This window comes from Isoptericola sp. AK164 (assembly GCF_029643425.1).
Taxonomy (GTDB): domain Bacteria; phylum Actinomycetota; class Actinomycetes; order Actinomycetales; family Cellulomonadaceae; genus Isoptericola; species Isoptericola haloaureus.
In genome coordinates this window covers 56,487-112,685 of the sequence record NZ_CP119106.1, presented here as the reverse complement: position 1 = coordinate 112,685, position 56,199 = coordinate 56,487, and the positions used below count along the sequence as shown (strand labels likewise).

The window sequence follows — 56,199 nt, the reverse complement described above, 5'->3', positions numbered from 1 at the left end:
CGAGTGCGGTGGCGACGTCCCCGAACTGCAGGTCGAGGTCGACGAGCACCGTCGAGCCGGGCTGCGCGGCGGCCAGCCCGACGGCGAGGTTGGTCGCGACCGTCGTCTTGCCCACCCCACCCTTGGGGGACAGGACGGAGATGACCCGGCTGGGGCCGGAGGCGTCGACCACCGGGTCCCAGCCGGCCGCACCGAGCGCCATCTCGCCGGAGTGGCCGGCGCCACGCCGGACGCGCGTGGCGTCCCCGACGCGGGCCAGCACCTCGCGCATCTGCTCGACGGTCACGTCCGGGGGGACGACGTCGCGCACGCCCGCCCGCAGGGCCTCGATGACAAGGGTGTCGTCCGGCTGGGCGACCAGCACGAGCCCGATGCCGGGGAAGAGCCGGTCGAAGCTGCCGGCGAGGGCGACCGCCTGCGGTCGGGCCTGGGTGGCGTCGAGCACCACGATGTCTGGCAGCTCGGTGCGACGGACCTGGCCGAGGAACACGGCGGGGTCGGTGGGCAGCGGACTGGCGTGCACCCCGATGCAGGCGCCGTCGGCCGCCGCGTGCACGCGGTCCAGGAGTGCCCTGGAGTCCGTGGCGAGCAGGACGTTGTTCACTCGAAGATCACCTCCGGGTCGACCACCCGCGTCTGCCCCTCCTTCGCCTCCTCAGGTTCGAGGGAGAGCCAGATATTCTCGTACTCGGCCGCGTAGACGAACTTCTCGGCGTCCGGCGGTGACAGCGCGATGGTGACCATGATGGCCTCTTCCGGAGCGGTCTCGGTCTCCTCGCCGTCCTCGGTCGTCTGCTGCTGGATCCCACCCCGGACTTCGGTGACGAGCACCTTGTGGAAGACCAGGTGCGTCGCTTGGTTCTCGGGGTCGTCCAGGGAGACAAAGACGCCGACCCTGTCTCCGGGCTCGAGAGTCCCGCCGATGACCCGCTCTGTAGGGAGTTGTCGGCTCAGCGTGTGGAAGCCCTCTGGCACCTCGACTGTGGCGTCCAGATCCTCCGGGGCAACAAACCGCCCGGTTACGAGCTGCTCACCGGGGAGCAGGTCGGCGGTAGCGACGAGCCCGTCGAGCTCGGCCAGGTCACTCACCGCCCCCGGGACGACGGCACCAGCCGGCACCTCGGTGGACTCGACGGTCTCGTCGAGGACCAGCGCGCTAGCCTCGGTGCCCTCGGGCACCGTCTCGATCGCCGTCAGCACCGCGATGGGTTCGAGATCCGCCATAGCCCGGCTGTCGGCGCTGGCGGCATAGGTGTAGGTGAGCACGCCCCCGGCGAGCGCCAGGAGTGCGGCCACGACGGCCGCGATGATGCGACGGTTCACAGGGTCTTCCTAGTCTTCAGTCAGGGTGAGCTCGACGACGGCGGCGCCGAGCTGGGGTCCGTCGGTGCCGAGGTCGAAGTCGCCACTCACGTCTACGAACCGGTCGAAGGTGCCGTGGATGCATCGCAACGAGCTGCCACTGCCCTTCTCCAGACCGTTGCAGAGGTTGCCCGAACCATCGGTCTTGTACTGGCCGGTGAGCTTGTACTCGAGCAGCGTGAAGGCCGCGAACCCGAAGATGCGGTACTCGCCGTGGCTACCTCCCGCCTCGCTGGCCGCGTCGAAGATCGGGACCAAGATCGTCTCCCCGATCAGCGCCTCGAAGTCCGAGGGGTCGCACGTGTTCGGGGGTGACTCACCGGGGTCGGACGGCACCCAGTCCCCGACGTCGCCGACCGGTCCGGTGCAGTCCGCCGTCGCCTCGAGCCAGCCGAATCCACCCGGCATGTGCGCTCCGGCCGGACCCGTGCAGCCGGAATCTTTAGGGGCCTTCGGGTCGCTGAAGGTGAACGTCACCGGGTCGGCGTCCTCGGGGAAGTCGATCCCGACGACCTCACCGTCCTCGACGATGGGCGTCGCGCCCGTCTGATGCAGAACCTCGCAGTACGACATGATGTATGGCAGCATCCCGGACCCCGTGGTCGGGTACCCCCATTGCGCGGTCGCGGACGCGGCGATGTCGCCCTCGTCCTGGCCGATCACCGGCGCAAAGAAGTGGTTCCGCGAGGAGTCGGTCCGCACCGTCACCACGCCGGCGGCCTCGTCGAGGGTCACGATGGTCGCGGTGGCCTCGCCGCCGAAGGGCGTGTTCGCGTCGGCCATCTCCTCGGCCGTCGCGTCGGTGCCGGTGCACTCGTTACGCGCGCAGTCCTGGGCGACGGCCAGGGCGGCGGCGTCGGCACCGGTCTGCAGGATCTGCTTGTCGGCGTGCATCGCGGCGATGTCGATCGCCAGGGCCGCGACGGCGAACAGTGGGATGGCGAGCAGACCCACCAGGACGGCCGAGGCCCCGCGGTCGGCGGTGGCGCGGAGTCGACGGAGGCGGTCGGTCAGCCGTTGCATCGCATGGTCCCCGATCCGGTGAGGTCGACGGCGAGGAAGCCGCCGAGAAGCGACACGTCGTTGACAGTAATGTCCACGGTGGCGTTTTCCGGGGCGCCGGCGGCGTCACACCCCGCGGCGGGCGTGACGCTGATCTGGCCGGCAGTCAAGGCCACCGAGGGGGCCGCAGAGGAAATCGCCGTCATACGAGCCTCGGATGCGGGGTCGGCACCGTCAGAAAGAGCCAACACCCGTACGCCATCCCGGGCAGCGTTTCCGAGCACTGTCTGCACGTGATAGACGTACCCGAAACTCACGATTCCCATCACCAGGGTGATCAGCACCGGCGCCACCAGCGCGAACTCGACGGCGGCGGCACCGCGCTCTGATCTAGGTGGCTCTTGGTGGGTCGACATGGGCCTTCCGGGAGAGTTCTGGAGATGAATGGGCGGTGGTGGCATCCAGCGCTGCCAAGTGCCACCACCGCCCCTCAGACGGCGAAGATCACGGAACGTCGGGGATCTCGTTGGCGACATCGGTGAAGAGTGTGCTCAGCTCGGTGCCAAGCAGCGTCACCGCCACGATGATCGCCACGGCGATCAGACCGACCAGCAGGCCGTACTCCACGGCCGAGGCGCCGCGGTCGCTGCGGCGGGCCGCCACGGTCATGAAACGGTCAGAGATGAGGTTCAGGAGGTGCATGATTCGTCCAATTCTGGTTCGATGCTGCGGACCACGGGTCACCCAGGTGTTGGTGAAGACGCTAAGTAGATGCGCTCACATGGATCAACCGATGAGCGGGTGAACAATCTCTGATTCCCGCGTTTTCACCCGCTCCCGTTCCGTCTCTCTGGTCGGATAGAGCAGACAAAATCGGACAGAACGTCGTTAATAGATCGATCAAATGATTGCCCGAGGCTTTGAACATCTCGTGACTCTTCCGCTCTCCGCCACCGCGGTCGCCACGGCGCTGTGCTGCGCCCTCGTCGCCGCCCTCCTCACGCCCTGGGCGCGCCGGTTCGTCGTCAGCGAGTCCCGGCTGCTCCGTGGGTGGGTCACCGGCCCGCTCGCCGGCCTGGGAGGCGTCGGCGCCGCGCTCGTCGCGACGTCCTGGGCGGAGCTGGTCGCCGTCGCCGTCGTGGCCGTCGCGGCCGGCCTGCTGATCCCGATCGACCTGGCGACCTATCGCCTGCCCGACGTCGTCGTCGGGTCGGCCGCTCTCGGGCTCCTGGCCGGGCTCGTCGTCGCCGCGGCGCTCGGCGACGACTGGTCCCGGCTGCTCACGGCGGTGCTCGCCGGTGTCGCCCTGTTCGCCGTCTACCTCGTGCTCGCGATGATCTCGCCCAGCAGCCTCGGGTTCGGCGACGTCAAGCTCGCCGGCGTGCTGGGTCTCCTGCTCGGATGGTGGGGGTGGCAGGCCGTCGCGTACGGCACGCTGGCGGCGTTCGTCGTGTTCGCCCTCGGCGCGCTGGTGCTCCTGGCCGCACGGCGCACCTCGCTGCGCGACGACCTGCCCTTCGGGCCCGCCATGATCCTCGGCGCGGCCCTCGGCCTCGCCGCGGTGGCCGCCTGAGGCGACGCACCGCGGCGGGCGGCGACGTCAGCGGATCTCGGTCGGCGGCACCGCGTCCATGTCGGTGAAGTCCTGGTTCTCCCCCGCCATCGCCCACACGAACGAGTAGTTGGCCGTCCCCACCCCGGAGTGCACCGACCACGACGGCGAGATGATCGCCTGGCGGTCGGCCACGGTGAGGTGCCGCGTCTCGGTCGGCTCGCCGCACAGGTGCAGCACCCGGGCGTCGGCCGGCAGGTCGAAGTACAGGTAGCACTCGGTGCGCCGGTCGTGGGTGTGCGCCGGCATGGTGTTCCACATCGAGCCCTCGTGCAGCCGCGTGACGCCCATGACGACCTGGCAGGACTGCACGCCCTTGGCGTGCACGACCTGCTCCAGCGAACGCCGGTTCGAGGTCACCTGGTCGCCGAGCTCGAGCGTGTTGCCCTCGCCGGGCAGCGTCAGCACGGTCGGGTACGAGGTGTGGGCCGGGGCGGAGAACAGGTAGAACGCCGCGCCCTCCCCCGCGAACGTCACGTCCTGGGTGCCGCTGCCGATGTACAGCAGGGAGCGGGTCGGCATCTCGTAGGTCTCGCCGTCGGCCACGACGGTGCCCGTGGACCCGACGTTGACGATCCCCACCTCGCGGCGCTGCAGGAAGTACTCGGCGCGCAGCTCGTCCGGGTTCGGCAGCGCGACCGGCTCGGCGCCGGGCAGGGCACCGCCCAGGACGATGCGGTCGTGGTGGGTGTAGACGGTCCGGACCTCGCCGGGCACGAAGAGGTCCTCGACGAGGAACTTGTCGCGCAGCTCCTGCGTCGTCAGGCCGGGGATCTGCTCCGGGTTGGTGGCGTAACGCTGTTCCATGATGCTCCTTCGGTCGGTGCTCAGCGCACGAGCCAGCCGCCGTCGACGGGGACGACGGCGCCGTGCACGTAGGCGGAGGCGGGCGAGGCGAGGTACACGAAGATCCCGGCGAGGTCCTCCGGGGTGCCCCACCGTCCGGCAGGGATGCGCGCCGAGATGGACTGCTCCCGCTCGGCGTCCGCCCGGATGGGGGCGGTGTTGTCGGTGGCCATGTAGCCGGGGGCGACGGCGTTGACGTTGACGCCGCGCCCGGCCCACTCGTTGGCGAGCGCCTTGGTCAGGCCGACGACGGCGTGCTTGGAGGCCGCGTAGCCGGGAACGAGGATGCCGCCCTGGAAGGACAGCATCGAGGCGACGTTGACGATGCTCCCCGACCCGCGCTCGAGCATGCCCCGCCCGACGGCGCGGGACAGGTGGAACACGGCGTCGAGGTTGACGGCCAGCACCGTGTCCCAGTCCTCGGCCGTGTGCTCGGCGGCCGGCGCCCGACGGATGGTGCCGGCGTTGTTGACGAGCACGTCGACCGGGCCGAGCACGTCCTCGACCTCCGCGACGGCGGCGTCGAGCTCCTCCGCCGTCGCCGTGGCGAGGTCCCGCTGCACGCTGTGCACGCGGCGGCCCAGGGCCTTGATGCGGGAGATCGTCTCGGTGGGCTCGCTGCGGTCCAGGAGCGCGACGTCGGCCCCGGCCTCGGCGAGCGCCACGGCGGCGCCCTGGCCGAGGCCGCGGCTCGTGCCCGTCACGAGCGCGACCTTCCCGTCGAGCCGGAACTGGTCGAGGATCATGCGGTCCCTCCGTCGGTGTCGGTGGCGGTCGTGCCTGCGGTCAGCGTGAGGCGGGTGGGCACGGCCGCGGCGGCCGGCCACCAGGGCGAGACCCAGCCGGGCAGCGTGAGGCGGGTCAGCGCCTCCAGGTAGTAGTAGTCGCCCCACAGGCAGCCCTCGTCCACACCCTTGTTCTTCGGGGCGTCGTAGACCGAGTGCAGCAGCAGCGCGTCGGCGTCCTCGGGCGCGGCCGGGGTGTACCCGGCGATCAGGTCGGCGACCATCCGCCGCGCGGCGGCGGCGTACCGGGCCGCGCGGTCGGCGTCGGTCGACACCGAGGCGAGCTCCAGCAGGCCGCAGGCCGCGATCGCCCCGGAGGACGAGTCGCGCGGCGCGTCCGCTCCGTCGGAGTACACCAGGTCCCAGAACGGCACGCCGTCGGCGGGCAGGTGCGCGAGGAAGTACTCGGCGCAGCGCTCCGAGGCCCGCAGCGACTCCGGGTCGCCCGAGGTGCGGTGGTGCAGGGCGAAGCCGAAGATGCCCCACGCCTGCCCGCGCGCCCAGCAGGAGTCGTCGCCGGCACCCTGCTCGGTGCCGCCGCGCAGCGGCTCCCCCGTCTCCGGGTCCCAGTAGAAGGTGTGGAAGGTCGAGTCGTCGTCGCGCAGCAGGTGGGTGCGCACCTGCACCACGTGCCGGGCCACGACGTCGGCGTACCGCGGGTCGCCGGTGACCTGGGTCGCCCAGGTCAGCAGCGGCATGTTCATGAGGCTGTCGACGATGGTCCGGCCGCGCTGGGCCGGGTCGGACAGGTCGCCCCACGCCTGGATGATCCCCGCCGAGGGCAGGAACCGCGTCATGAGGTGGTCCGCCGCCGCGAGCGCCGCGTCCCGGGCGGCCTCGTCGCCCGCCAGCCGCCACGCGTCGACGCAGGACAGCGTGTACAGGAACCCGAGGTCGTGGGTGTCGAGGTCCTCCCCGGCGTGCACGCGGCGGGCGAAGTCGGCGGCGTGCGCCAGGGCGGCGGCCCGCAGGTCGGCGTCACCGGTGAGCTCGACGGCACGCCACTGCATGCCGGGCCAGAAGCTGGTGGTCCAGTCGCGGTTGGCGCCCTCGGCGAACCGGTCGGTGGCCGGGCGCAGCGGGTAGCGGTCGTCGCGGGTCGTGGAGTCGGGGTACAGCGCGCCGAACGCTGCCGCGTTGCGGCGCACGGTGGCCACGGCGGCGTCGACGGCGGCCGCGAGCGCCCCGGGGCGGTCGGCAGGTCGCGGGTCGGCGCCCGGCGCGGAGTCGCGCACGTCGGTGGAGGACATCGGTGGGTCTCGCTTTCCGGCGCCGGGGCACCGTGGGGAGGTTCAGGAGGGGACGGCGGTGCCGTGCGCGGCCGGGGTGGCGCCGTCGGGCACGACGGACCGCAGCGCGACGCGGCAACCGCCCCAGACGACGAACAGCAGGGGTGCGGTGGCGAACCCGAGCCCGATGGCGGGGCTGGTCACCACCACGCCGGCGAGCAGGCCGAGCACCGCCAGCGCGGTGACGCTGAGGTACCAGCGGCGCACCGCGAGGTAGAGGCTGGTGCGCAGCAGGTCGCGCAGCCGCACCCCGGGCAGCACCGGGATCGCGGCGAGCGCGACCAGGGCGGTGAGCACGGCCAGCACCAGCAGGGTGCCGAACACCGGGATCGCGGCGGCGCCGATCCGTGCGCCCCAGACGGCGACGACGTCCACGGCCAGGACGACGACGGCGGCGCTCGCCAGCGCGCCGATCGCCAGCGCCCGGCGCGCGTGCCGGCGGTAGGCCCGCCAGAAGGTCCGCACCGCGGCGGTCGAGCCGTCGGTGGAGAACGCCGTGAAGACCGCGAAGGCCGCGACCAGGGCCGGGGCCAGCAGCGGGGCGAGCAGCGCGAACGCCGGCCACGACACGGTCGGGTCGGTGGTCAGCAGCACCACGAGCAGCGGCAGCGTGGCCACCACGAGCAGGACGTTGGTGGCCAGCCCGATGTACACGGTGCCGAACACCGTCTCGTACATCTCCTGGCTGACGAGCCGACGGCGGCCCTGGTGTCGGGTGCTCGTGCTCATCCCTTGACCCCCGTGGTGGCGATCCCGCGGACGAAGAACTTCTGCCCGAGCAGGAAGATCACGGCGATCGGCAGCACCGAGATCACCGAGCCGGCCATGATGAGCGCGTGCTCGGCGTTGTACTGCCCGACGAACGTCTGCAGACCGAGCTGCAGCGTCCACAGCTCCGGGCTGCGCAGGTAGATCAGCGGCCCGAGGTAGTCGTTCCAGGTGTTGACGAAGGTCAGCAGCGTCAGGCTGGCGATCGCCGGCGTGGACAGCGGCAGGATGATGCGCCGCCAGATGCCGTACTCGCTCATGCCGTCGATCCGGGCCGCCTCGGACAGCGACTCCGGGATCGACTCGTAGTACTGCTTCATGAGGAACACGCCGAACGCGCTGAAGGTCTGCAGCGCCAGGATCGACCACAGGGTGTTCGACAGCCCGATGTTCGAGAGCATGACGAACTGCGGGATCATGTACGCCTGCCACGGCACCGCGATGGTCGCCACGTACAGCAGGAACAGCGCGTCGCGGCCGGGGAACCGCATCTTGGAGAACCCGTAGGCGGCGAAGCTGCCGGTCAGCACCTGCAGGAACGTCACGCTCACGGACAGGATCAGCGTGTTCTTGATCCAGGTGACCATGTCGGACTTCGCCCAGATGTCGATGTAGTTCTGCCACACCACGGGATCCGGGATCCACTGCAGCGGCACGGTGAAGACCTGGTTGTTCTCCTTCAGCGAGGAGATGACCATCCACACGAACGGCAGCAGGATGCCGGCGGCGGCCACGAGCAGCGCGGCGTAGCCGACGGCGCGGGACGCCTGGCGCTTCCACCGGGCGCGCACCTGGGCGGGCCGCAGCGGCGAGGTCGACGCGTCGACGGAGGTCGTCGGGGAGACGGTGGTCATCAGGCGTCCTTCCTGCGGTTCCAGAAGAACTGGAAGATCGTCACGGCGATGCAGATGAAGAACAGGGTCACGGCCACCGCGGAGGCGTACCCGAACTGGTTCTCCTCGAAGCCCTTGGAGTAGATGAACTGGCTCAGCACCAGCGTCGACTGGCCGGGTCCGCCGTCGGTCATGACGAGGATGAGGTCGAAGACCTTGAGGCTGTTGATCGTCAGGATCACGGTGACGAAGAACATCGTGGGGCGCAGGCACGGCAGCGTGACGTTCCAGAAACGGCCCCAGGCGCCGGCGCCGTCGACGCGGGCGGCCTCGTAGAGCTCGCCCGGCACGGTCTGCAGACCGGCGAGCAGCAGCAGCATGTAGTAGCCCATCTCGCGCCACACGCCGACGATGATCACGGCGGGCATCGAGGAGTCCGCCGACGTCGTCCACCCGGGCGGGTCGTCCACACCGAGGAACGTCAGGAACTGGTTGATCGGGCCGTACTCCGGGCTGAACAGCATGTTCCACACCACGGCGATGGCGACGATCGAGGTGATGTACGGGAAGAACGCCACCGTGCGGAAGAACGCCACGCCGCGCAGCTTGCGGTTGAGCAGCAGCGCCAGGCCCAGCGACGCCACCAGCGTGGCGGGGATGTGGACGGCGGAGTAGTAGATCGTGTTGAACAGCGCGGTGTGATAGCTGGTGTCGCCGATCATCCGCGTGTAGTTGTCCAGGCCGATGAACTCGGCGCCGCCGAACACGTTCCACTCCGTCAGCGACAGGTAGAACAGCGTGACGACGGGGATGAGGGTCAGCAGACCGAAGCCGAGGAAGTTCGGCAGGATGAAGCTCCACCCGATGAGGGTGTTGCGCAACTTGAGCCGACTGCCCGGCCGGCGCCGACGGGGGCCGGGCGGGGCCGCGGGGCTCGGGCCGGACGCCCCGCTGCTGCGGTCGTCGACGGCGATCGTCGCCATGGTGACTCCTGTGTCTGGGCGGTGTGGTGGCCCGGGGGCACCGCGGTCGTCGCGGTGCCCCCGGGAGCCTGTGGGTCAGCCTGTGCTCCATCGGCCGACCCTGCGGTTCCGCTTCCGGCGAGTGCCTCGTGCCTCGGCCCTCACCGTGCGCTGCACCTCCGGGTCAGCCTGTGCTCCATCGGCCGACCCTGCGGTTCCGCTTCCGGCGAGTGCCTCGTGCCTCGGCCCTCACCGTGCGCTGCACCTCCGGGTCAGCCGACCTCGGAGGCGGCGCGGTCCTCGGCGCCGGCGATCGCGTCGGCCACGGACGACGACTCGGACATGATCTCCGAGTGGGTGTCGCCCAGGATGTTCTGCAGGGCGGCGGTGTCCGGGTCGACCGGGTTCTCCGGGCGGGTGTCGTGCGTGGCGAACGCGAACTGCGACAGCTCGTCGCCCGGGACCCCGTCGAGGCCGAAGTAGGTGTCCACGACGCCGTCGCTCAGCAGGGCCGGGGTGATGCCGATCGCGGCGAGCGCGTCCGCGCCGCCCTCACCGGCGGCGAAGGCCAGGAACTCCTTCGCGGCGTCGACCTTGGCCTCGTCGATGGCCGGGTTGATGCCCAGACCGGTCGGGTCGCCGAACGTCACCGGGGTGGCGTCCATGCCGGTGGTCGAGGAGTCGACCTGCGGGATCGGGGCCATGCCCCAGTTGAACTCGTCGGCGTCGCCGGACTCCTGCTGCGCCAGCAGCGTGGCCACGTACCAGGAGCCCATCGGCATCATGGCGGCCTGCTGGGTGCCGAACTGCGCCTGGTAGGTGAGCTGGTTCGTGGTCACGGTGCCGAAGTCGACCTGGGCATCGCTGTCCTGCAGCTCGACGGCACGGTCGTAGAACGGCTCGAGGTAGCCGAAGTCGCCGCTGGTGAGCTCGGCGCCCTCGCTCTGGGCCAGGGCGAAGCCCTGCACCACGGACTGCCAGGAGTGCTGGTAGGCGCCGAGCGCGTCGCTGTCCCCGAGCCCCTCGGTGACGTCCTGCGCCGCGGTGACGTAGTCGTCCCAGGTCCACGAGCCGTCCGGGGCGTCCACGCCGGCCTCGTCGAACAGGTCCTGGTTGTAGTAGAGGAACCAGGAGTCCTGGCGGTAGGGCACCGCCCAGCTCGCGCCGTCGACCTCGTAGAAGTCGGCGCCGCCGGTAGCCGGGTCGAGCTCGGCGGTGACGTCGGAGACGTCGAGGAGCTGCGCGCCGTCGTAGTACGTCCAGAAGTTCTTGAGGTTCTTCAGCACGTACATGTCGGGGGCGCTGCCGGCCGCCAGGTCGGCGGTCATCTGGGTGTCGTACTCCGAGGCGTCATACTCCTGGAGCTCGACGGTCACGTTCGGGTTCTCCTCGTGGAACGCGTCCGCGAGGGTCTGGAACTCCGGCGTGGTCGACAGGCTCCACCCGGCCAGGGACAACGTGACGGCCTCGTCCTCGGCGGGCGCCGCGGTGTCGTCACCGCCGCCGCCACCGGCCTCGTCGGCGGTGCCGCCGCTGCACGCGGTCAGGGCCAGGACGACCGCGGCGGCCGCACCGGCCGCGGTGGGGATCGTGCGCTTCATCTGTGCTCTCTCCTTCGAGTGGACGGTCCCTCGTCAGACCGTCGTGACAGGTTTCGGATCGGTTCGGTGCTCAGACCAGCCGGGTCGTCGTGGTGACGCCGTCGGGCCATCGGACGACGGCGTCGGTGCCGTCGAGCGTGAGGGCGGCGGGGTCGTCCGCCGGGGGGTCGGGTCGGTCGGGGACGTCGCCGCGCAGGGTCACCAGCGCCGCGAGCCACCGTCCGGTCTCGACCGCGGTGTCCAGCGCCGGCACGCGCGCGGGGTCGCCCAGCGGGCTGGCGTCGGCACGTTCGGTGACGACCGGCTGCCAGTCGCCGAGGAGCGGGTCGACGCGGGATTCGAGCCCGTCGCCGGCGACCGTGGGCCAGCCGGAGACCCGCAGCGCGACCGGGGAGGCGCCGTCGGGCACCTCCTCGACGCGCACGCAGCGCACCTCCCAGGGGCCGCGGACCAGCGAGGCGGTCGTGATCGTGCCGGCCGGCGCCGTCGTGCCGTGGCGTCCGGAGCCGTGGTCGCGCTGCCCGGGGGCGACGTCGAGCCAGTGCGCGGCGGCGCGGGAGGCGGCGACCGCGACCGGGGTACCGCCGTCGGCGGCGAGGTCCGGTGCGCGGAGGGTCTCGAACCCGGCGCGGTGGCTGGCCCGTCCCGCGGCGTCCAGCAGGGTCACGGACTGTTCGGCCGGGGAGGCCCAGCTCGCCTCGTCGAGCCACGGGCTGGTGGCCGTCGAGTAGCCGAGCCGCGCGTACAACGGCGAGTCGCCGACGTCGGCGCCGGGCAGGGCGTGGTCGGTGCCGTGGTTGACGACCCGCACGATCCCGTCGGCGCGGGTGCCCGAGACGATCCAGCCGGGGGCGGCGACGGTGCGCAGCACGTCGCCGGACTCGACGGGCAGCGGCTCGGCGGGGGCCGTCCAGGCGGGGTGGTCGGCGGGCAGCGCGAGGCCGAGCATCCCCTTGCTCGCCCAGTACGGCGAGCCGGGACCGGAGTAGGCCTGGGCGATCCGGGGCCAGGCGTGGTGCCAGCCCAGCGTGAGCAGCCCGTCGTCGTCGGGGGCGCCGTGGTCGGCGAAGTGGCCGACGACGGCGGAGGCGGCACGGCGCAGCCGGCCCGGCGCGTGCGAGGGGACCTCGGCGATCGCACCGACCCAGAACGGCGCGGCGGCGGCGAAGCGGTAGGCGAGCGACCGGCCCTGGACCAGCGGGGAGCCGTCCCCGCCGACCAGCGCCAGGGCGTCGGTGAGGAACCGGTCGAGCCGGGCGACGTCGTCCGCGCGTCGCGCGGCGGCCAGATCGGCGGCACCGGCCATCCGCGCCCAGAGCGTCGGGTACAGGTGCAGGGCCCAGCCGTTGTAGTGGTCGAAGGACCGCTCCGCGCCGTCGGCGAGCCAGCCGTCGCGACGGGCGAAGGTGTCGTGGGTGGCGAGGTCCTCGCGCATCTCGGCCACGGAGTGCGGCCCGCCGACGCCGCGCAGGAACGTCTGCACCACGAGGCGGAACCAGACCCAGTTGATGCGGGGATAGGTGTCGTCGCCGACGGCCTCGGCGAGGTAGTCGACGACCTGCTCCTGCACCCGGGCGTCGAGCCGGTCCCAGATCCAGGGGCGCGTCATGTCGAGCACCAGCGCGATGGAGGCGGCCTCGACCTTGGCCTGGGCGTGCTCGGACAAGCGCTGCCAGCGCTCCGGGTGGTGCGGGTCGGTGCCGGCGTCCAGGCCCGTGGCGAACCGGTCGGCGTAGCCGTGGGGGTCCGCGCCTCGCTCCCCCGCGAGGCGGAAGCCGCCGAGCAGGAAGGTGCGGGCGAAGCCCTCGAGGCCGTCGATCGCCCGGCCGTAGCCGCCCTCGGCACCGGGCAGGGTGACCAGCGAGCCACCGGGAGAGGTGAACGGGACGACGGCCGCGAGCATCCGGTCCGCGTGGGCGGCCCACCGGTCCCGGTCCCAGGCGTCCGCGGCGGCGGACCCTGCGGCGAGCGTCGTCGACTCGAGCATCTCGTCCTTCTTCGTCGATGGACTGGTCGCCGAAGCGATCAGATGTGGTCATCCCTGACCGAACACGTTCGAAGTAAATCGGGCACGTTCTCGCCATGTCAACCGTGTTGCTGTACCGTGATGATCGTTTCCGATCGTTTGGCTGCTGAACTGATCTCAACGAGGAGAGATGGCTACCGCAGAACGCTTCACCGGGCCCCTGGCCGCCGCCGTCGGCGCCGAGGAGGCCCACCACACCGCGCTCCGGGAGCTGCTGCGCCCACCCGGGACCGCGCTCCCGCTCGCCCCGGCCACCGACCGCGGCGTGTGGGAACCCGGCACAGGTGCCCTGCACCGCGCGTCCGCCGCGGCCGTCGTCGACCGCGCCCGCTCCGACCTCGGCACCCCCTGGCCGCAGCCGCTGGCCAGCACCGCCGTCCGGGTGCACCGCGACGGCGACCGCGACACCCACGAACAGCTCGTCTTCACCCGTCAGCGCCGGCTGTCGCGGGCCGTGGTCGCCGCCGCCGTGACCGGCGACGACGCCTGGACCGACGAGGTCGCCGACGGGCTGTGGATGCTGTGCGAGCAGAGCTCGTGGTGCTGGCCCGCCCACGACGACACCCGGGCCGTCCACGGCGCCGTGCTGCCCACCGTCACCGACCCGTTCCTCGACCTCGGGGCCGGTGAGGTCGTCGGCCAGCTCGCCTGGACCGACCACCTGCTCGGCGCGGCCCTCGACGCCCGCTACCCCGGCCTGCGCACCCGCCTGCGCCACGAGGCCCGCACCCGCGTGATCGAGCCGTTCCTGCGCCGTCGCGACTGGCACTGGCTCGGCCTGGACGGGCACGTGCACAACTGGAACCCGTGGATCCACGGCAACGTGCTCCTCGCCGCCCTGCGCCTCCTCGACGACCCCGACGACGCCGCCGACCGCGCCGTCGTCGTCGACCTGTGCCTGCAGGGCATCGACCGGTACGTCGCCTCCCTACCCGCCGACGGCGCCATCGACGAGGGCTACGGCTACTGGTGGAACGGCGCGTGCCGCACGCTGGAGGCGCTCGACGTGCTCCGGCACGCCACCGGCGGCGCGCTCGACGCCCTCGACCCCGCCGTCGTGCCGCCCGCCCTGCGCGAGACCGTCGCGTTCCCGCACCGCATGCAGCTCGGCGGGTCCTGGTACCTGTCCGTCGCGGACTCCCAGGCGCGGCCCACCGACGTCCACCCCTGGCACGCGCTGCACCGCGCCGCCCGCGCCGTCGGGGACGCCGACGCCGCCGCCTACGCCGCGGCCCAGGTGGGTCCCCGCGACCCTGTGGCCGACCCCGGGGCCGGACTCGGGCGGCTGCTGCGCGGCCTGACCGACACCGCCTGGCACGACGCCGTCGCCGCCGGGGCGGACCCGCCCCTGCCCCGCCGCACGTGGTGGGGGTCCACCCAGGTGCTGCTCGTCCGCGAGCGCCCCGGCACCCCCGACGGGCTGGCGCTCGCCGCCAAGGGCGGCCACAACGGCGAGGCGCACAACCACAACGACGTCGGCTCCGTCGTCGTCGCGTCCGACGGCGTCCCGGTCGTGGTGGACGCCGGCCGCCCCACGTACACCGCGCAGACGTTCGGGCCCGACCGCTACGACATCTGGACGATGCAGTCCTCCTGGCACGGCGTGCCCGAGGTGGCGGGTACCGCCCAGGGTGTCGGCCCCGCGTTCGCGGCCTGCGACGTCGCGGTCCTGACCGACGACGGCGTCGAGGGGCTCTCCCTCGACCTCGCCGGCGCCTATCCCGTGGCGGGGCTCGCGTCCTGGCGGCGCAGCACCCGCCTGGAGCGGTCCGACGGCGCCGCGCGGGTCGTGGTGGCCGACGCCTGGGACCTCGCCCCGGACGCGGGCCACGGACCGACGACCGTGCGGTTCCTGCTCGCCGGGGACGTCACGCTCACCCCGGGACGCGCCGTCGTCCGACCGCTCGAGGACGCGACGCCCGTGGAGCTGACCTGGCCCGCCGAGGTGCCCGCCGCGCTCGTGGACCGGCCGCTGGACGACCCCCTGCTCCGCGACGTCTGGGGCGACCGGCTCACCCGGCTCGACCTCGACGTCACCGACCGACACGACCTGCGCACGGTCGTGGCCCTGACGCCCCGGGAGGGCTCGTGACCCAGGACACCGCACGGGCCCCGCTGCCCGCCGAGCGCGACGCCCACCTGCTCGGGGTGCTCGAGCGCGACGGCGTCGTGCGCGTCGCCGACCTCACCGCCGAGCTCGGGGTCACCGCCGTCACGGTGCGCCGCGACATCGCGCGCCTGGAGCGCGAGGGCCGGCTGGCCCGGGTGCACGGCGGCGCCGTCGCCGTCCGGACGGAGCGGACGGCGGACCGCCGCGAGGACACCCCCGCCGAGACCCCGGACGCCGACCCGCGGACCACCGGTTCCATCGGCGTGCTGGTGCCGTCCCTGGACTACTACTGGCCCGAGGTCGTGCGCGGCATGGAGGCCGAGGCCCGGCGGCACGGACTGCGGATCGTGCTGCGCGGGTCCTCCTACGACACGACGGACGAACGCCCGGCGCTGCGACGTCTGGTCGAGTCCGAGGAGGTCCGGGGCCTCGTCTGCGCGCCGCGGATGGACGGCCGCACCGCCCCCGACGTCGTCGAGTGGCTGGCCGCCTCCGGGGTGCCGCACGTGCTCGTCGAGCGCGAGGCCGCGCGCGGCCCGCACCGGGCGGCGCTCGAGTCCGTCGTCTCCGACCACGCGCTCGGGGCGCTCATGGCCGTGCACCACCTGGCCGACCTCGGGCACCGGCGCGTCGGGCTGGTGCTGTCCCGCGAGTCGCCGACGTCGCGCAAGATCGCCGCCGGGTGGCGGGCCGCCTGCCACGAGCTGGGGCTGACGAGCGCGGAGCACTTCGAGCGGCTCGCCCCGGACCGCAAGCGCCCCGAGTTCGCCGGCGTGGTGGACGACGTCGTCAGCACGGCGCTCGGCTCCGGCACCACGGGACTGCTGGTGCACTCGGACCCCGAGGCCTCCGCCATCGCGCAGCGCGCCATGGACCGCGGGCTGTCCGTCCCCGGCGACCTGTCGGTCGTCGCCTACGACGACGAGGTGGCGAGCCTGTTCAGCCCCGCCATGACCGCGGTGCACCCCCCGCGGGACGCCGTCGGGCACGCCGCCGTGGACCTGCTGGTCAAGCGGCTCGCCGACCCGTCCCGGCCCGTGCACCGCGAGGCGATCAGCCCGCGGCTCATGGTGCGGGAGTCCACCGGCCCGGTGCCGCGGTAGCCGCTCGTCCACGACACCCCCGCAGGAGAAAGCGAGCAATGCGGCGATATCGTGCGACAAAAAGAAATCCGCACCATGTCTCACGGTGTGAGAATTCCACAGCACAGATCGCCGTCGACGACCGATTTCTCCGCCTCGACCCTGGCCGATCAGCACGGTTTCTCGCGGCATCCGCCCTGTTCCAAGTGCCCTGATACCGCAGGGATGGGCATTCCGCCACCGGTAGAGCGGCGTCGGAGTAAAGCGCTAATCCGAAACGTCGTAGCAACAATTCGTGCGAGCAATCGAAACGTTACGACCTTAGTTTCTCCGGCGGGCGGCACTCTCGACACCACCAGCCGCTCGGTCGGCGGGGCCGCTCCGTGAGCCGACCGGGCAGGAGAACCCATGAACCAGCAGTCCCGTCGGCGGCACCGCGTCCGCCGGAAGGCCTCGGGCGTCGCGGTCACGACAGCGACGCTCGCCGCGTTCTGTCTCGCCCCCGCCTCCGCCTACAACCCCGTCCCCGTCGTCACCGGGGACGCCTGGAACGTCCACGACGCCGCCAGCCCCGGCGTCGACACCGGCAGCGTGATGGACACCGAGAGCCGGGCCCTGATGGGCTACGGCGGCCTGCGGATCCAGGTCGAGGGGGGCACCTCGCCGCTCGGCGGGATCCTCCTGCGCGGCTTCGAGCTCACCTACGACGAGCAGGACACCTTCTCCACCACGCAGGGCGTCGACGTCGACGGCGTCGTCGTGCAGCGCGAGCTGCGCGTCGACCAGGCCGCGAGCTACGGCCGGTTCCTCGACTCCTTCACCAACACCACCGACGTCCCGGTGACCGTCGAGACCGCCTTCGGCGGCCAGCTCGGGTACGACACCGGTACCAACCAGAGCGCCATCGCCGGCACCTCCGACGGCGACACCACCATCTCCGACGCGGACGGGTGGGCCAGCTGGTACACCCCCAGCGACGGTCCGGGGTCGGCGAGTCGGAACGGCCCCTCGGCCACCGCGTTCGGCAGCCCCGGCTTCGAACCCGCCCTGGAGCGCATGGGCAACTTCCTCCGCGACCCGTTCACCAACGACCTGCCGACCGAGGGCGACGAGGCGAACCACCCGGCCTTCGTGAACAGCCTGACGATCGACCCGGGCGAGACCGTCTCGCTGGCGCACTTCGTGGTCACGGGCCTCTCCGAGACGTCCGCCGTCGTGGACGGCGCCGCGGTGCCCGAGCCCGGCTCCCAGGTCGACCTGGTGGAGGCGAAGGCCGCCGCGCTGAGCACGGACCCCGACCTCGCAGGACTCACCCCCGCCGAGGTCTGCTCCCTGGCGAACTTCGACCTCGTGGCGCTCGGCGTCACCGACTGCTCGACGCCCTCGGGCGAGGTCCAGGGCGGGATCGACCAGGTCGCCGCCCCGGTGACCCTGACGACCAGCACCTCGTACGACGTCGTGGGCAAGACGATCACGGACCTGATCAGCGACATGGAGTCCGGCGAGACCACGGCCGCGGAGATCACCCAGGCCTACCTCGACCGCATCGCGGCCTACGACCGCGGCCCCTTCGGGCTGCACTCGGTCATCGCCGTCGCGCCGACCGCCATCGAGCAGGCGGAGGAGGCCGACGCCGCCCGGGCGGACGGCTCGGAGCTGCCGCTGCTCGGCGTGCCGATCCTGGTCAAGGACATCATCGACACCAAGGACATGCCCACCACGGGCGGTTCCCTGGTCTTCGACGGCTACCAGCCGACCGAGGACGCCTGGCAGGTGAAGAAGCTGCGCGAGGCCGGCGCCATCATCCTCGGCAAGGCGAACCTCGCGGAGTTCGCGAACGACGGTCACTACAGCCCGAGCGCCTACGGCCAGGTGTGGAACGCCTACGACCCGTCGCGCAGCCCGATCGGGTCCAGCGGCGGCACCTCCGTCGCGGTCGCCTCGAGCTTCGCGGCCGCCGGCTTCGGCACCCAGACCGGTGACTCGCTGTGGGGCCCCGCCGGCGCGGCGAGCCTGTTCTCGCTGCGGGGCACCGACGGCATGCAGAGCAGCGCGGGCACCATGCCGCTGACGATCATCCAGGACTACGTCGGCTTCATCAGCCAGTCCACCGAGGACCTCGCGCTCCTGCTGGAGGCCACCGCGGTGGACAACCCGGACGACGTGCTCGACGACGTCGCCAACGGCCACCGCCCGGACGACTGGACCGAGTACTTCTCGCCCGACGTGCTCGACGGCAAGGTCATCGGCGTCCCCGAGGGCGCGTTCGACGACCCGTTCGGCACGACCGTGGTCAGCGACGCGCTGCGCGCCCAGTTCTCCGTGTTCGAGGACCTCGGCGCGACCGTGATCGAGATCCCGGAGGGTCCGGACGCCGGCCCGCGGGAGTTCGGCGGGGACACCAACTACGAGGGCTGGGCGCAGTGGATCGAGGCGCACCCGGACAACCCCTACACCTCGCCCGAGGAGATCACCCGCAGCCCGCTGCGGATCCCGACCCGCATCAACACCTCGGAGTACACCGGGGCGGGCCGCATGACCGACGAGGACCAGCGGGCGTTCGAGCAGTGGCGCGCCGACTGGCGGGCCGACCTCGGTGACTGGATGGACGACCACGGGGTCGACGCCGTGCTCTACGCGGCCGAGCTCAGCGACATCCACCTGAACGACTCGATCATCCCGAGCTTCGGGCGGATCAACCCGGAGTCGTCGTACGCCGGGGTGCCCACGGCGATCTTCCCGGCCGGCGTCAACGCCCACGGCAACCCGATCGGGTTCCAGCTCCAGGGCAAGGAGTTCCAGGACGCCGAGCTGCTGGGCATGGCGTACGCCTTCGACCAGGCCACGGACGGTCGGGTGCTGCCGGAGATCACGCCGGCGCTCGCGCACGACGCCGACGCTCCGGCCCAGGTCGTCGAGCCCCTGCCCGCTCTGCCGCAGGCGGTGGCCGAGCGTCCGGCCTTCGTGCTGGACACCACGGCGACGGTCGCCACCAAGGCGAAGGGCCGGGCACCGGCCAAGGTCACCTTCGCCGTGGACTGCACGGGTGCCGGTGCCTGCTCCGGCCGGCTGGAGGCCGCGTACGACGGCGAGACGTTCGGTGCGCGCAGCCTGCGGGTGACGGACTCCGGCACGTCGGTGTCCTTCTCCCTGCCGGACGCCGCCGCTGCTGCCTGGACCGCCGGCGAGACGGTGACGTTCGACGTCACGCTGTCCGGCAAGAAGGCGACCGTCGCGCCGACGGACGCCGTGGAGGTGGTCGCCGCTCCGTGACCGGTGGCACCACCGCGCCGCGAACGACCCCGCTCGTCGCCGTCCTGCCCGGACGCGCGTCGAGCGGGGTCGCTCGGTGTCCGGCACCCGGCGGACGATCGCTAAGTTAACATGAGTTCACCTGTGCGCTATCGTGGGCCGCATGGCCCTCGACGACGAAGTGGGACTCTCCAAGGCGGACCGGCGCCACGCGCTCGACGCGATCGAGACGACGGCGCTGCGCGAGTCGGCCAACTGGTTCCAGCTCCTGGCCGGCACGTCGAACGTCGTCATGCAGCTCGCGGCACGACCCGTGGGCCACGGCGTGAAGGACAGCACGGTCGACGAGGGCAACTTGTTCCTCAACCCCGCGCGCCGACGCCGCACGACGATCGGCTACATCGCGGTGGCGATGTTCGGCGACGCGGAGGAACGCGCGGCCTACCGCCGCGCCACGAACCGTTCGCACGCCCAGGTGCGCTCGCCCGAGGGTGCCGAGGTGACCTACGACGCGTTCGACCCGGCGCTGCAGCTCTGGGTCGCCGCGTGCCTGTACAAGGGCGCGGAGCACGCCTACCAGCGGGTGCACGGCCCCCTGACCGGTGACTTCGCGGAGCGGTTCTACCGCCAGGGCATGGTGTTCGGGACCACCCTGCAGCTCCCGGCCGAGGCGTGGCCCGCGACCCGCGAGGACTTCGACGCGTACTGGACCGCCTCGCTCGACGAGCTCGAGATGGACGACGCGACGCGGCAGTACCTGATGCGCGTCGTCCACCTGGAGTACCTCGACCGCGAGATCCCGCCGTGGCTGATGCGGTGGCGCGTACGCCTGGTCACCGGCTACCTGGAGCCGCGCTTCCGCGAGCTGATGCACCTCGAGTGGTCCCCCGACGACGAGGTGAGGTTCGCGCGGTTCAACCGGCGCATGACGCGCTTCATGCGCCTCGCCCCGCGCCGGCTGCGTGAACGGCCGTTCACCCGGAGCCTGCGTGACGTGCGGCGGAGGCTCGCCACCGGCACGTCGCTGTTCTGACCCGGTTCCGGCTCGGTCCGACCCACATCGTCCGGGACGCGTCGAGCGTCTCTGTTCCTCAGGAATCACCGCTGGATTCCTGAGGAACAGAGACGCTCGACGGGGTCAGGGCAGGCGGCCCTCCGGGATCACTCCTCGGGTGCCCAGTGGTCCGGCGACTCGGCCGGCACCTGCCCGCGGGTACGGTGCAGGGCGACCCAGCGTTCGCCGTCGGCCACCACCACGTCACCGGCGACGAACACCCGCGACTCCGTCCAGACCGCCGTGCCGTCGGCGGTCTCGACGATCTCCTGCCACGGGCCGTTCGCGTGCTCGCCCGGACGCTTCGCCTCGGACTCCCGCAGGGCCTCCCACAGCGATCCGTCCAGACCCACCAGGTCACCCGCCTCGTAGCGGGTGCCGGCGTCCCAGCACGGCAGCCCGGAGTCGCCCTTCGTCCACGTCCACGAGTCCGGGTTCTTCGTCGGCGAGGGCTTGTCCGTCAGGACGTAGCCGGGCAACGGCGTCGCCACGACCTTCACCCCACCGTCGCCCTTGCGGGTCTCGACGTACTCGACGCCCTCGACGACGGGCAAGGGAGCACCCGTGACGTTGGCCGGACCGCACTCGTCGGTCCAGGTCGGACGCTCCGGCGTCACCTCCACCGGCGGCGTGACGACCGCCGCCCAGGACAGCATCGGCGACTGGTTGTTCGTCGCCCGCAGCCGGATCGTCACCGGCCCGTCCTCGGCCAGCTCGACGTCGTGGCTCAGCAGCTCGGTCGGGTTGCCCGTGTCGAGGGTGAACGACCCGACCTCGTGGCTCTCGCCGTCGTAGTCGAGGAACACGTCGGCGCTGCGGGACCAGGCCGCCCACCAGGTGTGCGACTCGGCCACGATCGTGTGCGACCCGGCCGGGAGGGTGATGGTGTACGACACCTCGGCCCCGACCTGGTTGCTGGTGTACATCCCCGTGGTGGACGTCTTGGAGTAGTCGCCCGCGACGATGCCCTTGTAGTTGATCGCGCGGTTGCCGCCGGCGTTCTGCCCCCAGTGGCCCCAGTCGGCCCCGTCGGTGCGGACCTGGTCGGGCGACTCGTTGAGCAGCCCCCCGACGAGACCGTCGATCGCGAGGTACGACGGCGAGTCGTACCCGAGGGTCCCGTCCGCGGTGCCGTTGACGTCGGCGAACGCCACGGTCCCGGTCGGGACGACCTCGACCCGTGCCTGCGTGGTCGCGACCCCGTAGGAGCCGGGCACCAGGACGGTGGCCCACTCGTCGTCGAAGGAGACGGAGTCCAGGTCCCAGGTGATCGGGACCTCCCGCGTGGTGCCGTCGGCGAGCTCGGCCTCGAGCGTCTCCGGCAGACCCGACGGGGTCTCGCCGACGTAGGTCGCGGTCGAGACCGGCTCGATCCCGACGATCCGCGCCGCGACCGGCGCGGAGGCGGCCCGGAGCCGGTCGACGAGCTGGTCGGCGCCGTGGCCCGTGAGCCGGTAGGCCCCCGGGTCCGCGACGGCCGCCCGGGCGTCGGCCACGTTGCGCTGCAGCACGGCCCAGTCGGTGTCCGTGAAGTCGTCGGTGCGCTCCACGGCCTCGGCCGCAGCCACCGCCTCGGCGAGCGCCGCGGCGTCCGTCGCCCCCGACGCCGGGGAGGAGATCACGCCGACGGCGTCGACCAGGAGGGTCCCCGAGGTGACCGTCAGGGTGACGGTGTGCTCGCCCCACGGCAGTCCCCGCAGCTCGAACGCCTGCTGGAAGTGCCCGGCGTCCCGCGTCGCGGCGTTGACCGCCACGGGCTCCCCGTCGACGGTGACGTCGAGGCGGGCGGAGCCGTCGTTCGGCCCCAGCACGTCCAGGCCGGAGCCGGTGAAGGTGTACGTCAGCGACGCGCCCTCGCCCTGGCTGGTCGAGGTGGACCGCATGTACTCGTACATGGAGCCGCCGTTCGCGTGCCGCCACTCGCCGCCGTAGACGAGCTCCGTGGCGGGCGGGTCGGCCAGGTCGTTCGTCTCGAGGCCGTCGAGGTACTCGCCGTAGTGCGGCACCTCGTCGTCGACGCGCTCGACGGTCAGGTCGTCGAACTGCGTCCAGTGGAACCCGCTGGCCAGGTCGACCCAGCCGGACAGCACCGGGGACGGGTCGGTCCAGGAGAACACCTCGTCGCCGTCGATCCAGCCGGTGATCTCGTCGCCCGCGGCCCGGACCGACAGCTCGTGCCACGCCGCGGCGTCGAACCCGTCGAGGCTGCCCGACTCCAGCACCGTGCCGTACCGCACGAGCTGCCAGGTGCCGTCGGACACGAGCTTGAGCGCGTACGGCGTCCCGTTCAGGTTGTTCGAGCTGCCGCCCCCGCTGGAACGGGCGCCGAGCACCGCGTAGTTGTCGCTCGCGGCGGCCCGCTCGAAGCGGACGTCGACGGTGGCCCGGTAGTTCGTCCACCGGCGGTCGCCGACGGCGGTGATCGGGTCGCCGCCGTTCCACGCGCCGCCGACGCCGGTGCCCTCCCGGTCGACCTGCTGGCGCAGCACCCGCTCGCCGTCGTCGGCCAGGAACGCCTCGAAGGAACCGTTGCGGTCCCAGGTGTACAGCGGGATCGCGCCGGTGTCGCCGCCGCGGGAGGCGGTGAAGTCCTCGGTCTCGTCGGTCAGCGTGCCTTCGACCCCGACGACCGGCACGGTCTTGCCGGTGTAGTCGAAGTCGTCGGACCAGAGCACGCCCTCCTCGGGACGCGCGTCGAGCACGGTGCGCTCGCCCTCGACCGGCAGCGGCGTGGTCCAGCCCGCGTCACCGGTGACGTCGAGCGACGTCACCGTGGCGATGGAGAACGGCGCGACGGTGAGGGTGTACGCGCCGTCGAGGTCGGCCGTCAGGTCGGCGACGTGCTGCTTGTAGCGGGAGTCGAACGCCTCGCCGTCCTCGGCGGCCCGGGTCTCCCAGACGGCGAGCGTCGGGTCGGCGCCGAGGTCGAGGTTCTCCGGCGTGATCCGGTAGGCGCGCGGGAACTCCGAGTCGTTGACCAGCACGGTGGAGAAGTCCGACGCGTCCGGGGCGGCCAGGGTCAGATAGTTCGGACCGCCGTTGCGGCCGTTCACCGGGTTGGTGCCCGACGCGGTCGTGGTGCTCGCCTCGGGCACGGCGCGCCAGACGCCCGCGGTGTTGTCGGCGTTCTCCCACCCGGTGACCGCGAAGCTCGAGAAGTGCTGCAGCACGGCCAGGCCGGCGTCGTAGTGCATCCACCCCGACCACGGGTCGCGGGCGCTGACGAGCTCCTTGAAGGAGTACTGCCCGCCCTCGTAGAACGAGCCGATGGCCGGCTGGTACACGAAGTGCGTGCGCCGCGAGTTCACAAACCCCTTGACGATCGTGTTCGCCATCTCCAGCGAGCTGCCGGTGCCGCCGATGCCGGTGCCCTCGGAGGTCGGGTCGGCGACGTTGTTGTTCTGGCGGAAGGAGGAGTTGCTGAAGGTCGCCTGCGCCTCGGAGTTCCAGATCTCGGTGTCGAACTCCTCCGCGAGCCGCGTGAAGTGCCCGCCGCCGTCGTCGTTGGTGTTGTAGTGGAAGCCCGCGACGTCGACGGCCTCGCGCAGCGCGGCGTCGGCGACCATCTCGTCGCCGAAGGTGCCGGTGCCGACCTCGTCGGAGATGACGACCTGGATCTGGTGGAACAGCTCCGCCTCGCCGTCCCGGAAGCCGGCGAGCCCGGCGTCGTCGCTGACGTAGCCCGTGCTGTCGGTGCGCACGCGCTCGGCGTACTCCTTCGTCCAGCCCAGGTCGGCGGCGTGCTCGTTCACCCCCGGGTTCACGTAGTCGACCATGTACCCGTACTCGCGGTACGCGGCCAGGATCGTGTTCTTGTACCAGTCGTAGATCTTGTCGTTCGTGTCCGCCCAGGGCACGGCGTTCCAGCGCAGGATCGACACCTGGACGTCCGGGTTCACGGCGATCGCGTCGGCGGCCAGCTGGAAGCCGGGGTGCCGCCGCACGTTGGCGGGCTCGTCGGGGGTCCGCATCGTGGCGACGTCGGAGCCGGTGGAGTTGTTGCGGTCGTCGCCCATCTCGATCTTCACGTGGCGCATGACCGGGTGGTCGCCACCGAAGAGGATCCGCAGCATCTCGGCGTACTTCTCGGGGTGCTCCGACTTGTAGTCGAGCAGGACGGCGCTGGTGGAGTTGGCGCTGAGGACGCCGAAGCCCTTGAAGGTCAGGCCGTGGACGTTGTCGGCGGCGACGTCGGCGCCGTCGACGGTGATGTCGGTGGTCACGGCGGGCACGGCGTGCGCGGCCTCGTCGATCGTCTCCTCGGCGTCCCCGGCGGCGACGGCGAACCAGCTCAGCGAGGGTGCCTCGCCGGCGGTCCGGGTGTACGCGAGCCGGACGTCGGTGGCACCGGCGGGGATCTCGAACGCGTCGGTCTCGAGCAGCCGGCTCTCGGTGCCGGCCGGGGTGCTCAGCGTGGCCTCGTCGAGGGTGGTGCTCTGCTCGGCCCCGTCGACCGTGTACGTGATCACGGGCGTGATGCCGCGCAGGCGGTCCTGACCACCCGTGTAGAACTCGAAGAAGCCGCTGGACAGCGTGTACGTCCCCGGGTCGAGGTCCAGGCGGAAGGTGATCGCGTCGCCGTTGGTGCGCGCGCCGAGCTCGTACTTGTCGTAGGCGGCGAGCGTGTCGACGTCGTACGGGTCGGGGTCACCGCCGGTGACGGAGATCTTGTAGTTGTCCTGGGCGTCCGAGGTCCAGCCCCAGGTCGTCTCGCCGTCGACGAACTCCTGGTCGGGCACGTCGTTCACGAGCGTGCCGTCGTCCAGGGTGGTCACGGCGCTGAACGCGCGCGACGGCGTCGGCCCGGTCGAGTAGGGACGGTCCTGGGAGTCGCCGTTCCGGCCCGCGTCGACGAAGTAGACCAGCGGGTTCTCGGCCGGTGCCAGCACCTCGACCTGCGCGGTCACGGTGCCGCCGTCGACGGTGCCGGTCACCGGCACGGTCGTGTACGGCACGGCGAACGTGTCGGCGTCGATCTCCCAGGTCACCGGGTGGTCCGTGGTGCCGTCGCTCAGCGTCGCGGGCAGCGAGGTGCCGGCGACCGTGCCGGCGCCGAGGTGGGCGGCGGCATCGACGGTCTCGGGCAGCTCGGCGGCCGCGCTCGGCAGAGCCGTCGCGGTGAGCGTGGCGGCCAGCAGGCTGCTCGTGAGCAGACCCGACACGGCGGCGCGTGACGCGCGTGGTCGTCTCATGGGTCGTTCCTTCCCCGTTGAAGTCCCGGCACCGCGAGCCACGTCGTCGAGGGCCGCGGTGCCGCTCGTGCGCCACTCCTGGTATGATCGTTATTGATCGTTTGAGGTCGTCGGTGCGCACTCCACGAGTGAGATTAGGGGCGCTCCCGGCAACTGTCCACGGATCACACGGGGGTGATCAGAACCGATCACGGCGCGGGCTCGTCTCCCTCGCTGCCCGGTCGTGGCACCCTGACCTCCAGCACCGTGCGCGCCGGCCGGCGCCGTCGATCGAGGAGGACGTGTGAGCTCCGGGCCCGAACACCGCTCCACGCTCCCGGCGGAGCGCCGCGCACACCTGCTCGCGGCGCTGGAACGCGACGGCGTCGTCCGCGTCGCCGACCTGACCGCCGAGCTCGACGTCACCGCGGTGACGATCCGCCGGGACATCGGCCAGCTCGAGAGCGAGGGGCTGCTGCGGCGCGTGCACGGCGGCGCGGTGGCGGTGGGCACCCCGGGGGCACCGGCGGGCCGGGCGCCCGGACCGCCGGCAGCCCCGGGCACCGGGCCCGCGCCGTCGGCGACGCCGTCGGACACCCCCGGCGCGGTCGGCCCGGCCTCGAGCACGGGGACGATCGGTGTCCTCGTGCCCTCGCTCGACTACTACTGGCCCGGGGTCGTGCGCGGCATGGAGGTCGAGGCCCGCCGCCACGGCCTGCGGATCGTCCTGCGCGGGTCCTCCTACGACACGACGGACGAACGCCCCACGCTGGAGCGGCTGGCCCGGTCGGTGGCGGCCGACGCCCTGATCGTGGCCCCGCGGACCGACGCCGGCCACGGCGCCGAGGCCGCGCGGTGGCTGGTCGACAGCGGGCTGCCGCACGTCCTCGTCGAGCGCGAGGCCGCCCTGGCCCCGCACCGGGAGGCCCTGGAGTCGGTCGTCTCCGACCACGCCCTCGGCGCCCTGATGGCGGTGCACCACCTGGCCGACCTCGGCCACCGCCGCGTCGGCCTCGTGCTGTCGCGCCAGTCCCCCACGTCCCGGAAGGTGGCCGCGGGGTGGCGTGCGGCCTGCGCCGAGCTCGGGCTGACCACCGACGAGCACTTCGAACGCCTCGCCCCCGACCGCCGCACCCCGGAGTTCGCGGGCGTCGTCGACGAGGTCGTCGAGACCGTCGTGGCCTCCGGCACGACGGCGCTGCTGGTGCACTCGGACCCGGAGGCCTCGGCCGTGGTGCAGCGCGCCGTGGACCACGGTCTCTCCGTCCCGGGCGACCTGTCCGTCGCCTCCTACGACGACGAGGTGGCCGAGCTGTTCAGCCCGGCCCTGACGGCGGTCCGGCCGCCGCGGGCCTGGGTGGGCCGCGCCGCCGTCGACCTGGTGGCACGCCGCCTGGCCGACCCCGCCCGGCCCGTGCACCGCGTGGCCATCAGCCCGCAGCTCATCGTGCGGGAGTCGACGGGTCCGGCGCCGTCGTGAGGCGTCCGCGCAACGCGTCCAGCCGGTCCATCACCGCGGCGGCGTCCACGTCCAACGGCTCGCTCGCCAGGTAGGCGGCCCGCAGCACCTCCACCTGGTCGCGCAGCGCCGCGCGCACACCCGGTCGCCGGGCCGCGCCCTCGAGCCGGTCGAGCAGCCGGAGCAGCGCGTCGAGCGCGACGGGCGCTCCCAGCCCGTAGGTGCGCAGGGCGGTGACGACCGACCGGACGAGCTCCTCCGCCGTCGGCCACGGCACGACCAGGCGCACCGTGCCCTCAGCGTCGGCACGGCCGCGCGGCGCCGGGGAGCGGGAGACGACGCGGACGAGCGCGGTCCCGAGCGCGTCCAGCGCGGAGGCGGCCGTGTAGGGGTCGTTGGTCCCCGGCGACAGGGCGCGCACCGCCATCTCGGTGAGGTCCTGCACCGCGAAGGCGACGTCCTGGTGCGGGGTGCGAGCCGGCCCGAGGACGACGGCGGAGCGGACGGCCTCGGTGAGGTCGTCGACGTCGCCGCGCACCCGCGCGAGGGGCTCCCCCTCGACCAGGTGGTCACCGGGGCCGACGACGAGCTCGATCAGGCCGTCGCAGGCGCGCGCCCGCCGCACGAGGGCCGCGAGGTCGACGTGCTCGACGTACCCGGTGCTCCGCGCGCGCACCTGCGGCTCCCCCGCCGACTCGGCGACAGCGTGCACCGGGTGGTCCGCCGGCACCTGGTGGTCGGCCGGCTCGGCCGGGAACACCGTGTCCACCGCCGTCTCCAGCTCCTGCCGCACCCGCTGCTCCAGCGTCGTGACCTGCACCGACTGGGCGATGTGGTGGATGAAGAACACCAGCACGGCGACGTTGACCACCGCCAGCACGATCGCCGCGTGGATCGCCAGCGTCGGCACCGGCTCCCCGGACTCGTCCGGGTGGATGTCGCCCAGCACCACCAGCGCGTAGAGGAAGGTGCCCGTGAAGGCCGCCAGGACCGCCTGGTTGGCGCGGTCGGCCATGAAGTTGCGCACCAGCCGCGGCCCGTACACCGACGACGTCGTCGCCATCACGGAGATCGTGATCGAGAACGACGTCGCGGCGACGGTCAGGACCGACCCCGAGATCGCCGTGAGCACCGCCCTGCTCCCGGCCGCGCTGAGGGTGTCGAGCATCGGCACGTCGGTGACCCCGGCCTCGGCCAGGACGCGGTCCACGGCGACGAGGCTCTTGGCGGCGACCAGGGCGACGACGCCCAGGACGGTCGGCAGGAACCAGAACGACTCCCGGGCGCGGGTGAACCAGGCGGCGATCATGGGCACACGGTACGGCGGGCACGACGACGGGGCACGGCGTCGTGACCCGCCGTGCCCCGTCATCGTGGACGAACCCTCGGGCTCAGTCCACGCCGGCGTCCGCTGACCGGGGCCGGGCCGAGGGCGTACCGTCGAGAGTGTCGACGACGGACCCCACCCGAGGAGGCGCACCCGTGCAGATCACCATCGAGCAGGGCGACATCACCACCGTCGAGGTCGACGCGATCGTCAACGCCGCCAACTCCTCGCTGCTGGGCGGCGGCGGGGTGGACGGCGCGATCCACGCGGCGGCCGGGCCGCGGCTGCTGGAGGCCTGCCGCGCGCTGCGCCGCTCCACGCTCCCCGACGGCCTCGGGGTGGGCGACGCCGTCGTGACTCCCGGCTTCGACCTGCCGGCCGACTGGGTCGTGCACACCGTCGGGCCCAACCGTCACCAGGGCGAGACCGACCCGGAGCTGCTCGCCTCGTGCTTCCGCACGTCGCTCGGGCTGGCCGCCGACGCCAAGTCCCGCACCCTCGCGTTCCCGGCCGTCAGCGCCGGCGTCTACGGCTGGGACGCCGACGAGGTCGCGCGGATCGCTGTCGACACCGTCCGCGCCTGGGACGACGAGAACCCGGCGGCGCTGGACGAGGTGCGGTTCGTGCTGTTCAGCCAGGACGTCCGCGAGGCGTTCGCCCGCACCGCGGAAGGCTGAGCCCTCGCTGGAGCGGGCGAGGCGTGCCGACTCTGGCGCATCGTCCCCGCCCAGTCCTCCATAAAACTGCAGGTCAGCGGCACGCCGACGCCCCATCCCGCACATCCGCCCCGGATGCGGCACAGTGGCCGCAGAAGGTTGCGCCGGGCTGCGGACGGCGCGAAGGAGGACGGGGGACGCGTGCACGAGACGGTGATCACCGGACTGGGGGCCGTGACCCCCGTCGGCCTGAGCACCAAGGAGACGTGGCACGCGCTGACGGCCGGGTCCTCCGGCGTCGACCGGTTGACGCAGGACTGGGCGCAGGACATCCCGGTGCGCATCGCCGCGGAGGTCGACGACGCCTTCGCGGATCCCCTCGGTACCGCCCTGCGGCGCCGGACGGACCGCAGCGAGCAGCTCGCCGTCGTCGCGGCCCGCCAGGCGTGGGAGCACGCCGGCTTTCCCGAGGTCGAGCCCGAACGGCTCGGGGTGGCCGTCGGCACGGCCAACGGCGGCTTCGGGACCACCGTCTCCCAGCAGGACCTGTTCCGCACCGGCGGGCACCGCCGGGTCAGCCCGCACGCGATCACGATGGTGATGCCGAACGGCCCTGCCGCCTGGACCTCGATCGACCTCGGCGCCCGGGCCGGTGCGCGGGCGCCCGTGAGCGCCTGCGCGGCCGGGGTCGAGGCGATCCTCACCGCCCGGTCGATGATCCGGTCCGGGGACGCCGACGTCGTCGTCTGCGGCGGGGTCGAGTCCAGCATCGTCGACCTGTGCCTGTCCGGCTTCGCCCGGGCACGGGCGATGTCGACCCGCAACGAGGCCCCGCAGCAGGCGTCCCGCCCGTTCGACCAGGGCCGGGACGGGTTCGTCATGGGCGAGGGGTGCGTCGTGCTCGTGCTGGAGTCCGAGCGGCACGCGCGGGCCCGCGGGGCACCGGTGCTCGGAGCCGTCACCGGCGGCGCCCTGACCTCCGACGCCCACGACATCGTCGGCGGCGAGCCGGGGAACCAGGCCCGCACGATCGGGATGGCGCTGCGGTCGGCGGATCTGGACCCGGGCGACGTCGGCCTCGTGCACGCCCACGCCACCTCCACGCCGTCGGGCGACCTCAACGAGGCGCGCGCCCTGGGCCGCGTGTTCGGCACCCCGCCACCGGTGGTGGCCACGAAGGCCTCGACCGGTCACCTCTTGGGCGCCTCGGGTGCGCTCGGGGCGCTGGTCGCCCTGCTCGCGATGCGTGACGGCGCCGTGCCCCCGACCCTCAACCTCGAGGAGCCCGACCCGCAGATCGACCTGGACGTGGTGACCGCGCTGCGGCCGACGACGGCGCGGCACGCCCTGGTCGACGCCTTCGGGTTCGGCGGGCACAGCGCCTCGCTCGTGGTGTCGGCGCCGTAGGGCAGGCTGGGGCCATGACGCAGCCCGACCGTCCCGCGCCCCGGTGCTTCGGCGACGACGACCCGCTCTACGCCGCGTACCACGACACCGAGTGGGGCCACCCGGTGCACGGGGAGGCGGCCCTGCTCGAGCGCATCGCGCTGGAGGGCTTCCAGTCGGGGCTGTCGTGGCTGACGATCCTGCGCAAGCGCGAGGCGTTCCGCGAGGTGTTCCGCGGGTTCGAGCCGCCGGCCGTGGCCGCGATGACGCCCGACGACGTCGAGCGGCTGATGGACGACGCCCGGATCGTGCGCAACCGCGCCAAGATCGAGGCGACCGTGGCCAACGGGCGCGCCGTCGTCGCACTGCACTCCGCGGGACGGACGCTCGACGAGCTGTTCTGGTCCTTCGCCCCGCCGCCGCGCGACCGGCGGCCGGCGTCCCCCTCCGAGGTCCCGGCCACCACCCCGGAGTCGACGGCGCTGGCCAGGGCGCTGAAGTCCGAGGGGTTCCGGTTCTTCGGGCCGACGACGGCGTACGCTGCGATGCAGGCGTGCGGCCTGGTCGACGACCACCTGGCCACGTGCCCCGTCGTCACCGGTCAGGACGTCGCGTCCGGCCGTTAGGGCTCGACGTCCGCCGGTGACACCTCGTGCCCCGGGCGCCCGGGGGTCCGGCGGTCCTGCTTCATCCGCGCCTCGGCCAGGTGCCGGACGCCTCCGACGAGCTCCTCGCGGGCACGCCGCTCGTGGTCGCGGAACACCTGCCAGTACCCGTCGTCGTAGTCCTCGACGATCTGGAAGGTCCACCGGCCCGGCAGCACGTTGCGGCCGACGAGGTCGTCCGCGATCCGCTGCGCGACGTCGTCGTGCCCGGCCTCACGGAGCTGGTCGACGGCGGCGCCGAGCGCCAGGTCCGCCTCGCCCGTGAGCTGGTGGAACGTGTACAGGTGGCCACGGGCGCGCTCGACCGTCTCCAACGCCTCGCTCAGCGCGCCGAGCGCCTCGACCGTGGCGTCGGAGACGCCGGGAGGAGTCGTGTGCTCGCCGTCGGGCAGGTCGGTGTCACCCATCGCTGCATGCTAGGCACGGCGGCGGATGCTCACCCGTCGGAGCGTCGGCCGTCGTCCAGCGCCCGCCGCGTCGCCGCCCAGGCGCCGGTCGACCACAGGGCGAGCGCCACGAGCACCGGCTGGAAGAACAGCCGGCCGAACCGCTTGGCGTCGGTGTCGAGCCCGAACCCGTCCTTGTGCTCGAGCCACTGGGCGACGTTGCCGGGGAAGATCACGACGAAGAACGCCGCGGCGACGAGGCCAACGGCCACCTTCCACCGCGACAGCGCCACGAGCGAGCCGCCGACGACGATCTCCACCACGCCCGAGGCGAGCACGGTGACGTCCTCGTCGACGGGGAACCAGCCCGGCACCTGGGCCTGGAACTCCTCACGGGCGACGGTCAGGTGCGAGACGCCGGCGCCGGCCAGGGTCAGCCCGAGCCAGACCCGGGCGATCGTCCGCGGCAGGGAGGTGGTCGTCGGTTTCGTGAGCTCGGCGAGATCCATGCGCCGATCGTTCCACCGGCACGGCGACGGCGCAGCGCAACGCGCGCTGTCGCTCCCGACCTGGTCGAATGTCGCCATGGACGGATCCGAGGGGCACGAACGGCACCACGACCTGCGCGCGGCGCCGACGGCGCACCCGTCCCAGCGGCCGCACCTGGCCGCCGTCGTCGAGGACGCCTTCTACGACGTCGTGGGACGGATGCTGCGCCGGCTCGGCTGGCGCCCGCGCCTGCTCGTGTACACGGGGTACGGCACGCCGGAGAAGGTGCGGGTGATGGCGCGCGTGCTGCTCGCTCCCGCCGGCGCGGCGCGGCGGGACGACCGTCGTCCGCTGCGACGCGGGTTCCGGCACTTCCTCACGGTCCCGGCACCCGACAGCCCGGTCCGGGTCCGCGTCGGCACGCACGAGGTCGACGCCGTCACCGACCGGTCGGGGTACATCGACCTCGAGCTCACGCTGCCGGAGGGGGACACGCTGCCGGCCGGGCGTCAGGAGGCGGTGCTGACGAGCCTGGAGTCGCCGGAGGCGCCCTCGCTCCCGGCGCCGCTGCTCGTGCTCGACGGCGCGACACGCTTCGGCGTCGTCAGCGACATCGACGACACCACCCTGGTGACCGGTGTCCCCCGCCCGCTGCTGGCCACCTGGAACACGTTCGTGCGCCGGGCCGGGTCCCGCCGGGCGGTGCCGGGGATGGCGGCCCTGTACCGCACGCTGGAGGAGGCGCACCCGGACGCCGGGTTCTTCTACGTCTCCAACGGGGCGTGGAACACGGCCGCGGCCCTGCGGGCCTTCCTGGCCCGCAGCGGCTACCCGGCCGGCCCGCTGCTGCTGACCGACTGGGGGCCGACCCTGACGGGATGGTTCCGCAGCGGCCCGCAGCACAAGCGGGCGAGCATCGACCTGCTCATGTCCTGGTTCCCGCACGTGCGGTGGCTGCTGGTGGGCGACGACGGGCAGCACGACCCGGAGATCTACGCCGACGCCGTGCAGCGCTGGCCGGACCGGGTGTGCGCGGTCGCGATCCGGCAGGTCGCGCACCCGGGCGGGAGCGACGCCGGGAGCGACGCCGCGCACGAGGGCGCGGGCCACGGACAACCAGGGACGGGGCCGACGACGGCGGACCCGGCCGGCGGCGGGGAGCCCGGTACGCCGGTGGTCCGGGGCCGCGACGGTGCCGTGCTGGCCGAGCGGCTGGGGCGCCTGCCCGGGGTGCTGGACGGGTAGCCGACCCGGCAGGGCCCCGGCGGGGCCCCTGGAGGTCAGGCGTCGAGCTCCTGGCCGCTCATCGCGTGGATCGACGCCATGACCTCGTCGGTCAGCTCGCGGCGCGCCTGCGCCGGTCGCATGCCGGCGGGGAGCTGGCGCTGCGGCATGATCGGCGAGCCGAAGTCGACCTGGATCCCGCGGTAGGGGCGGGGCAGCCGCTTGCCGACCGGCTGGACCTTGTCGGTCCCCTTCAGCGCCACGGGCACGATCGGCGCGGGGCCGGCGAGCGCCAGCCACGCCACCCCGGTGTGCCCCTTCTGCAGCCGCCCGTCGCGGGACCGCGTGCCCTCGGGGTAGATGCCGAAGGCGTCCCCGCGCTGCAGCACCTGGAGCGCGTCCTGCAGGGACCGCTGCCCGGCCCGGGGATCCTCCCGGTCGACGGGGATGTGCCCCATGGTGGTGAAGAACCACCGCGAGAGCCGGCCCTTGAGCCCGTGGCCGGTCCAGTACTCGGCCTTGGCGATGAAGGTGACGTGCCGCGGGGTCACCAGCGGGATGATGATCGAGTCGAGGAACGACAGGTGGTTGCTCGCGAGGATGACCGGCCCGCGCCGCGGCAGGTTGTGCAGTCCGTTGACCTGGGGCCGCAGGAACACGTACACCAGGAGCGACAGGATGAGCTTCAGGACGCGGTAGGTCACCGGACCATTGTGCCCGAGGGACTCCCCGCGCCCCTCGGCGCCGACCTCGCGGCGCGGCGTCAGGGCAGGCTGACGAGGTAGTCCTCGGTCTCGTCGTCCCAGGCCAGCCGCACCGCGCCCGCGGCCTCGGCACCCTTGCAGAACTGCAGGAACCCGCGGTAGCCGAGCGCCTTCTCCGAGAAGTCGGGGCGCTGCTTGCGCAGCAGGTTCTTCAGGCCGGACAGCGGCGTGCTGCCCCCGGTCTCGCCGACGACGACGCGCAGCAGGTCGAAGGCGTGCGCGCTGTCCGGCTGGGCCGGCAGCTCGACGACGGGGTCGCCGGTCGACGGACCGTCGGAGAGGACGACGAAGTCGCGGTCGGCGAGGTACCGCAGGAACTCGGTGAACGTCCGGAACCCGTAGTCGGACTCGCTGAACGTCGGCTCCTTGCGCACCAGGGTGCGCTTGAGCTGGGAGGCCGTCACCGACCCGGACGAGGAGGCCTGCAGCCCGGCGAGCGTCTGGGCGACCTTGACCTCCATGGTCGCCGGCTCGACGGCGGGGGCGTCGTCCTCGTCGACCTCGGGTGCCGGAGCGGGCTCGGGCTCGACGGCGGGTTCGGGCGCCGGCTCCGGGGTCGGCTCGGTCTTCTTCCGGCGGCTCTTCGCGGCCGACGACGGGGCCTCGGCGGTCTCGGTGGCCCCGGACGACGCCGTGCCGCGGCGTCCCCCGCCGCCACGCGTCGTCGAGCCCCCGGAGCGCTTGCCCGGGGACTTCTTGCGGGAGGTCTGCTCGGTCTCGTCGGGGACGTCGACGCCCTCGAGCCGGTCGTAGAAGAGGAACTCGTCGCAGGCCCCCGGCAGCAGGCGGGAGGTGGACTTCTCGACCCCGACGCCGATGACGTTCTTGTCGAGCTCGCGCAGCTTGGTGACCAGCGGCGAGAAGTCGGAGTCGCCGGTGCACATGACGAACGTGGTGATGTAGTCGCGCTCGAACGCCATCTCGATGGCGTCGACGACCATCTTGATGTCGGCGGCGTTCTTGCGCGAGGCGCCCATGCGCTGCGGCATCTCGATGAGCTCGACCTGGTGGCGGGTCAGCATCCGCCGGTCCTCGTCGAAGTACGACCAGTCGGCGTACGCCCGGCGGGTGACCACCCGGCCACGCACCGCGAGGGCGTCCGCGATCGGACCGAAGTCGAACTGCATCCCACCCAGGTGCTCCCGGGCGCCGAGCGCCAGGTTCTCGTAGTCGAGGAAGACGGCCAGGCGCTCTTCACGTTCCATGGCCCCCACCCTACGGCCCAGGGCCCGGCGGGCCCGGCCGGCGCAGCGGCGCCGCCCCTGACCGCTCGTCCGTCGGGGACTCGTCACGTCGTCGTGAGACGCTCGACGGACCTGCCGTCCGCAGCCCCCAGGAGGAACCCGTGCGCGCGATCGTGTTCACCGAGCTCGGCGGACCCGAGGTCCTGCACCCCGCCGAGGTCCCGGCGCCGGAACCGGCCGCCGGCCAGGTCCGTGTGCGCGTCGAGGCAGCCGCCGTCAACGGCTGGGACCTCAAGACCCGCGCCGCCCGGATCCCCGGCGTCCCCCTGCCGGAGTTCCCCGCCGTGCCGGGGCTGGAGGTCGCGGGCGTCGTGGACGCCGTCGGCGACGACGTGACGGACGTGCGGCCCGGTGACCGCGTCGTCGGGTTCGCCGACACCGGCGGGTACGCCGAGCTGGCCCTGACCTCCATCTTCGCCCCGGTCCCGGACGGCCTCGACCCGGTCCGGGCCGTCACCGTGCCGGTCTCGGCGGAGACGGCGCGTCGCACGCTGCGTGTGCTCGGGGTGGCCGACGGCGAGACCCTGCTCGTGCACGGCGCGTCCGGATCGGTGGGCGAGCTCGCCGTGCAGCTCGCCCGACGCCGGGGTGCGACGGTGATCGGCACCGCGTCGCCGGCGAAGCAGGATCGCGTCACGACGCTCGGCGCGACGGCGACCACCTACGGGCCGGGCCTCGTCGAGCGGGTGCGGGACCTGGCGCCGTCGGGCGTCGACGCGGTGCTGGACACCTCCGGCGCGGGCGTCCTGCCCGACTCGATCACGCTGCGCGGCGGGACGGACCGCATCGTCACCATCGCGGACCCGGCGGCGTCCGACCTCGGGATCACCTTCAGCTCCGGCGCCCGGCGCGACCGCGACGCCCTGGCGGAGGACGTCGCCGCCCTCGCGCGCGGCGACCTCACCACGACGCTCGGCGAGGTCCTGCGGCTCGACGAGGCGGCACGCGCCCACGCGCTGGTCGAGAGCGGCCGGGGCGACGGCAAGGTCGTGCTCGTCCCCTGAGCCGCCTCCCCACGTTCAGCCACCACACCGCATTCGTCTCACCATGCGACATCGCTTGTCCGCGGGATGAACTGCCCCGTAGGGTCGGACGACAAGCCATCCAGAGCGGCCGAGAGTCCTGGCTCGACGACGCCGCAGCAACCCGTTCTCCGACGGAAGCCTCCCGAGGACGAAGGTGCTCAACACCAGGCCCGATGGAGTGACGCATGGTCGCCGAGGCACCGACGTACCCGTACCGCCCGACGGTGAGCTTCGAGCTCATGCCGCCGCGGCGGCCCGACGCCGCACCCAGGTTCTGGGAGACGGCACGCCGGCTCGTGGCCGCGCGCCCCGACTTCGTCTCGGTGACCTACGGCGCCGGCGGCGGCGACCGCGACACCGCCCGCGACGTCGTCTCCCGCCTGCTGGCCGGCACTCCGGTGCTGCCGATCGCCCACCTGACCTGCGTGGGCGCCTCGCGGGAGAACGTCTCGGAGGTCGTCGACGAGTTCCTCGAGGCCGGCGTGCGGTCGTTCCTCGCGCTGCGCGGCGACCCGCCGCAGGACCAGCCCGACTGGCGCCCCCCGGCCGGCGGCGTGCACTCGGCCGTGGAGCTCGTGCACCTGCTGCGCGAGGTCGAGGCCCGCCGCTGCGCCGCGGACCCGGCCGCCGCCGTGCGCGGCGCCGCCCGCCCGTTGACGATCGCGGTGGCCACCTTCCCCGACGGCAACGTCCAGGCCGGGACGACCCGCACCCAGGAGGTGCACCGCCTGCTGGAGAAGCAGCAGGCCGGCGCCTCCTTCGCCATCACCCAGTTCTTCTACGAGGCCGACTCGTACACCGACTTCGTCGCCGAGGCCCGCGCGGCCGGCGTGACGATCCCGATCCTCGCCGGGCTGCTGCCCACGACCGAGCCACGTCGGCTCCGTCGTGTCGAGGAGCTCACCGGCGTCCAGGCGCCCCAGCACCTGCTGGACGCCCTGGACGCCCGGCCGGACCCGGAGGCGCAGTACGCCTACGGGACCGCGTACGGCACCGAGCTCGCCCAGCGCGTGCTCGACGCCGGCGCCCCCGGCCTGCACGTGTACACGTTCAACAAGTACCGCCCCGCTCTGGACCTGCTCGAGGGTGTTCACCTCGGCGGCCGGACGACGACGCCCGACGACGCAGCGCCCGACGTCCGAGACCTGGCCGGCCGGCCGTGGGTACCGAGCATCCCGACCCCCGCACCGGCCGTCCCCTGACCCGACGTGCCGCTCCCCCGCGCCGCCGACCGCGTCGCCGGGGTGCGCCGTCGTCCCCAGAGGCCGCCCGCGTGCCCGCGAAAGGACTGCTCATGACCTCTCCGACCCCCACCGACACCACACCGTTCACCCGCGGCACGATCCTCGGCTACCCGCGGATCGGCCGTCGCCGCGAGCTCAAGCGCGCCGTCGAGGCCTACTGGGCCGGCCGCACCGACGTCGTCGACCTCGAGGTCGCCGCCGGCGCCCTGCGCCGCGAGACCGTGCAGCGGCTCGTCGCGCTCGGCCTCGACCCCGACGACGGGTCCGTCCCCGGGACCTTCTCCTACTACGACCAGGTGCTCGACGTCGTCGCGCTGCTCGGCGCCGTCCCGGCCCGGTTCCGGGACCTGATCGACGACGAGGACGACTCCCTCGACCTGGACGGCTACTTCACCGTCGCCCGCGGCCGCGGCGAGGACGCCCCGCTGGAGATGACCAAGTGGTTCGACACGAACTACCACTACCTCGTCCCCGAGATCAGCGAGGCGACGCCGATCTCGTTCGCCGACCACCGCATCGTGCGCGAGTACGCCGAGGCCAAGGAGGCCGGCGTCACCACGCGCCCGACGCTCGTCGGCCCGGTGACGTTCCTCGCCCTGTCGAAGGCGGCCGACGACGCCGGTGACGGGTTCCACCCGCTCGACCGGCTCGACGACGTCGTGGCCGCGTACGCCGAGCTGCTGCGCGCACTGGCCGCCGTGGGCGTGCCGTGGGTCCAGCTCGACGAGCCCGTGCTCGTGGCGGACACCGTGGACGCCGATCCGGCGCGGGTCGACGCCGCGATCACGTCGGCCTACCGCGCCCTGGCGACCGACCTCGCGCCCGCGTCGGCGGACGACGCCCTCGACGTCACCCCGGAGCGGCCGCGCATCCTCGTGGCCGCGCCCTTCGGCGGGCTGGCCACCGCGGGCGCCGACGGCGCACCGGCGCGGGACGGGCTCGCCCTGCTGGCCGCGACCGACGTCGACGCGATCGCGATCGACCTGGTCAAGGGCGCGGTGCCCACCGGGTCCGGCCCCGACGGGACCGTGCCGGGCCTGGCCGGCAAGACGCTCGTGGCCGGCGTCGTCGACGGGCACAACGTGTGGCGCACCGACCTCGCCGCGCGCCTCGGCACCCTCGACGCCCTGCGCGGGCTCGGCGCCGGATCGCTCGCCGTCGGCACCTCGACGTCCCTGCTGCACGTCCCGCACGACGTCGACGACGAGACCTGGGACGGCCCCGCGGCCGAGCGCGCGGGCCGCACCCCGGCGCTGCGGCGGTGGCTGGCCTTCGCCGACCAGAAGGTCGCCGAGGTCACCGTGCTCGCCCGGGCGATCGCCGACGGACCGGAGTCCGTGCGCACCGAGCTCGACGAGGCGAGCGCCGCGCTGGCCGACCGCGCCGCCGCAGCCGGCGTCGTCGTCCCCGCCGTGCGCGAGCGCCTGGCCGCCCTCGCCCCGGCCGACTTCGAGCGGGGTGCGCACACCGAGCGCGTCGCCGCCCAGCGCGACCGCCTCGACCTGCCGCTGCTGCCGACGACGACGATCGGGTCGTTCCCGCAGACCCCCGAGATCCGCCGGACCCGGTCCGCGTGGGCGAAGGGCGAGCTGGCCGACGACGCCTACCGCACCGCGATGCGCGAGGAGATCGCCCGCGTCGTCGCGCTGCAGGAGGACGTCGGCCTCGACGTGCTCGTGCACGGCGAGCCGGAGCGCAACGACATGGTCCAGTACTTCGCCGAGCTGCTCGACGGGTTCGCGACGACGGACCTCGGCTGGGTGCAGTCCTACGGGTCGCGGTGCGTGCGCCCGCCGATCCTGTGGGGTGACGTGACCCGCCCGGCGCCGATGACGGTCGAGTGGACCCGGTACGCCGCGTCCCTGACGTCGAAGCCGGTCAAGGGCATGCTCACGGGGCCGGTGACGATCCTGGCCTGGTCGTTCGTGCGCGACGACCAGCCCCTGGCGGACACCGCGAACCAGGTGGCGCTCGCCCTGCGCGACGAGGTGAGCGACCTCGAGGCCGCCGGGACCGCCGTCGTCCAGGTGGACGAGCCGGCGCTGCGCGAGCTGCTGCCGCTGCGGCGCGCGGACCAGCCCGCCTACCTGGCGTGGTCGGTGGGGTCGTTCCGCCTGGCCACGGCCGGGGCCGCCGCGTCGACCCAGGTGCACACCCACCTGTGCTACTCCGAGTTCGGCGAGGTCATCGGCGCGATCGACGGCCTGGACGCCGACGTGACCTCCATCGAGGCGGCGCGCTCACGCATGGAGGTCGTCCCCGAGCTGCACGAGGCCGGGTACGCCCGCGGCGTCGGCCCCGGCGTCTACGACATCCACTCCCCCCGGGTGCCGTCGACGGCGGAGGTCACCGAGCTGCTCGGGCTCGCGGCGTCGTCGATCGACCCGGCGCTGGTGTGGGTCAACCCCGACTGCGGGCTCAAGACCCGCGGGTACGCCGAGGTCGAGCCGTCGCTGCGGCACCTCGTCGAGGCGGCGCGGACGGTGCGCGCCGGCCTCTGACCGCTCGCGGGGCCGACGGCTCGGGAGAACGGCCTGGACGTGGCGGGCCGCCTGTGTGACGATCGCAGGCGGCCCGCCGTCCGGGTGGGCCACCGGAGAGTCCGACACCGAGGAGCGAGTGATGCAGCGCGTCACAGGGAGCGGGGTGGCCGCGGAGGCCTGCTCGGCCGACGCCGCCCCGCGGGCCCCACGACGCTGACAGCCGGGATCGGCCGGTCGGCGCGGGGCCCGGGTTCCAGCCTGCCCTGACCCCGCTCACCGAAAGCCGACCCATGATTCCCCTCACCGAGACCCAGCTCCGCGCTGCCCTCGTCAACGCCACCCGCAGCGAGCGCCAGCGCCTGCTCCCGCCCGACCTCGAGGCCCAGCGGTGGGACCGCCTCGAGTACCTCGGCTGGCGCGACCGCAAGCAGCCGCTCGCCGCCTACGTCGTCGCCGAGATCGACGGGGCACCGACCGGCATCATCCTGCGCGCCCCCGAGACCGGCAACCGGCGCTCCGCGATGTGCGCCTGGTGCGAGCACGCCGGCGACCCCGGCGACGTCGCGATGTTCGTCGCCCGGCGCGGCGGGGCGTCCGGCCGCAAGGGCAACACCATCGGCACGCTGATCTGCACCGACTTCCGGTGCTCACGCAACGTGCGGCGTCGCCCGACCCTGGCCGAGGCCGGGGCCGACGACGACGGCGCCCGTGCCGCCGTCGTCGAGCGCCGCATCGCCGGGCTCACCTCGCGCGTGACCGCGTTCGTGGAGCAGGTGCGCAGCACCGTCTGACCCGCTCACCGTCGCGTCACCCGCTCACCGTCGCGTCACCCGCTCACCGTCGCGTCACCCGCTCGCCGTTGCGTCACCCGCTCGCCGTTGTGGGCATGAAATCTGCAGTCCTGAGCGGCTCAGGACTGCAGATTTCATGCCCACAACGGACGTGCGGTCAGCGCTCGGTGCCGCCGATCATCGGCAGGCCGAAGGCCAGCCCGACCGCGACGATGCCGCCGGTGAACACGAACGGGGCGAGCGAGGGGTCGGCGACCGCGCCGACACCGATGAGGACCAGCCCCGCGACGAAGAGCACGAAGGAGACGATGATGCGCCCGAGCATGGCCCCGGGGGCGTCGTTCTGCGGGGCGCGGTTGACCTGGAAGTCGCTCATGGGACCAGCGTAGCCCGCACCGTCCGGGCGACGCCGCGCCGTCCGCCGTCGCTGTCAGGACGTCACGGCAGTCGCGGCCGCCGCACGGCCTCCCCCGCGCGTGACGGATCGAGCGCCACGGGGCTGACCAGCACCGCAGGTCCTCGCCGCAGCACCCCGTCGGAGACCGGCGTGCACCGCACTCCCCCACGACCCCGCATCGCGGCGTGCACACCCGGGGCCAGCATGCGGTCCATCCACGGGCACGGGTTCGCCGGGCGGCCGCCGTGCAGGGTCACGGTGGCGTCCCGGGACCGGAGCGTGAATTCGTGCCCGATCAGCGGCGCGAGCTGGGCTCCACGGAGCACGACGTTCCGGCGGGTCAGCAGCGGGTCGAGGGGCCCGGTCCCCAGCTCGCGGGCGATCTCCTCGAGGGCCTCGGCGGCGAACACGGTGACCGCGGCGTCCATGTGCGCCGCCTTGCCGAAGAACCGGTCCCCCACGATCCCCTTCCCGGCGACGACCTCCGCCTCGTCCCGGTCCGACGTCGGCACGTGCGCGGCGCCGTCGCGGGGCCGACCGAAGTAGGCGTGCTCGGGAGACACGAGCAGGTGCTCGATCTCGACCGCGTACTCGAAGGCCGCCATGCGCCCGAGTCTCGCACCGTCCGGCTCTCGACGATGAGTCGGTGCCGCCGTCGGACAGGCTGACGTTGCCTACCTCGGCCGAACGTTGCCTACCTCGGCCGAACGTTGCCTACCTCGGCCGAACGTTGCCTACCTCGGCCGAACGTTGCCTACCTCGGCCGAACGTTGCCTACCTCGGCCGGATCTTGCCTACCTCGGCCGAACGTTGCCTACCTCGGCCGAACGTTGCCTACCTCGGCCGAACGTTGCCTACCTCGGCCGAACGTTGCCTACCTCGGCCGGATCTTGCCTACCTCGGCTGGAGGGTCTGCGCGAGCTCCTCGACGATCCGCACGTCCCCGTCGAGCCAGTGCACGTCCCACAGGGAGCCGGCGTCCAGCCAGCGCAGCTCGTCGTGCTCGACGAGCGGTTCCGGAGCCCCGGAGACCACGCGGGCGAACCAGAGCCGCAGCACGTGCCGGTCGGTGATGAACCAGCCGCCGTCGTCGGGACCCACGACCTCGTCGCCGAGGTCGACCCCGACCCCGAGCTCCTCGTGCAGCTCACGGTGCAGGGCGTCGACGGGGTGCTCCCCCGGCTCGGCCTTGCCGCCGGGGAACTCCCAGCGTCCGGCCAGCTCGGCGGGCTGCGACCGTCGCGCGGCGAGCAGACGACGCGGACGCTCGGTGGCGTCGACGATCGCGGCGGCGACGACGAGGCGACGAGTCATGGCGGGAGTCTGTCATCCCGCGGCGCACTCGTGCCGTCGTCGACGTCACACTCCTGCGACGGACGTTCCTCGCCACCGACATCCCCCGACTAGGTGGCGAGGCGTCCGTCGCCGCGGATCAGCTCGACCCGAGGCCGGCCCGGCGAGCCCAGGCGACAGCGTCGGCCCGGGTGGAGACCCCGAGCTTGCGGTAGACGCTGCGCACCTGCGACTTCACCGTGTTGCGCGTCACGTAGAGCTTGCTGGCGATCTGCTCCAGCGTCACGTCCTCGGACAAGTTCGACAGCACGACCTGCTCCCGGCGCGTCAGGCTCGGGCTGAGCGAGGGGCGCTCCAGTTCGATAGCACTCATCGTTCCGTTCCTCCATGACGGCCGCCGATCGCTGACGATCGACCTGGGGATCTGCCGTCATGGATGTGAGAGGGGAACGGAGCCTCTTCATGACGCGGGTCACGTCGAGGAACGGCGCCACGACCCCCGTCACGACACCCCTGCGGCACCGGGCCACCCCTCCGCGACCCGTCGTCATCGCAGGTCAGAGGCGCGAAGAGGGTCATGGCCGCGAGTTCCCCGAACCTACATCACGATTCGATCACGACATCGCCGGAGTGCCTCCGGACGCCGTCATCCGGCGTGCTGGGCGTACTCCTCGGCACTGAGGAGCTGGCCCTCGCCGGACACCTCGACCTTGAACAGCCAGCCCGCGCCGAACGGCTCGGAGTTGACCAGGGCCGGGTCGTCGACCGCCGTGTCGTTCACCTCGACGACGGTCCCGGACACGGGCGAGTACAGCTCGGAGACGGACTTGGTGGACTCGATCTCGCCGACGACGGTGCCGGCCTCGATCTCGGCGCCCACCTCGGGCAGCTCGAGGTAGACGACGTCGCCGAGCGCCTCGACGGCGAAGGAGGTCACGCCGACGGTCGCCGGGGTGCCGTCGTCGATCCACTCGTGCTCGACGGAGTAACGCAGGGTGCTGGGGTAGTCGGCCATGCTGGGGCTCCTCGGTTGCAGGACGGGGTCTTCGGGGACGGGGGGGTCGGTCGACGCTCAGCCGCGACGGTAGAACGGCATGGCCGTCACCACGAACGGTTCGGCCCGGCCGCGCACGTCGACGGCGAGCTCGGTCCCCTCCGCGGCGACGTCGGGGCGCACGTACGCCATGGCGACCGGGTGGCCGAGCGTCGGCGAGGGCACCCCGGAGGTGACCGTGCCGACCTGCTCCCCCACGCCGCCGCCGTCGGTGGTGCGCACGACGGTGTACCCGGAGCGCGCGGGACGGCGTCCGGTCCCGCGCAGGCCGACGAGCACGCGCTCCGGGTCGGCCTCGCTGCGGGCTGCCAGGGCCTCGCGCCCGACGAAGTCGACCGGCGTGCCGTCGTCGTGCGCCTTGTCGAGCTTGACGATGCGGCCGGCCCCCGCGTCGTAGGGCGTCGTGGTGGTGTCGAGCTCGTTGCCGTACAGCGGCATGCCGGCCTCGAGCCGGAGCGAGTCGCGGGCCGCCAGCCCGGCGGGGACGAGTCCGTACGGCTCGCCGGCGGCGAGCAGCGCCCGCCACAGCGCGACGGCGTGCGGGGTGTCGACCCAGATCTCGAACCCGTCCTCGCCGGTGTACCCGGTACGAGCCACCAGGACGCCCTCGGCGCCGAACCGCATCCCGAGGCAGGCGTAGTAGCGCAGGTCGTCCAGCGCCGTCCCGCCGGAGATCTCAGGATCCTCGGTGAGGACCTCGCGCAGGATCTCCTCGGCGCGCGGACCCTGCACGGCGATCAGGGCGAGGCTCGCGGAGATGTCCCGCACGGCGACGTCGAACCCGGCCGCGCGCTCCAGCATCGCCACGAGCACGGCGTCCGCGTTCGCCGCGTTGGGCACGGCGAAGTACTCGTCGGTGCCGTTGTGGTAGACGATGAGGTCGTCCAGCACTCCCCCGTCGTCGGCGCAGATCATCGTGTAGCGCGCCCGCATCGGGCGCAGCGCCGAGAAGTTCCCGACCAGCGCGTGGTCGAGGAACGCCGCGGCCTCCGGGCCGGTCACGCTGATCCCGCCCATGTGCGACAGGTCGAACAGGCCCGCCGCGCCGCGCACCGCCCGGTGCTCGGCCAGGTCGGAGGTGTACCGCAGGGGCATGTCCCACCCCCCGAACGCGGTCAGGTGGGCACCGAGGGCGACGTGCTCGTCGTGCAGCGGCGACTTCTTGGTGGTCATGGGTCCCTCAGCTCTCCGCGTAGGCGTCGACGGGCGGGCAGGAGCACTGCAGGTTGCGGTCGCCGTGCGCCTGGTCGATCCGGCGCACCGGCGGCCAGTACTTGCCGCGGCGCAGGCTCGCCACGGGGAACGCCGCCTGCTCGCGCGTGTACGGGTGGTCCCACTGGTCCACCATGACCGATGCGGCCGTGTGCGGCGCGTTGCGCAGCGGCGAGTCCTCGAGCGGCCACCGGCCGGCCGCGACGGCGTCGATCTCGCCGCGGATGGCGATCATCGCGTCGACGAACCGGTCGAGCTCGCCGAGGTCCTCGGACTCGGTCGGCTCGACCATGAGCGTGCCCGCCACGGGGAACGCCACCGTCGGGGCGTGGAAGCCGAAGTCGATGAGCCGCTTGGCGACGTCGTCGACGGTCACGCCGGTCTCCGCGGTGATGTCGCGCAGGTCGAGGATGCACTCGTGCGCGACCAGTCCGTGGTCGCCCGTGTAGAGCACCGGGTAGTGCGGGGCGAGGCGGGAGGCGACGTAGTTGGCGGTCAGCACCGCGTGCTCGGTGGCCGAGGTGAGCCCGTCGGGTCCCATGAGCGCCAGGTAGGCGTACGAGATCGGCAGGATGCCGGCCGAGCCGTGGCGAGTCGCGGAGACGGGCGGCACCGCGCCGGCCGGCTGCGGCTCCCCCGTGCCCGACGGCGTGGGGTCGCCGGGCAGGAACGGCACGAGGTGCTCGGCGACGCCGACCGGGCCGACGCCGGGTCCTCCCCCGCCGTGCGGGATGCAGAACGTCTTGTGCAGGTTCAGGTGCGACACGTCGCCGCCGAACCGTCCCGGCCGGGCCAGGCCGACGAGCGCGTTGAGGTTCGCGCCGTCGATGTACACCTGACCACCCGCGTCGTGTACTGCAGCGCACACATCCTGGACGTGCGGCTCGTAGACGCCGTGGGTGGAGGGGTAGGTGATCATGATCCCGGCCACGCGACCGTCGTGCTTGGCGAGCGCGGCGTGCAGGTCGTCCAGGTCGATCTCGCCGTCGGCGGCGGTCCTGACGACCACCGCGCGCAGACCGGCCAGCGTCGCCGAGGCCGCGTTGGTCCCGTGGGCCGAGGCCGGGATGAGCACCACGTCACGCTGCTCCTCGCCGCGCGAGGCGTGGTAGGCCCGGATCGCCAGCAGCCCCGCGAGCTCGCCCTGGGAGCCGGCGTTGGGCTGCACGGACACCGCGGCGTAGCCGGTGATCTCGGCCAGCCACCCCTCGAGCGTGCCCACCAGCTCGGCGTAGCCGCGGGCCTGGTCGGCCGGGACGTACGGGTGCAGGTCGGCGAACTGCGGCCAGCTGATCGGCTCCATCTCGGCCGTCGCGTTGAGCTTCATCGTGCACGAGCCCAGCGGGATCATCGTGCGGTCCAGCGCGAGGTCCTTGTCGCCCAGCGCCCGCAGGTAGCGCAGCATCGCGGTCTCGGACCGGTGGCGGTGGAAGACCGGGTGCTGCAGGTAGTCCGTGGTGCGCAGCAGCGCGTCGCCGAGGGCGGCCTCGTCGGCGGCGTCGGCCGGGGAGGCGTCGAACAACGCGAGCAGCGCCGCCACGTCGTCGGCGGTGGTGGTCTCGTCGCACGCGATCTGTACGTGATCCGCACCGTCGATGTACAGGTTGTACCCGGCCTCGACGGCGGCGGCGCCGACCTCGGGGGCGCGGCCGGGGACGGCCACCCGGACCGTGTCGAAGAACTCGTCGTGGACGACCTCGACACCGGCCGCCCGCAGCCCCGCGGCCAGCGACAGCGCCCGGCCGTGCACGCGCTCACCGATCGCGCGCAGCCCCTCGGGGCCGTGGTACACCGCGTACATCGAGGCCACCACGGCCAGCAGCGCCTGCGCGGTGCAGATGTTCGACGTCGCGCGCTCACGCCGGATGTGCTGCTCGCGGGTGGCGAGGGCCAGGCGGTAGCCGATCTCGCCGTCGGCGTCGACCGAGACCCCGACGAGCCGGCCCGGGAGCTGGCGTTCCAGGCCCTTGCGCACGGCGATGTAGGCCGCGTGCGGCCCGCCGTGGAAGAGGGGGACGCCGAACCGCTGGGCCGAGCCGACGGCGACGTCCGCACCGAGCTCGCCGGGGGAGCGGAGCATCGTCAGCGCGAGCGGGTCGGTCGCGACCGTCACCTGGGCCCCGCGCGCCTTGGCCTCGTCGACCACCGTGCGCAGGTCGAGCACCCGGCCCGAGGCGCCGGACTGCTGGACGACGACGCCCACGAGGTTCCCTGCCGGCAGCGCGGTCCCGGTGGCCTCCAGGGCTTCCAGGCCGGCGTCGAGGCCGTCGGAGAGGTCCGCGACGACGACGGGCAGCCCGACGGCCTCCGCCCGGCCACGGGTCACCGCGAGCGACTGGCCGAACAGCTCGGTGTCCAGCACGACGTAGCCCTGCTTGGCCCGGGAGGCCCGCCACATCAGGGCGACGGCCTCGGCCACGGCGGTGGCCTCGTCGAGCAGGGACGCGCCGGCGATCTCCAGCCCCGTGAGGTCCTCGATCACCTGCTGGAAGTTGAGGTGCGCCTCCAGCCGGCCCTGGGAGATCTCCGGCTGGTACGGCGTGTAGGCCGTGTACCAGGCGGGGGACTCCAGCACGTTCCGACGGATCACCGCCGGCGTGAACGTCGGGTAGTAGCCCTGCCCGATCATCTGGCGCTTGACCACGTTCTTCGCCGCGACGGCGCGCAGGTGGTCCAGCACCTCCGCCTCGGTCCGCGCCGGCGGCAGGTCCAGCGCGTCCGGCTGGCGGATGGCGGACGGGACCGCGGCGTCGACGAGCGCGTCGAGGTCGGTGTACCCGAGCTGGTCCAGCATCGCGGCGGTCTCGTCGCCGCGCGGTCCGATGTGACGGTCGGCGAAGACGTCCGGGTCGAAGGGGGAGTGGGTCACGAGGAGCGCTCCGAGGGTCGGTGGGCCGGGACCCTCCCCGCTCTGTCATGGGCCTGAGAGTTTGGCCGTGCCGCACGTGGCGACGCGGTGTGCACCGTCGGCGGGCCCGCCGGTGCGGACCGCTTTCCAGAGTTGCCTCACCGTGGCGGTACAGGGGCCTGAGAGATTCCCGGGGAGGGGTCTTGCTCCTTCGGCGCTGCCGACGGGCGGCAGACTCTCCCGGCACGGTTCGAGCGGCGTGTTCGGTTGTGGTCGAGCGGTCGAGCGCCGCCAGTCTACCCGGCCGCCCGCGCCGCCCCCGGCCGGGAGCGGATCAGGTGAGCTCCAGGTCGCGGGCGACCTCCACCATGGTGTCGACGACGGCACGCACGGCGGGGCCCGGCTCGTGCCGCGTCGAGCGGTGGCGCACCACGATGCGGCGCGTGCCGAGACCCGGCATGGCGACGACCTCGGCCCCCTCGGGAGCCTCGGAGCGGCGCACGGCGAGCGCCGGCAGCATCGCGATGCCCTGCCCGGCGTCCACCAGGGCGAGCGCGGTGTCGAAGTCGAAGTAGGCGTGCCGGACGCTGAGCGTGGTGCCGAGGGTGCGGCCGAGGCGACGCAGCGCACGGTCCGCCGCGGTGTTCTGGACGGCGCCGATCCACGGCATGTCGCGCAGGTCGTCCAACCGTTCGGGTCGGGGCAGCGCGGACGGCACGACGAGCAGCCAGGGCTCGTCGAGCAGGGGGATGTCGTGCGCGCCGCGGGGCGCGGGGGAGTCGACCTCGACGTCGCGCTCGAGCAGGACGACGTCGAGGTCACCACCCCGCAGCATGCGGATGGCGTCCGCCGGCTCGTGCTCGCGCACGTCCAGGGTGACGCCGGGGTAGTTCTCGGCGAACGGTCCGAGCAACGGGGCGACGACGGACCGGATCGCGGACTGGAACGCGCCGATGGTCACCGTGCCGCTCACACCCTCGCCGAGGTTGGCGATCTCCTGGTGGGCCTCCAGGAGCTCGGCCTCGATGCGTTCGGCGGCGTCGGCCAGCACCCGGCCGGCCGGGGTCAGGCTCACGCCTCGGGGGCCGCGGTCGAGGACGGGAAAGCCCTCCTCGGCCTCTAAACGGGCGATCTGCTGGGACACCGCCGAGGGGGTGACATGCAGAAGATCTGCTGCCGCGAGCACGCCTCCCGACCGGTGCACGGCAAGGAGGAAGGCAAGTCTTCGTGGGTCGGTGGCCATGTAGAGATACTAACCTGCTTCAAAAGTTTTGTTCGATTGTCCTGAAGCGGATTCGTGTTCCAGAATGGTGCCCGCGCCGCTGGAAGCACACGCTTTCCGCCCCTCGGGCCGGACCCCGGCGCACCCCCCACAACGGCGCGTCCCAGGACACGTCCGTCCCCACACCTGTGAAGGAGGCTAAGCATGTCGCAGACCCTGTCGCTCGTCATCACCGGGCTCGGGTGGTTCGGAGCTCTGATCGGACTCGTCGCGTATGCGATGGTCTCGAAGGGTCGCTGGGCCCCGAACTCCCTGCCGTTCCAGGTGGCCAACCTGACGGCCACCTCCACGCTGTTCCTCGTGGCCGCCGTCGAGGGCGTCTGGCCCTCGGTCTTCGCCAACGTGGCCTGGATGGTCATCGGCGTGCAGGCCCTCGCGGTCATCCGCAAGGCCCGCCGCACCGGCCGCGCCGTGACCCGCGTGGACGTCGCCCCCCGCGAACCCGCGGCCGAGCACGTCGGCGCCGTCGCCCCTCCCGTGCTGCGGTAGGCGGACCCGACCCGCCGACCGCCCCCCTCCGGGATCGTCCCGGTGCGGGGGCGCTGTCATGTCCGGGGCACGCCGTCCGTGCGCACCAGCCCGTCCTGCCAGGCCACGATGCGGTCGACCGCCCGCGCGACGGTCGACGGGTCGGCAGCGAACGACAGCCGGACCCAGTCGCCGCCCGCGCGGCCGTCGAAGTCGGTCCCGGGCGTGATCGCGACGTCCGCCTCGGCCAGCAGCCGCGAGCAGTACGTGACCGCGTCCAGGCCGAACCGCGAGATGTTGCCGTACAGGTAGAACGCGCCGTCCGCCGGGGCCACCGGCCGCCAGCCCAGCTCGTCCAGGCGCTCCAGCAGCGCGGCCCGCGAGGCGCGGTAGCGCGTGACGTTGTCGGCCGCCGCCTGGTAGCCGGCGGGGGAGAAGGCGGCGATCGCCGCGTGCTGGGCCAGGGCGGGAGGGGAGAGCGCCACGTTGCCGGCCAGCGCCCCGACCGGGGCGACCAGCTCCTCGGGCAGCACGAGCCAGCCGAGCCGCCACCCCGTCATCGCCCAGTACTTGGAGAACGAGTTGACGACGACGGCGCCCCGCCCGTCGTGCACGGCCGCCGTGGCCTGGCCGAGCTCGGTGCCGTAGGCGATGCCGTGGTAGATCTCGTCGCTGACCAGCCGGACCTCGTGGTCGGCGCACCAGCGGGCGACCGCGTCGAGCTCGGCCGGGGGGATCATCGTGCCCGTCGGGTTCGCCGGGGACGCCACGATCAGACCGGCGAGCGGACCGTCGGCCGTCACCTGGTCGAGCTGGGCGACCGTGGGCTGGTACCGCGTCTCGGGGCCGCAGTCGATCTCGACGACCTCGCAGCCCAGCGCCGCCAGGATGTTCTTGTACGCGGGGTAGCCCGGCCGGGCGAGCGCGACGCGGTCCCCGACGTCGAACGCGGCCAGGAACGTCAGCACGAACCCGCCGCTGGACCCCGTGGTCACGGCGATCCGGCCCGGGTCGACGTCGAGGCCGTACCACCGCCGGTAGTGCCCGGCGATCTCCTCGCGCAGGGCGGGCACACCCATCGCCTCGGTGTAGCCGAGGTCGGCGCGCCGCAGGATCTCCGCGGCGCGTTCGCGCACGACGTCGGACGCCCCCGTCGACGGCTCGCCCGCGCAGAGGTTGAGGACGTCGTGCCCGGCGCTGCGTCGCGTGTTGGCGGCGGCCAGGACCTCCATCACGGCGAACGGCGGGACCTGGCTGCGGCGCGAGACCTTCATGCCCCCATGATGCCCGTCCGGCCCGCCGGACGTCGCAGACCTGCGGCGCGAGGCCCACGCCGTCTCGTACCGTGGCGCCATGGGCACCGACGACCACGGACCCCGCCCCGACCCGGCCGCCCGCGAGCCGGGCGGGTCCGGCGACGACCCGGTGCGTCGCGCCGCGCAGTACCGGGTCGACCGGGAGATCGAGCGCGAGCGCGCCGAGCAGGGCCTGCCGCCCCGGACCCCCGAGGAGGCCGCGGCGGACCGCGCCGAGCGGCCCCGGCCGCCGGAGCACGGCCGTGCGCGGTGGGCGGACACGCTGGTCGACCAGGCCATCCGGCGGGGCGAGTTCGACGACCTGCCGCTGCAGGGCAAGCCGCTGCCGGGCATCGGCGGCACCCACGACCCGGACTGGTGGCTGAAGAACCTCGTCGAGCGCGACCACATCACCGGCGTGCTGCCCGCGGCCCAGCTGCGCCGGGACGACGCCGAGCTCGACACCACGCTCGACCGCGAGCGCGACGAGCGACGCGTGCGAGCCCTGCTCGAGGACTTCAACGCCCGTGTCGTCGACGCCCGCCGCCAGCTCACCGGCGGGCCGCCCGTGGTCACCCCGACGCGCGACGTCGAGCAGGAGGTCGCCCGGTGGCGCGCACGACGCCGGCCCTGAGCGCACGGGAGGCCACCGGTCGCGGCCACGGCCCGGTGTGCCTACCTTGGCCGCCATGCAGGACGGTGGAGCGCAGCGCGTGACGGGCACGCCGGTCACGCCGACCGCGGGCGACGCCGCCCCGGGCCGCGGGCCCGGGTGGGCGCCCGACGTCCTGCCCGGCTTCGAGCGGTGGACGCTGCCGCTCGCGCCCGACTTCGAGGGCGAGGTCGTCGCCACGCTGGTCCGTCCCCGCCCGCCACAGGACCCGACGGTCCGGGCGGACCGGCCCGACATCGGCGTGGACCTGCTGTACGTGCACGGGTGGACCGACTACTTCTTCCAGACCCACCTGGCCGACTTCTGGGAGGGTCTCGGGGTCCGGTTCCACGCCCTGGACCTGCGCAAGTACGGCCGCAGCCTGCGCGAGCACCATACCCCCGGGTTCGTCACCCGCCTGGAGACCTACGACGAGGACCTCGAGGCGGCGCTGTCGGCGATCGGGCACGGCGAGCACGACCGGACGGACCGGCGGCTGGTGCTCATGGGGCACTCCACCGGCGGGCTGGTCCTCAGCCTGTGGACGGCGCACCACCCGGGGCGGGCCGCGGCGCTGGTGCTCAACAGCCCGTGGCTCGAGTTCCAGACGCGCAAGGTCGGCCGCCGCGTCCTGGAGCCCGGCATCCGTGCCCACGCCGCGCTCGCGCCGCGCAGCCACCTGGTGAACGTCGACCAGGGGTTCTACGTCCGGTCGATCTCGTCGCGGTACGAGGGGGTGTGGGACGTCGACCCGGCCTGGCGCCCGGACGACGGCTGGCGGGCCACGCCGGCCTGGCTGACCGCGATCTTCGACGGCCACGAGGAGGTGGCCGTCGGCCTCGACCTGGAGATCCCGGTCCTGGTGATGCTCTCGACGCGGACGATCCCGCCGGTGCGGTGGTCCGAGGAGATGCTGCGGGCGGACACCGTGCTCGACGTGGAGGGGATCGCCGAGCGCGCGGCGCGGCTCGGGCGGCTGGTGACGATCGCGCGGATCGAGGGGGCCCTGCACGACGTGACGCTGTCGGCGCCCGACGTGCGCGCCGTCGTCCGGCGGGAGACGGAACGCTGGTTCCGGGCCTACGTCCCGCCGCAGCAGGCCGCGCCGGAGCCGACCCCGGAGCCGCGGGGCTGGCGGCGGTGGTTCCGGGCGCTGTCCCCGCGCTCGGACTGAGGCACGGCGTCAGCGAGCGAGCTGCGCCCGCACGTGCGCGACGATCCCGTCGGCGGCGGCCTCGATCTCGTCGAGGCAGATCTCGAACCCGTCCGCGTCCCCGTACCAGGGGTCGTCGACGTCGAGCCGCGACTCGTCGCCGGCACCCGTGACCTGCGGGGCCGCCGGGTCGAACGACCTGTACATCAGGATCTGAGGATCCGTACCGTTGGCGAGACGTCGCAGCACCTGGGCGTGCCGCGACGTCATCGGCAGCACGAGATCGCGTGCGGTGAGGTCCGCGGCCGCGACCTGACGGGCGCGGTGGCCGTCTCCGACGGGGTACCCGCGGGAGGCGAGCGCGCGGCGGGCCCGCGGGTCGACGGGGTTGCCGTGCTCCTCGTCGCTGACCCCGGTGGAGTCCACCGTGACCCGGTGGGCCAGGCCGGCCGACTCCAGGCGGTCGCGCAGCACGACCTCGGCCATGGGGGAGCGGCAGATGTTGCCGGTGCACACGGTCATCACGCGGTAGATCGATTCGCTCACGGGCCCATGCTCGCACGGGCGCGCACGCCGGTCGCGCCCTGTCAGCGCACCGGGCCGCCCCGGCAGCGCACCGGTCCGCCCCCGGACGGCGCCGGACGGCGAACGCGTCGGCACCGCCGTATCGTGACCGGATGAAGTGGTCCGCCGACGGTCTGATCGCGGTGACGGGAGCCTCCGGCCGCGTCGGGTCCCGGCTCGCCTTCCGGCTGGCCGCGGAGGGAGCGCACCAACGACTGGTCGTGCGCGACCCCTCCCGGGTGCCGCACCTCGACGACGGGCGCCCGCTGCCCGAGTGCGAGACCGCCGTCGCGCAGGGGTACGACGACGAGGCGGGCATGCGCGCCGCGTTCGAGGGCGTGCAGACCGTGTTCCTGGTCAGCGCCCGCGAGTCCGCCGACCGCGTCGCCGAGCACGTCGCCGCGATCGACGCCGCCGTGCAGGCGGGGGTCGAGCGGATCGTCTACGTCTCCTTCGTGGGGGCCGCACCGGACGCCACGTTCACCTTCGCCCGCGACCACTTCCACACCGAGCAGCACCTGCGCAGCACCGGACTGCGGTGGACCGTGCTGCGCGACAACCTCTACCACCAGGCGCTCGCCTCGTTCGCCGGGCCGGACGACGTCATCCGCGGTCCCGCGGGGGACGGACGCGTGGCGTCGGTCGCGCACGACGACGTCGCGGACGTCGCCACCGCGGTCCTGCTCGACGAGGACCCGACCCGTCACGACGGCGTCGTGTACGACGTGACCGGGCCCGAGGCGATCAGCCTGCTGGAGGTCGCCGCGGCCCTGACCGTCGCGACCGGGCGCGAGATCCGGTACCACGCCGAGTCCGTCCCCGAGGCGTACTCGTCGCGCGCACGGTTCAACGCCTCCGCCGTCGAGCTGGCGGGCTGGGTCTCCTCCTACGAGGCGATCGCGGCCGGGGAGATGGCGCACGTGTCCCGCGACGTGGAGCGGCTGGTCGGGCGCCCCGCCCGGTCGTTCGCGCAGTGGCTCGACGACTACCCCCACGAGTGGGAGGCGCTGCGCCGGCGCGGCCCCGAGGGGCCTCCGGCGTAAAACCCTTGGCACCTCCCGCCGGCGGGCGTAGTGTCCCCGGCGTACGCGAAAGGAGGTGATCCGCACGGTGAAGAATCGTCGGACGCACGAGGTGGTCGCGGTCTGAGGACCGTGACCACCCGGGACCCGCGGGAGCCACGCCGTCGTCCAGCGTGGCAGGAGGGCGACCTCCGGCCCGCGGGTCTCGTCGTCCTCCGGGGCCGGCGCTCAGGCGCGGCGGCGGACCATCACGGGCAGCACCGCCCACAGCCCGAGCAGCATCGTGGCCACCGCGCCCCCGACCACCAGCCCGGCGACGCGACCCACGACGACGTCGAACACGAGCAGCGCGGTGGCGGAGAGCGCCACGGCCAGCAGCGCGAGCCCGACCCGGGTCATGCGGTCCCCGAGGCTGACGACCTCGAGCTTGAGCTGGCGGCGGAACAGCCCCCGGTGGATCGCCACCGGGGCGATGAACAGTCCCGAGGTCACCAGGCACACGAGGATGTCGACGAGGTAGACGCCGCGCTGGACGGCGTCGAGGTCGGAGAATTTCCCCTGGAACGGCAGGATCAGCAGGAAGCCGGTGAGGATCTGGACGCCCGTCTGGAGCACCCGGAGCTCCTGCAGGAGCTCGTTCCAGTTGCGGTCGGAGCGCTGCTCGGGCGTCTCGGGGCGCCCGCCGTGGTCGGGGAACCGGCCCGTGTCGTCGCTCATCGGTCCATCGTGGTGCCAGACGACGGCGGACGCGAGAGGCCCGTCCTGGCCGGATACCCTCTGGGGTATTACGATGGAGTCGTGGCCACCCCGACCGAGCACCCCACCGAGCGTCCCACGGACGCCCGTCCGACACCCGCGCGACGGCGACGTCCGTCGGCACGCACCGTCGTCGTCGGCGTCCTCGCCGCCGCCCTCCTCGCCGCGTGGTACCTCACCGCGGGCGGGGTGCCCGATCCCGTGTACGGCGGTCTCGTGCTCGTCAGCGCCGCGCTGGGCGGCGCCACGCTGGCCACCTACGTGCCGCCGTCCGGCAGCACCTGGCGCAGCCGGCTCGGGTGCGGGCCGTGCGACGTCGCCGCGGCCGCCACGGTGGTCGTCCCGCCGATCCTGCTCGCGCCGGCACCCGCCGCGACCATGGCGCTCGTCGCCGTCGCGGCCACAGGATTCGGCCTGTTCCAGCGCCGGGACGCCGCCGGCGCCTCCTGCCCCGTCTGACCCCGACCGGAGGACGACCCATGAGCTACACCCTGACCGCCACCGTGACCGCCCCCTTCGCCGAGACCGTGACGCAGGTCCGCGAGGCCCTGTCCGCGCAGGGCTTCGGGGTGCTCACCGAGATCGACATGGCCGCGACCCTGCAGACCAAGATCGGGGCCGAGATCGAGCCCTACCTCGTGCTCGGCGCCTGCAACCCGCCGCTCGCGCACCGGGCCCTGCAGGCCGACCGCTCCGTCGGCGCCCTGCTGCCCTGCAACGTCGTCGTGCGCGACCTGGGCGACGGCAGCACCGCCGTCGAGGCCGTCGACCCGCACGCCATGATGTCCGTGGCCGACAGCCCCGAGCTGAAGGCCGTGGCCGACGACGCCGCCGACCGGCTGCGCACCGCGCTCGGCTCGCTGTCCTGAGGCTGCCGGGACAACCGTCTGCGCGGCAGTTCATCGTCGGCGCGGCACTTCGATGTGCCGCACCGACGACGACTCCTCCGCGACGCCCTCTCAGCCCCCGTACGTCTCGAGCTCGGCCACCTGCGGCGTGCCGGACGACGAGGTGATCTCGAAGTCGATCTTGTCCAGGGTCGTGGTGGGGATGTCGATGGCACCCGCCCCACTGCCGGTGGCGAGCACCTGGCCGTCGTCGTGGTTCACCACCTGCCACGACCCGATGGTCCCCACGGTCCCCGCCGTCTCGCGGACGACGATCGAGGACACGGTGGTCGCGGAGTCCCACTTCACCGAGATCCGGCCCGTAGAGCCCTCCGGCGACCAATACGTGGCCAGGTCACCGTCGCGCACGTTGCCGTAGCTCGTCCCGCTCGCCTTGCTGGACCCGTCCGAGCCGGCA

Annotated in this window: 51 protein-coding genes and 2 riboswitches (2 of these 53 running past the window's edge); of the genes, 20 read left to right on the top strand and 31 right to left on the bottom strand. The window is 73.3% G+C overall.

What is annotated here, in order from left to right; all coding sequences use genetic code 11:
- The 5 genes from PO879_RS00525 to PO879_RS00505 form a co-directional block, all read right to left on the bottom strand.
- Positions 1–604, bottom strand: the beginning of a protein-coding gene (locus PO879_RS00525; protein WP_278235996.1) for an AAA family ATPase. Its footprint begins 614 nt before the window's first position; only the first 604 of its 1,218 coding nucleotides appear in the window; its start codon is at positions 602–604; its stop codon lies beyond the left edge, outside the window.
- The gene (locus PO879_RS00520; protein ID WP_278235995.1) at positions 601–1,296 is read right to left on the bottom strand and encodes an RcpC/CpaB family pilus assembly protein; all 696 of its coding nucleotides are present in this window, start codon (positions 1,294–1,296) and stop codon (positions 601–603) included. The genes PO879_RS00525 and PO879_RS00520 overlap by 4 nt, the downstream gene beginning before the upstream one ends.
- 36 nt (positions 1,297–1,332) lie before the next feature.
- Positions 1,333–2,385, bottom strand: a complete 1,053-nt coding sequence (locus tag PO879_RS00515) for a pilus assembly protein TadG-related protein (RefSeq protein WP_278235994.1) — start codon at positions 2,383–2,385, stop codon at positions 1,333–1,335.
- Complete coding sequence (locus PO879_RS00510) at positions 2,373–2,780, bottom strand: TadE/TadG family type IV pilus assembly protein (protein WP_278235993.1); 408 nt, start codon at positions 2,778–2,780, stop codon at positions 2,373–2,375. Before PO879_RS00510 ends, PO879_RS00515 begins: the two co-directional genes overlap by 13 nt.
- 88 nt (positions 2,781–2,868) lie before the next feature.
- On the bottom strand, positions 2,869–3,066 hold the full coding sequence (locus tag PO879_RS00505) for a Flp family type IVb pilin (protein ID WP_278235992.1): 198 nt from the start codon (positions 3,064–3,066) through the stop codon (positions 2,869–2,871).
- 229 nt (positions 3,067–3,295) lie between these two features.
- On the opposite strand from PO879_RS00505, the gene PO879_RS00500 reads away from it, so the two are divergent.
- Positions 3,296–3,937 (top strand): prepilin peptidase, encoded by a 642-nt coding sequence (locus PO879_RS00500; protein ID WP_278235991.1) that lies wholly within the window; start codon positions 3,296–3,298, stop codon positions 3,935–3,937.
- A gap of 27 nt (positions 3,938–3,964) precedes the next feature.
- Here PO879_RS00500 and kduI read toward each other — a convergent pair whose 3' ends face one another.
- The 8 genes from kduI to PO879_RS00460 all read right to left on the bottom strand — a co-directional run bounded on the left by kduI (position 3,965) and on the right by PO879_RS00460 (position 13,047).
- Positions 3,965–4,783, bottom strand: coding sequence for a 5-dehydro-4-deoxy-D-glucuronate isomerase (gene kduI / locus PO879_RS00495; RefSeq protein ID WP_278235990.1), 819 nt, complete (start codon positions 4,781–4,783; stop codon positions 3,965–3,967).
- Positions 4,784–4,803: 20 nt separating this feature from the next.
- Positions 4,804–5,568, bottom strand: a complete 765-nt coding sequence (kduD, locus tag PO879_RS00490) for a 2-dehydro-3-deoxy-D-gluconate 5-dehydrogenase KduD (RefSeq protein WP_278235989.1) — start codon at positions 5,566–5,568, stop codon at positions 4,804–4,806.
- Complete coding sequence (locus PO879_RS00485) at positions 5,565–6,857, bottom strand: glycoside hydrolase family 88 protein (RefSeq protein ID WP_278235988.1); 1,293 nt, start codon at positions 6,855–6,857, stop codon at positions 5,565–5,567. The genes kduD and PO879_RS00485 overlap by 4 nt, the downstream gene beginning before the upstream one ends.
- Positions 6,858–6,899: 42 nt before the next feature.
- A complete protein-coding gene (locus tag PO879_RS00480) occupies positions 6,900–7,625 on the bottom strand; it encodes a DUF624 domain-containing protein (RefSeq protein WP_278235987.1) in 726 nt (241 codons plus the stop codon).
- Positions 7,622–8,518, bottom strand: a complete 897-nt coding sequence (locus PO879_RS00475; RefSeq protein WP_278235986.1) for a carbohydrate ABC transporter permease — start codon at positions 8,516–8,518, stop codon at positions 7,622–7,624. Before PO879_RS00475 ends, PO879_RS00480 begins: the two co-directional genes overlap by 4 nt.
- Positions 8,518–9,480: a sugar ABC transporter permease gene (locus tag PO879_RS00470; RefSeq protein ID WP_278235985.1), complete on the bottom strand. Its 963-nt coding sequence runs from the start codon at positions 9,478–9,480 to the stop codon at positions 8,518–8,520. The genes PO879_RS00475 and PO879_RS00470 overlap by 1 nt, the downstream gene beginning before the upstream one ends.
- 251 nt (positions 9,481–9,731) lie before the next feature.
- Positions 9,732–11,060 carry an extracellular solute-binding protein gene (locus PO879_RS00465; RefSeq protein ID WP_278235984.1) on the bottom strand — a complete coding sequence of 443 codons (1,329 nt, stop codon included), beginning with the start codon at positions 11,058–11,060 and terminating at the stop codon, positions 9,732–9,734.
- Between the two features lie 70 nt (positions 11,061–11,130).
- Positions 11,131–13,047 carry a DUF2264 domain-containing protein gene (locus PO879_RS00460; protein WP_278235983.1) on the bottom strand — a complete coding sequence of 639 codons (1,917 nt, stop codon included), beginning with the start codon at positions 13,045–13,047 and terminating at the stop codon, positions 11,131–11,133.
- A 169-nt stretch (positions 13,048–13,216) separates the two neighbouring features.
- On the opposite strand from PO879_RS00460, the gene PO879_RS00455 reads away from it, so the two are divergent.
- The 4 genes from PO879_RS00455 to PO879_RS00440 all read left to right on the top strand — a co-directional run bounded on the left by PO879_RS00455 (position 13,217) and on the right by PO879_RS00440 (position 20,563).
- The gene (locus PO879_RS00455) at positions 13,217–15,178 is read left to right on the top strand and encodes a heparinase II/III family protein (protein WP_278235982.1); all 1,962 of its coding nucleotides are present in this window, start codon (positions 13,217–13,219) and stop codon (positions 15,176–15,178) included.
- Positions 15,175–16,299 carry a substrate-binding domain-containing protein gene (locus PO879_RS00450; RefSeq protein ID WP_278235981.1) on the top strand — a complete coding sequence of 375 codons (1,125 nt, stop codon included), beginning with the start codon at positions 15,175–15,177 and terminating at the stop codon, positions 16,297–16,299. Before PO879_RS00455 ends, PO879_RS00450 begins: the two co-directional genes overlap by 4 nt.
- Positions 16,300–16,686: 387 nt before the next feature.
- Positions 16,687–19,551: an amidase gene (locus PO879_RS00445; protein ID WP_278235980.1), complete on the top strand. Its 2,865-nt coding sequence runs from the start codon at positions 16,687–16,689 to the stop codon at positions 19,549–19,551.
- A gap of 142 nt (positions 19,552–19,693) precedes the next feature.
- On the top strand, positions 19,694–20,563 hold the full coding sequence (locus PO879_RS00440; protein WP_278235979.1) for an oxygenase MpaB family protein: 870 nt from the start codon (positions 19,694–19,696) through the stop codon (positions 20,561–20,563).
- Between the two features lie 128 nt (positions 20,564–20,691).
- Here PO879_RS00440 and PO879_RS00435 read toward each other — a convergent pair whose 3' ends face one another.
- Positions 20,692–25,776, bottom strand: a complete 5,085-nt coding sequence (locus tag PO879_RS00435; RefSeq protein ID WP_278235978.1) for an Ig-like domain-containing protein — start codon at positions 25,774–25,776, stop codon at positions 20,692–20,694.
- Between the two features lie 283 nt (positions 25,777–26,059).
- Here PO879_RS00435 and PO879_RS00430 point away from each other — a divergent pair, with 283 nt between their 5' ends.
- Positions 26,060–27,235, top strand: a complete 1,176-nt coding sequence (locus PO879_RS00430) for a substrate-binding domain-containing protein (protein WP_278235977.1) — start codon at positions 26,060–26,062, stop codon at positions 27,233–27,235.
- On the opposite strand, the gene PO879_RS00425 is transcribed toward PO879_RS00430, so the two are convergent.
- Positions 27,198–28,523: a DUF2254 domain-containing protein gene (locus tag PO879_RS00425; protein ID WP_278235976.1), complete on the bottom strand. Its 1,326-nt coding sequence runs from the start codon at positions 28,521–28,523 to the stop codon at positions 27,198–27,200. The two genes, PO879_RS00430 and PO879_RS00425, sit on opposite strands and share 38 nt — an antisense overlap.
- A gap of 173 nt (positions 28,524–28,696) precedes the next feature.
- On the opposite strand from PO879_RS00425, the gene PO879_RS00420 reads away from it, so the two are divergent.
- The 3 genes from PO879_RS00420 to PO879_RS00410 all read left to right on the top strand — a co-directional run bounded on the left by PO879_RS00420 (position 28,697) and on the right by PO879_RS00410 (position 31,209).
- Positions 28,697–29,218, top strand: coding sequence for an O-acetyl-ADP-ribose deacetylase (locus PO879_RS00420; protein ID WP_278235975.1), 522 nt, complete (start codon positions 28,697–28,699; stop codon positions 29,216–29,218).
- Between the two features lie 180 nt (positions 29,219–29,398).
- Positions 29,399–30,604 carry a beta-ketoacyl-[acyl-carrier-protein] synthase family protein gene (locus PO879_RS00415; protein WP_278235974.1) on the top strand — a complete coding sequence of 402 codons (1,206 nt, stop codon included), beginning with the start codon at positions 29,399–29,401 and terminating at the stop codon, positions 30,602–30,604.
- Between the two features lie 14 nt (positions 30,605–30,618).
- On the top strand, positions 30,619–31,209 hold the full coding sequence (locus tag PO879_RS00410) for a DNA-3-methyladenine glycosylase I (protein WP_278235973.1): 591 nt from the start codon (positions 30,619–30,621) through the stop codon (positions 31,207–31,209).
- Here the strand turns inward: PO879_RS00410 and PO879_RS00405 are convergent.
- The gene (locus PO879_RS00405; protein WP_278235972.1) at positions 31,206–31,655 is read right to left on the bottom strand and encodes a hypothetical protein; all 450 of its coding nucleotides are present in this window, start codon (positions 31,653–31,655) and stop codon (positions 31,206–31,208) included. The two genes, PO879_RS00410 and PO879_RS00405, sit on opposite strands and share 4 nt — an antisense overlap.
- Before the next feature lie 29 nt (positions 31,656–31,684).
- The gene (locus PO879_RS00400; RefSeq protein WP_278235971.1) at positions 31,685–32,143 is read right to left on the bottom strand and encodes a hypothetical protein; all 459 of its coding nucleotides are present in this window, start codon (positions 32,141–32,143) and stop codon (positions 31,685–31,687) included.
- Positions 32,144–32,219: 76 nt separating this feature from the next.
- On the opposite strand from PO879_RS00400, the gene PO879_RS00395 reads away from it, so the two are divergent.
- Complete coding sequence (locus tag PO879_RS00395; RefSeq protein WP_278235970.1) at positions 32,220–33,368, top strand: phosphatase domain-containing protein; 1,149 nt, start codon at positions 32,220–32,222, stop codon at positions 33,366–33,368.
- A gap of 35 nt (positions 33,369–33,403) precedes the next feature.
- On the opposite strand, the gene PO879_RS00390 is transcribed toward PO879_RS00395, so the two are convergent.
- Entirely contained in the window at positions 33,404–34,051 is a 648-nt protein-coding gene (locus PO879_RS00390; protein ID WP_278235969.1) for a lysophospholipid acyltransferase family protein, read from the bottom strand.
- Between the two features lie 59 nt (positions 34,052–34,110).
- Complete coding sequence (locus PO879_RS00385) at positions 34,111–35,316, bottom strand: NYN domain-containing protein (protein ID WP_278235968.1); 1,206 nt, start codon at positions 35,314–35,316, stop codon at positions 34,111–34,113.
- 140 nt (positions 35,317–35,456) lie between these two features.
- Here PO879_RS00385 and PO879_RS00380 point away from each other — a divergent pair, with 140 nt between their 5' ends.
- The 4 genes from PO879_RS00380 (at position 35,457) to PO879_RS00365 (ending at position 40,898) form a co-directional block, all read left to right on the top strand.
- The gene (locus tag PO879_RS00380; protein WP_278235967.1) at positions 35,457–36,359 is read left to right on the top strand and encodes an NADP-dependent oxidoreductase; all 903 of its coding nucleotides are present in this window, start codon (positions 35,457–35,459) and stop codon (positions 36,357–36,359) included.
- A gap of 93 nt (positions 36,360–36,452) precedes the next feature.
- Positions 36,453–36,560: riboswitch (SAM riboswitch) on the top strand.
- Between the two features lie 5 nt (positions 36,561–36,565).
- The gene (locus PO879_RS00375; protein WP_278235966.1) at positions 36,566–37,582 is read left to right on the top strand and encodes a methylenetetrahydrofolate reductase; all 1,017 of its coding nucleotides are present in this window, start codon (positions 36,566–36,568) and stop codon (positions 37,580–37,582) included.
- 92 nt (positions 37,583–37,674) lie between these two features.
- Positions 37,675–40,125: a 5-methyltetrahydropteroyltriglutamate--homocysteine S-methyltransferase gene (gene metE, locus PO879_RS00370; RefSeq protein WP_278235965.1), complete on the top strand. Its 2,451-nt coding sequence runs from the start codon at positions 37,675–37,677 to the stop codon at positions 40,123–40,125.
- 272 nt (positions 40,126–40,397) lie between these two features.
- A complete protein-coding gene (locus tag PO879_RS00365) occupies positions 40,398–40,898 on the top strand; it encodes an FBP domain-containing protein (RefSeq protein ID WP_278235964.1) in 501 nt (166 codons plus the stop codon).
- 157 nt (positions 40,899–41,055) lie between these two features.
- Here PO879_RS00365 and PO879_RS00360 read toward each other — a convergent pair whose 3' ends face one another.
- From PO879_RS00360 to PO879_RS00325, 8 genes are all read right to left on the bottom strand, one after another.
- Positions 41,056–41,274 (bottom strand): hypothetical protein, encoded by a 219-nt coding sequence (locus PO879_RS00360; RefSeq protein WP_278235963.1) that lies wholly within the window; start codon positions 41,272–41,274, stop codon positions 41,056–41,058.
- Between the two features lie 62 nt (positions 41,275–41,336).
- Positions 41,337–41,900, bottom strand: coding sequence for an MOSC domain-containing protein (locus tag PO879_RS00355; protein ID WP_278235962.1), 564 nt, complete (start codon positions 41,898–41,900; stop codon positions 41,337–41,339).
- 289 nt (positions 41,901–42,189) lie between these two features.
- Positions 42,190–42,609, bottom strand: coding sequence for an NUDIX domain-containing protein (locus PO879_RS00350; RefSeq protein WP_278235961.1), 420 nt, complete (start codon positions 42,607–42,609; stop codon positions 42,190–42,192).
- A gap of 118 nt (positions 42,610–42,727) precedes the next feature.
- Complete coding sequence (locus PO879_RS00345; RefSeq protein WP_278235960.1) at positions 42,728–42,961, bottom strand: LuxR C-terminal-related transcriptional regulator; 234 nt, start codon at positions 42,959–42,961, stop codon at positions 42,728–42,730.
- 273 nt (positions 42,962–43,234) lie between these two features.
- On the bottom strand, positions 43,235–43,603 hold the full coding sequence (gcvH, locus tag PO879_RS00340; protein WP_278235959.1) for a glycine cleavage system protein GcvH: 369 nt from the start codon (positions 43,601–43,603) through the stop codon (positions 43,235–43,237).
- A 57-nt stretch (positions 43,604–43,660) separates the two neighbouring features.
- The gene (gene gcvT, locus PO879_RS00335; RefSeq protein WP_278235958.1) at positions 43,661–44,815 is read right to left on the bottom strand and encodes a glycine cleavage system aminomethyltransferase GcvT; all 1,155 of its coding nucleotides are present in this window, start codon (positions 44,813–44,815) and stop codon (positions 43,661–43,663) included.
- 7 nt (positions 44,816–44,822) lie between these two features.
- On the bottom strand, positions 44,823–47,723 hold the full coding sequence (gcvP, locus tag PO879_RS00330) for an aminomethyl-transferring glycine dehydrogenase (RefSeq protein WP_278235957.1): 2,901 nt from the start codon (positions 47,721–47,723) through the stop codon (positions 44,823–44,825).
- Positions 47,724–47,859: 136 nt separating this feature from the next.
- Positions 47,860–47,955: riboswitch (glycine riboswitch) on the bottom strand.
- A gap of 81 nt (positions 47,956–48,036) precedes the next feature.
- Positions 48,037–48,945, bottom strand: a complete 909-nt coding sequence (locus tag PO879_RS00325) for a LysR family transcriptional regulator (protein WP_278235956.1) — start codon at positions 48,943–48,945, stop codon at positions 48,037–48,039.
- A 183-nt stretch (positions 48,946–49,128) separates the two neighbouring features.
- On the opposite strand from PO879_RS00325, the gene PO879_RS00320 reads away from it, so the two are divergent.
- On the top strand, positions 49,129–49,473 hold the full coding sequence (locus PO879_RS00320) for a hypothetical protein (RefSeq protein WP_278235955.1): 345 nt from the start codon (positions 49,129–49,131) through the stop codon (positions 49,471–49,473).
- Between the two features lie 56 nt (positions 49,474–49,529).
- On the opposite strand, the gene PO879_RS00315 is transcribed toward PO879_RS00320, so the two are convergent.
- Complete coding sequence (locus PO879_RS00315) at positions 49,530–50,726, bottom strand: aminotransferase class I/II-fold pyridoxal phosphate-dependent enzyme (RefSeq protein WP_278235954.1); 1,197 nt, start codon at positions 50,724–50,726, stop codon at positions 49,530–49,532.
- 79 nt (positions 50,727–50,805) lie between these two features.
- Here PO879_RS00315 and PO879_RS00310 point away from each other — a divergent pair, with 79 nt between their 5' ends.
- Together PO879_RS00310 and PO879_RS00305 are read left to right on the top strand one after the other, a co-directional pair.
- Positions 50,806–51,381 (top strand): DUF1992 domain-containing protein, encoded by a 576-nt coding sequence (locus PO879_RS00310; protein WP_278235953.1) that lies wholly within the window; start codon positions 50,806–50,808, stop codon positions 51,379–51,381.
- A 55-nt stretch (positions 51,382–51,436) separates the two neighbouring features.
- Positions 51,437–52,573: an alpha/beta hydrolase gene (locus PO879_RS00305; RefSeq protein WP_278235952.1), complete on the top strand. Its 1,137-nt coding sequence runs from the start codon at positions 51,437–51,439 to the stop codon at positions 52,571–52,573.
- 9 nt (positions 52,574–52,582) lie between these two features.
- Here the strand turns inward: PO879_RS00305 and PO879_RS00300 are convergent, their stop codons facing one another.
- Positions 52,583–53,074: a low molecular weight protein-tyrosine-phosphatase gene (locus PO879_RS00300; RefSeq protein ID WP_278237579.1), complete on the bottom strand. Its 492-nt coding sequence runs from the start codon at positions 53,072–53,074 to the stop codon at positions 52,583–52,585.
- Between the two features lie 155 nt (positions 53,075–53,229).
- On the opposite strand from PO879_RS00300, the gene PO879_RS00295 reads away from it, so the two are divergent.
- On the top strand, positions 53,230–54,159 hold the full coding sequence (locus PO879_RS00295) for an SDR family oxidoreductase (RefSeq protein ID WP_278235951.1): 930 nt from the start codon (positions 53,230–53,232) through the stop codon (positions 54,157–54,159).
- 207 nt (positions 54,160–54,366) lie between these two features.
- Here PO879_RS00295 and PO879_RS00290 read toward each other — a convergent pair whose 3' ends face one another.
- On the bottom strand, positions 54,367–54,855 hold the full coding sequence (locus tag PO879_RS00290) for a DUF6328 family protein (protein ID WP_278235950.1): 489 nt from the start codon (positions 54,853–54,855) through the stop codon (positions 54,367–54,369).
- Between the two features lie 81 nt (positions 54,856–54,936).
- On the opposite strand from PO879_RS00290, the gene PO879_RS00285 reads away from it, so the two are divergent.
- Together PO879_RS00285 and PO879_RS00280 are read left to right on the top strand one after the other, a co-directional pair.
- Positions 54,937–55,353 (top strand): hypothetical protein, encoded by a 417-nt coding sequence (locus tag PO879_RS00285; RefSeq protein WP_278235949.1) that lies wholly within the window; start codon positions 54,937–54,939, stop codon positions 55,351–55,353.
- A 20-nt stretch (positions 55,354–55,373) separates the two neighbouring features.
- Positions 55,374–55,763 (top strand): DUF302 domain-containing protein, encoded by a 390-nt coding sequence (locus PO879_RS00280; RefSeq protein WP_278235948.1) that lies wholly within the window; start codon positions 55,374–55,376, stop codon positions 55,761–55,763.
- A gap of 90 nt (positions 55,764–55,853) precedes the next feature.
- On the opposite strand, the gene PO879_RS00275 is transcribed toward PO879_RS00280, so the two are convergent.
- Positions 55,854–56,199, bottom strand: partial view of a right-handed parallel beta-helix repeat-containing protein gene (locus PO879_RS00275; protein WP_278235947.1) — the 3' end only. The gene runs 2,843 nt beyond the window's last position; the window shows 346 of its 3,189 coding nt (coding positions 2,844–3,189); the start codon falls outside the window, past its right edge — the gene reads right to left on this strand; it ends in the stop codon at positions 55,854–55,856.

Bases quoted from the DNA above. Each gene is read 5' to 3' on its own strand.
- PO879_RS00470 (WP_278235985.1), bottom strand. From the start codon at position 9,480: ATGGCGACGATCGCCGTCGACGACCGCAGCAGCGGGGCGTCCGGCCCG.
- PO879_RS00310 (WP_278235953.1), top strand. From the start codon at position 50,806: ATGGGCACCGACGACCACGGACCCCGCCCCGACCCGGCCGCCCGCGAG.
- PO879_RS00485 (WP_278235988.1), bottom strand. From the start codon at position 6,857: ATGTCCTCCACCGACGTGCGCGACTCCGCGCCGGGCGCCGACCCGCGA.
- gcvT (WP_278235958.1), bottom strand. From the start codon at position 44,815: ATGACCACCAAGAAGTCGCCGCTGCACGACGAGCACGTCGCCCTCGGT.
- PO879_RS00515 (WP_278235994.1), bottom strand. From the start codon at position 2,385: ATGCAACGGCTGACCGACCGCCTCCGTCGACTCCGCGCCACCGCCGAC.
- PO879_RS00405 (WP_278235972.1), bottom strand. From the start codon at position 31,655: ATGGGTGACACCGACCTGCCCGACGGCGAGCACACGACTCCTCCCGGC.
- PO879_RS00455 (WP_278235982.1), top strand. From the start codon at position 13,217: ATGGCTACCGCAGAACGCTTCACCGGGCCCCTGGCCGCCGCCGTCGGC.
- kduD (WP_278235989.1), bottom strand. From the start codon at position 5,568: ATGATCCTCGACCAGTTCCGGCTCGACGGGAAGGTCGCGCTCGTGACG.
- PO879_RS00295 (WP_278235951.1), top strand. From the start codon at position 53,230: ATGAAGTGGTCCGCCGACGGTCTGATCGCGGTGACGGGAGCCTCCGGC.
- PO879_RS00290 (WP_278235950.1), bottom strand. From the start codon at position 54,855: ATGAGCGACGACACGGGCCGGTTCCCCGACCACGGCGGGCGCCCCGAG.
- metE (WP_278235965.1), top strand. From the start codon at position 37,675: ATGACCTCTCCGACCCCCACCGACACCACACCGTTCACCCGCGGCACG.
- PO879_RS00460 (WP_278235983.1), bottom strand. From the start codon at position 13,047: ATGCTCGAGTCGACGACGCTCGCCGCAGGGTCCGCCGCCGCGGACGCC.
- PO879_RS00300 (WP_278237579.1), bottom strand. From the start codon at position 53,074: ATGACCGTGTGCACCGGCAACATCTGCCGCTCCCCCATGGCCGAGGTC.
- PO879_RS00425 (WP_278235976.1), bottom strand. From the start codon at position 28,523: ATGATCGCCGCCTGGTTCACCCGCGCCCGGGAGTCGTTCTGGTTCCTG.
- PO879_RS00280 (WP_278235948.1), top strand. From the start codon at position 55,374: ATGAGCTACACCCTGACCGCCACCGTGACCGCCCCCTTCGCCGAGACC.
- PO879_RS00365 (WP_278235964.1), top strand. From the start codon at position 40,398: ATGATTCCCCTCACCGAGACCCAGCTCCGCGCTGCCCTCGTCAACGCC.
- PO879_RS00355 (WP_278235962.1), bottom strand. From the start codon at position 41,900: ATGGCGGCCTTCGAGTACGCGGTCGAGATCGAGCACCTGCTCGTGTCT.
- PO879_RS00505 (WP_278235992.1), bottom strand. From the start codon at position 3,066: ATGCACCTCCTGAACCTCATCTCTGACCGTTTCATGACCGTGGCGGCC.
- PO879_RS00360 (WP_278235963.1), bottom strand. From the start codon at position 41,274: ATGAGCGACTTCCAGGTCAACCGCGCCCCGCAGAACGACGCCCCCGGG.
- PO879_RS00325 (WP_278235956.1), bottom strand. From the start codon at position 48,945: ATGGCCACCGACCCACGAAGACTTGCCTTCCTCCTTGCCGTGCACCGG.
- PO879_RS00440 (WP_278235979.1), top strand. From the start codon at position 19,694: ATGGCCCTCGACGACGAAGTGGGACTCTCCAAGGCGGACCGGCGCCAC.
- PO879_RS00435 (WP_278235978.1), bottom strand. From the start codon at position 25,776: ATGAGACGACCACGCGCGTCACGCGCCGCCGTGTCGGGTCTGCTCACG.
- PO879_RS00320 (WP_278235955.1), top strand. From the start codon at position 49,129: ATGTCGCAGACCCTGTCGCTCGTCATCACCGGGCTCGGGTGGTTCGGA.
- PO879_RS00510 (WP_278235993.1), bottom strand. From the start codon at position 2,780: ATGTCGACCCACCAAGAGCCACCTAGATCAGAGCGCGGTGCCGCCGCC.
- PO879_RS00465 (WP_278235984.1), bottom strand. From the start codon at position 11,060: ATGAAGCGCACGATCCCCACCGCGGCCGGTGCGGCCGCCGCGGTCGTC.
- kduI (WP_278235990.1), bottom strand. From the start codon at position 4,783: ATGGAACAGCGTTACGCCACCAACCCGGAGCAGATCCCCGGCCTGACG.
- PO879_RS00375 (WP_278235966.1), top strand. From the start codon at position 36,566: ATGGTCGCCGAGGCACCGACGTACCCGTACCGCCCGACGGTGAGCTTC.
- PO879_RS00385 (WP_278235968.1), bottom strand. From the start codon at position 35,316: ATGGAACGTGAAGAGCGCCTGGCCGTCTTCCTCGACTACGAGAACCTG.
- PO879_RS00345 (WP_278235960.1), bottom strand. From the start codon at position 42,961: ATGAGTGCTATCGAACTGGAGCGCCCCTCGCTCAGCCCGAGCCTGACG.
- PO879_RS00410 (WP_278235973.1), top strand. From the start codon at position 30,619: ATGACGCAGCCCGACCGTCCCGCGCCCCGGTGCTTCGGCGACGACGAC.
- PO879_RS00395 (WP_278235970.1), top strand. From the start codon at position 32,220: ATGGACGGATCCGAGGGGCACGAACGGCACCACGACCTGCGCGCGGCG.
- PO879_RS00475 (WP_278235986.1), bottom strand. From the start codon at position 8,518: ATGACCACCGTCTCCCCGACGACCTCCGTCGACGCGTCGACCTCGCCG.
- PO879_RS00445 (WP_278235980.1), top strand. From the start codon at position 16,687: ATGAACCAGCAGTCCCGTCGGCGGCACCGCGTCCGCCGGAAGGCCTCG.
- PO879_RS00480 (WP_278235987.1), bottom strand. From the start codon at position 7,625: ATGAGCACGAGCACCCGACACCAGGGCCGCCGTCGGCTCGTCAGCCAG.
- PO879_RS00315 (WP_278235954.1), bottom strand. From the start codon at position 50,726: ATGAAGGTCTCGCGCCGCAGCCAGGTCCCGCCGTTCGCCGTGATGGAG.
- PO879_RS00400 (WP_278235971.1), bottom strand. From the start codon at position 32,143: ATGGATCTCGCCGAGCTCACGAAACCGACGACCACCTCCCTGCCGCGG.
- gcvH (WP_278235959.1), bottom strand. From the start codon at position 43,603: ATGGCCGACTACCCCAGCACCCTGCGTTACTCCGTCGAGCACGAGTGG.
- PO879_RS00350 (WP_278235961.1), bottom strand. From the start codon at position 42,609: ATGACTCGTCGCCTCGTCGTCGCCGCCGCGATCGTCGACGCCACCGAG.
- PO879_RS00305 (WP_278235952.1), top strand. From the start codon at position 51,437: ATGCAGGACGGTGGAGCGCAGCGCGTGACGGGCACGCCGGTCACGCCG.